The sequence below is a fragment of the Comamonas avium genome (assembly GCF_014836675.1).
Taxonomy (GTDB): Bacteria; Pseudomonadota; Gammaproteobacteria; order Burkholderiales; family Burkholderiaceae_C; genus Comamonas; species Comamonas avium.
The window spans coordinates 110,457-154,839 of the sequence record NZ_JACSQK010000009.1; the positions used below are offsets into that span (position 1 = coordinate 110,457).

Below are 44,383 nucleotides of genomic sequence, written 5' to 3' on the forward strand. Positions count from 1 at the left end.
TCGCTGACGTTTTACCCACCAACGCGCCGAGCTTTCGACCTGGACAACGCGCTGGCCCGCATGAAGTCCGGTTTGGATGGCCTGGCAGACGTGCTGGGTGTTGATGACCGCCACTGGAGTCTGAGTATTGCTCGCGCTGATGAAATTGGCGGCATGGTGAAGGTAGAGGTGCGCCGTGTCTGAGTCGCGCATTCCTCAAGGTGGCCTGCGCAAGCCACGCTCCAAATACCCAATCAGCAGTGCCACATCCATGCGCCAGCACATCGACCGCATAAAAGACGGGCGCTACCGCGTGTGGAACTCGAAAGAAAACCGCTGCTGCAGGCCTGTGCAAGTTGGCGTGGCGCTAATTTGCGTGGTGGATGACTTTGGCGTGCTGCAGGTGGTGGAGCAGGAGGGCTATCCATGGCATTGACCACCAAGCCCCCCAAGGCGCGCAAGTGCAAGGCGTGCCCCTGTGTTTTCGTTCCATCACGTCCCATGCAATCGGTGTGTTCGCACAAGTGCGCAAGCGCGCAATCTAAACCAACCAATAAACCGCTGAAATCAAACAAGCGCGATGACATACAAGCGCCCGATGCTCACATTATTGATGGGGATGAGCGCTTTGTTGTCCAGGATGATGACCGCCATGCTGCCCGCGCTTCGCGCCAACTCGTCAGTGCACAAGAGACACGCGAGCTTGTGGCGTTGGTGGGTGTGGCTGCCTTGGTCAGCACGGACGCGCCCAGCTGCACAGCCATCGTGAAGGAATGCGCCATCCGCCATGAAGGCTACCGCCGCCTTGTTGCCAGCATGCGCTGCTGCTGGTGTGGACGCGAAGGCCGCAGCAACCACGCCCATGAAAACGAAGGCAAGGGCATGGGCTTGAAGCTCGATGACCGCCGTGCCATGCCCTTGTGCGTAGATGACATGGGCCAGCACGGCTGTCATTACGCTTTTGATCAGTACAGCCTGATTGATGGTGGTCGTGATGCCCACGTTGAGCTGGGCCGTGCCATGGCTGCAGCAACACGCCAATTCATTCGTGACGCGGGGCAGTGGCCAAAGGATTTACCGCTGTGGAAGGACGTGCCAGATTAAACGGACACAAGAGAACGAGCACACGGTGATGAAGCAATACCAAGACTATTAAACGCAACGAATGACACAAACAAAACCAGCCTTGACCTCGCAAACCGAGGGTGCTCCCGGTGAGCAAGTGCCATCCACCCAGCGGGTGTTTGAAGCTGTGCGCGAATTGCGTGCAATGGAGCAGATCGCTACACGGGAAACTGTGGCAGAGCTGACGGGGCTAAAAATGGGCATTGTGGATGACCGTCTGAGATCCCTTGTCGATGACGGGAAGCTCAAGCGACTGCTGCGCGGTATTTACGAGCTGGTGGAGCAGTTCCCACCGCCGCGAGCAATCAGCAAGACGGTGCTTGGCAACGGGGCTGTGGTGTACGACATTGGGGACGATGTGATCACGTTGAGCCCGCAAGAGGCTCGCGTACTGGCTGAACTGAGCTTGGGCGCTGCAGGCACGGCAGTGTTGATTCACAGCACGAATCAACACCTATTTCTTGCTACGGAGCTGGCTGCGAAGGTAGAGAAGTTGGAGCGGGAGCTAAAAGCACAGAAGCACCATGGCAAGGGGGACGCAAGGCAAATGGACATTTTGCTCACATGAGGGCTGACATGCTGCCTGTGGTGCTGGTGCACAGGCACTGCGGGTTGACAGCTAACGGCCCATTGCAAGCATTGAACAACATGGACTGAGCGACGGCTATGCAGCAGACGCTACCGACCAAAGGGGCGGTTCGATCCGCAGCAGGAGCCCCACACCTGCGGGATGCATGTGGATGTGGCTCGAAGACCGCAGCGCTGAACAAGGAACGTGCTGCGCATCCGGCATCCACACCACTGCCGCACCTGCTGCATGTTGCAGCGGACGGTAGCGGCCAATCAGATTGGCATGGCGATGACATGGAGGCATGCCCATGGCTGGCGGAAAAACGCTAGTAGCCTCGCAGGCTTGCAGCACCGTTGATGCAGGCCCGCCACATGCCGTCCGCCAATGCGGATGAACTAGATTGCTTTTTTTGACTGTCAGAATCGAATGCGATACTACGCAAGTTTTTAGTTAGGAATACCGATAGGATTTTGCATGCAGCTCACGCTCCGGACACGTCTCATTGCACTCAGTATCGCAATCGTCACCGTGGCCATGCTGGCTTTGGCGGCGGCCAATTTTCTGACCATGCAGCGCCATGTCCAGTCGACAGTGGACGCCCAGAGTCGCCAACTGGTTGCCGCCCAGGCGCGCGTACTGGGCGACTGGGTAGAGTCAAAACGCTTGCTGACCCACACGCTGACGCTGGCTATCGACCAGGCAGACTCGCGCGGCGTGGTCCAGGCGCTGCGCGACGGGGGCGGATTTTCCGACGCCTACGTGGGCTTTCCGGACAAGCGAACGATCTTCCTGAACCCCATGCCGGACACCTACGACGTGACTTCGCGCCCCTGGTATAAGCAGGCCGTGCAGGAGGGCAAACCGATCGTGACCGCACCCTATCTGTTCACTTCGCCGCCCGAAGTGGGGGTGACCTTCGCCGAACCCGTCGGCCCCAAGGGCAATCCCACCGCCGTGGTGGGCACCGACGTGCTGCTGACCACCGTGGTGCGCACCGTGGCCTCTATCCGCCCGACGCCGGACAGCTTTGCGTTTCTGGCCAACCAGGCCGGAGCCATCGTGACCCACCCCGACACCGCTCTGACGCTCAAGCCCGTGTCCACGCTTTCGCCCAGTCTCCAGCCGGAAGCCATGCAAGCACTGGAGCAGGCCACGAGCGGCATGCCCACGCAGATCAACGGCACCTACTATCTGCTTTACAGCCATGCCGTGCCAGGCACCGACTGGCAGCTCGTGACCGCCGTGCACCGGGGCCAGGCGCTGGCATCCCTTGGCACCCTCCTGCAGGTGTCGGCCGTCACGGTGATCGTCTCGCTGGCCGTTGCCATCCTGCTGCTCGGCGCGGTCATCGCGCGCTCGCTCCGCCGTTTGGCCGTGGTGCGCGATGCGCTGGAAGACATCGCCTCGGGCGAGGGCGACCTGACGCGCCGCCTCTCCACGCATGGCAACGACGAACTCACACAGATCGCACGCGCCTTCAACCACTTCGTGGACAAGATCGCGGCCGTGCTGGTCCGTATCCGGGAGTCGTCCGAGTCCGTGCGCGTGGCCACCACAGAAATCGCCAGCGGCAACCAGGACCTGTCGGCCCGCACCGAGCAGCAGGCGAGCTCGCTGGAAGAGACCGCGGCGGCGATGGAACAGCTCACCGCCACCGTGCAACAGAACGCCGAGAACGCGCGCCAGGCCAGTCAGCTGGCCAGCGGTGCCTCCGACGTCGCCACACACGGCGGCAGCGTCGTGGGCCAGGTGGTGCAGACCATGGGCGGCATCGAGTCCTCGTCGCGCAAGATCGCCGACATCATTGGCGTGATCGACGGCATCGCCTTCCAGACCAACATCCTGGCCCTGAACGCAGCCGTGGAAGCCGCCCGCGCAGGTGAGCAAGGGCGTGGTTTTGCCGTGGTTGCTGCCGAAGTACGTACTCTGGCACAGCGCAGCGCCTCGGCCGCCAAGGAAATCAAGGCCCTGATCGATGCATCGGTGGAACAGGTCAGCGTCGGCAGCCAACTGGTGCACGACGCCGGCGTCACCATGAACAAAGTGGTGGAAAGCGTGCGCCAGGTGACGACCATCGTGGCCGAGATCAGCAACGCCAGCCAGGAACAGAGCACGGGCATTTCCGAGATCGGCGGCGCCGTGAGCCAAATGGACCAGGCCACGCAGCAGAACGCCGCGCTGGTGGAGGAAGCGAGCGCCGCAGCGCAGTCGCTGCAGCAGCAAGCCGCGCAATTGGCGGATGCGGTGGCTGGGTTTAAGCTGGATGCACCCGCTGCTATTCAGAATCGGTGACGCTAGCCTGCACCTGCAAGGTCCGCTGTGGGTTGATTTTCAGCCGACTCGAACAAGCGCTGATGGGCACCTCAGGTCGGTCGCGCAGCCCCATCAAGTCTGCCGACTGACCGCTGAAGCCAGTAGCGGTCATGCGAAGGTGCACTGCAGCTGTCAGTTTCTAGCCGTTACCAGTCATAGCATGCTCGACTACAAAGCAAGAATGAATGGTCGTGCTCAGTTAACTAGCCACCCACTGCGGTGGTTTTATTAACGGCCCCAGCATAGGGTTAGGCTAAAGCCAATCCACCTGCAAAACTGGGTGCATGGCAAAACAACCAGCAGGCAAGAAGCCTGTCACCCGTTCGAGTCCTGCGCCTAAGCCTGCAGCCACCAAGAAGGTTGCAGGCAAAGCTGCGCCTGTTGCAAAGCCTGCCATCAAAGCGCTGGCAAAGCCTGTTGCGAAGATATCTGTTAAGCGTATAGCTACGCCTGCTAAGAGCAAACCCAAGGCCACAGCAAAAGAGAAAGCGCCAGCCCCAAAGAAGGTGCCTGCAAAGAAGGTAGCCACCAAAGCACCAGTCAGAAGACCTAAGCCAAGGTCAGCTGATGTGCCTCAGATTGAGCTCACCGCCAAGCAGCAGCGTTTTATCGATGAGTACTTGGTGGACTTGAATGGCACTCAAGCTGCGATTCGAGCTGGATACAGCCCAGACACTGCAAAGCAGATGGCGTCTGAGAACCTGTCAAAACCTTACCTACAGCTTGCCATCGCAGAAGCCAGGAAGCAGCAGCAAGCGCGCACACACATCAATGCAGATGCCTTGCTACTACAGGCTTGGATGATTGCGACCGCTGACTCCAGAGAGCTGACAGAGGTGCACGTTGGGTGCTGCCGCCATTGCTGGGGTGATGGATTTAAGTGGCAGCGCACAGTGGCTGAGTTCAACAAGGACCGTGAACGCCATATCAATGACAAAACCACAGGACTCATTCACAAAGATGACGAGTTCGATGAGCAAGGTGGTATCGGCTATAGCCCACTGCGCCCACCACATCCAGAGTGCCCGGATTGCCGTGGTGATGGTTATGCGCGCGATGTAATCAAAGACACCCGATACCTAAGCCCTGCTGCCGTACAGCTGTATGCGGGCGTCAAGCGCACCAAAGATGGTTTACAGGTGCTACAGCACAGCAAAGAAGCATTTGCGGAAAAGCTATGGAAGCATTTGGGACTGTACGAGAAGGACAATGAGCAAAAGGCAGATCCACTGACTACGCTTTTGTCTCGCATCGCTACAGCAAGTGGCAATGGCTTTGTCCCTGTGCAAAACGACCCAGAGTCTGCAACGGTAGCAAAGCCCAGCGCGTTTCATCCACGTCAGGAAGTGGATGATGAGGACGACTAAATCCGTTCGCGCCAGTGAGGCTGGTAGTCTGGATGAGGATGTTGGGGCAATCGCGGCAGTGCGAGGCTGTAAGGCGGATGCGTTGCTGGGAGAAGCGTGGGAGAAACCATCTGGCAAGAATCCACAGCGCGCTCCCATCGTTGCAGGCCATCCATCACAACTGCCCACTGATGCGGAAGAGCTGGCGCGTTGCTTGGCTGACCCTGAATGGCGGCTATTCAGTGGATGCCTGTATCAGATCATTGTGAAGGGCGAGCCAGTCAAGGATGCCGACGGCAATGAGATTGACGAGGGCGAGAGCTTTGTACAGCCATTCAAACCCAACCAGGCGCAGCGCCGGTTTATTAAGAGGCTGTGGCACCGCAATCTGATTCTGAAAGCGCGCCAGCTGGGATTCACCACGCTGATTGCCATCATGTGGCTGGACCACGCGCTGTTCAACGGCAACCAGCGGTGCGGCATGATCGCCCAGGACCGGGAGACGGCAGAGTCGATTTTTCGGGACAAGGTGGTTTTTGCATACGACCATCTACCAGAGGAGATCCGCGAACGCTTCCCACTGGCACGCGCCAGTACCAAAGAGCTGCTGTTCGCACACAACAATAGCTCGATTCGCGTGGCGACCTCTGTTCGCGGCGGCACGATCCATCGATTGCATGTGTCCGAGTTCGGCAAGATCTGCGCGAAGTTTCCGCACAAAGCAGAAGAAGTGGTTACCGGTTCATTCCAGGCGGTACCGCAGTCCGGGATCATTGTTGTGGAGTCCACCGCCGAAGGAACGGATGGTGAGTTCTACAAGATGTGCCAGCGCGCGCAAGCGTTGGTGGCTGGTAAAACACTGCTGACGCGCAGCCAGTATCGCTTTCACTTTTACGCCTGGTGGCAAGACCCAAGCTACACCATGGACCCGGCAGGCGTGCCGATCAGTGACGAGCTACACGACTACTTCAACGGCATCGAGGCCGATTCAGGCTGCAAGATCGACCAAGGCCAGCGCGCTTGGTACACGGAAAAGCAGCGCAATGACTTTGCCGGGGCCGAGGAGCGCATGTGGCGTGAGTACCCGAGCACTCCGGGCGAAGCGTTCCAGCAATCCACGATGGGCAACTACTTCGCCAAGGAGATTGCCTACTTACGCAAACGTGGCGGCATCACCCAAGTGCCTGTGCTGGACTTGCCTGTGTACACGTTCTGGGACATCGGCCGTAAAGACGGCACCGCCATCTGGTTCATGCAGCGGCTGCGTCAAGAGGATCGTTTTATTGGCTACTTTGAAGACCACAACGCGGACCTGCGCGCCTACGCGGTGGAGTTGCAGCGCCGAGGCTTTGTGTACGGGATGCACTTCTTGCCCCATGACGCTGGGCACCAACGACTGTCAGACACCAACAAGTCCACCCGCCAAATGCTCCAAGACCTGCTGCCTGGGCATGGCTTCTATGTACTGCCACCAATCACTGAGCTGATGACAGGCATTTATCAGACGCGCAAGCACCTCAAGACGGCGTGGTTTGACATTGATGCGACTGCGCAAGGCATTGAGCGGTTGACCAATTACAAGAAAAAGTGGAGCACCGCTGAGGCGCGCTATCTGGATAACAAACCCGAAAAGTCCAACGGCTGCAGTGAAGGTGCCGATGCTTTTCGCCAATACGCGCAGGCGACAGAGCTGGGCTTGCTTGATTCGTTGACCAACAACCGGGGCTACCAAGAAGCCCCGACACCGACTTGCTATTGATACCGAGGAAGCCACCATGCGAGACACACAACCCAACATCGACCCTGTGGATACGCCTGAAGGTGATGTACCCCTGTCACTGGCTGAGTACCGCGAGATCCACGAAGAGATCGACCACCAGCCGCGCGAGTGGCGGCCCATTGCAGATCGCGAGATTGAATACGCAGAGGGCAACCAGCTGCGCACCGAGCTGCTGGAGGCGCAGAAGGCCTTGGGCATTCCACCCAGTATGGAGAACCTGATTGGTGCTGCCTTGGAAGGCATTCGCGGCTTTGAGGAAGCCACGCGCGCGGACTGGCGTGTGACAGCCAATGGTCAGCCTGGTGGGCAGGATGTGGCGGATGCGATCAGCTTCAAACTCAACGAAGCCGAGCGGCATAGCAAGGCAGACGATGCATGCAGCAAGGCGTTTTACCCGCAGATCGGCGTGGGCGTGGGGTGGGTAGAAGTCAGTCGCGCCGATGACCCGTTTGGTTTTCCCTACCAGTGCCTGCCGGTCAGCCGCAATGAAATGCACTGGGACTGGGCCAGCGCGCAAGATGACCTCAGTGATGCGCGGTGGGTTCGTCGCCAGCGCTGGATGCACCCAGCCCGGCTGGCGCGCGTCTTTCCTGAGCACAAAGAGCTAATCAACCGCTTTGGCAAGGCTGGTACCGGCTGGTGGACGGAGTACGAGGCGTCAGGCTATGGCGGTGGCAGCACCGGTATGAACCGTGCGTTTGATGTGGCGCGCGAATGGACCGTGGCCGAAGACCGCTGGTTCAACCCGTTCAACAAGGAAGTGTGCGTGACCGAGCTGTGGTACCGCCGCTGGAACAATGTGGTGGTGCTCAAGTCCAAAGATGGCCGGGTGGTGGAGTACGACGAAAACAACCCGGCACATGTGCACGCCATTGCCAACAACCTGGTGCAATACCGCCGCGCGGTGGTCCCCAAGGTGCGCCGCAGCTACTGGCTGGGTCCGCATGTACTGTTTGATGGCCCCACACCGTATTCGCACAAGCACTTCCCTTATGTGCCGTTCTGGGGCTTCCGTGAAGAAAACACGCGCGTGCCGTTTGGCTATATCCGCAACATGCTGTACCAGCAAGACACGCTCAATTCAGGAAATTCGCGCCTGCGCTGGGGCATGAGTGCTTACCGAGTAGAGCGCACCAAGGGTGCCGTGGCCATGACGGACGAGCAGTTTCGCCGCACTGTGGGCCGCTTGGACGCGGACATTGTCTTGGACCATGTGCACATGGCCCAGCAAGGCGCAACCTTTAAGGTGGAGCGTGATTACCAGATGACTGCGAGCCAGCTGGAGCTGCTGGCTAATGCGCGCCAGGCGATCGAGCGGGTGAACCCTGCAGCAGCGGGTGCCTTCAGTGGCCGGCGCGGTACGGCCACATCGGGCGTGCAGGAGCAGACCCAGGTGGAGCAGGCCAACCAGTCGTTGGCACACATGATGGGCAACTTCAAGCGGGGGCGCACGCAGGTGGGTGAGCTGCTGATGTCCATGCTGGTGCAGGACTTGGGCAGGGAAGAGCAAAGCATCGTGATCGAAGGTGATGCAGTGCGCGCTGACCGCACGGTGGTGATCAACAAGCCTGAGACCGATGAGCACGGTTACCCGTATCTGTCCAACGACCTGCAGCGCACCCGTTTGATGGTGGCCTTGGAGGATGTGCCAAGCAGCCCGACCTACCGTGGCCAGCAACTCAACGCCATGAGCGAAGTGGTCAAAGCCATGCCGCCACAGTTCCAGGCGGTGTGCATGCCGCTGATGGCGTCGCTACTGGATGTGCCGTTCAAGAAGGAGTTGGTGGAAGCCATTCGCGCCGCTGGGGGTCAGGAAACGCCCGAGCAGGTGGAGCAGCGCATCAAAGAAAAGGTGGCAGAAGCTCTCAAGCTGGCAGGCCATGAGCTGAAGGCGCGCGAACTGGATATGAAGGACCGACTGACTGAAGCTCAGATCAAAGACATTGTGGCGGGGGCAGTGCTCAAGGGCGTTCAGTCCAGCTTCAGCTCCATGCAAGGCGCGGCTCAAGTTGCTCAAATGCCGATGATTGCCCCGATTGCAGACGCCATCATGCAGGGCGCGGGCTACACCAAGCCTGAGCAAGCCGATGATCCGAACTTCCCCACAGCGGATGTGCAGGCTGCGGTGCAGATGAAAGACCCTTACCTGCAAGGTGAAGGCCGCCCGGGTGCGGATGGCTTGCCCGGAGTGGAGCAAAACACCAGCCCCACGTACCCGCCTGTGCCCCAAGGCGCGCCGCAAGGCATGGATGGGATTGAGACACCAGCCACGCAAGACAACCTGCCTGCATAAGCCTATCCAAGGAGCCACCCACTGAGGTGGCTTTTTTGTGCTCGCCCAGCATAGGGCTTAGGGATTTGCCCGCTCTCTTTCATTCTCCATACCAAGCAAAGCGCGACTGCGCCGAGCGAAGCAGGGGGCGTTTACGCGCTTTCGTTTCAGGAGCATGCAGCAAAGCCCGCAAGGGCCAAGCTTATTGCTGACCCATTGCGGCCACGGCGATATGTGGCGGGACAGGCATGACAACCAACCAGGACTTTGATTACGACAGCATTGATGGCGCGTTGACGCCGCAGCAGGCTTTGGCAGCTTTGTCTGCCGAGCAGGGTGATACCTCTGGCGCGCAAGCGACCGGGGATTTAGGTGGCGCGCCCGCGACCACCGCTGCAACGGACACAACACCCGCCGCCAGTGCTGATTCCACGACAGCAGAAAAGCCAGTCACAACTGAAGCGGATCCCGCTGATGCCGTGCTACTGGCGCGCGATGGCAAGCACACCATTCCCTACGACACGCTGGTGAAAGCACGTGAAGAAGGGCAGCACTGGAAAGCGCAGGCAGAAGCCGCTGAAGCACGTGAAACCGCTGCACAACAGCAGTTGGCACAGTTGCAAACGCAGGCCCAAGCGCGCGCTGATGCAGGCAAGGAAGCCACTACGGCGGACAACCTTGTAGTCCAGACGCAGGCGGCACTGGATGCTGGCGTTGATGTTGGGCTGTTTGGCGATTTCTCTGAAAAAGCCATGGCAGCCGGCATCAAAGCAATGAACCAGCAATCCAGCGAAGCACTTCGCGCGGAGCTGCGCGCAGAAATGCGAGCAGAGCTGGAAAAGGAGCTGGCCCCCTTAAAGCAGCAGCGCGCCGAATCTGCGTCCAACGCGCACTACGAGGTGATCTACGGCAAGCATCCCGATGCGGACTCGATTGCCCAAAGCACCGAGTTCAAAGCGTGGGTGGATGCCCAGCCCAGTGCCGTGCGCGCCGCCTATTGGGGGCTTTTTGATGCCAGTACAGGCGGCACTGCTGACCAGATCGTGGAAGTGTTTGACGCCTTCAAGGACGCGACAGCACCAAAGCCCACCACAACAGCTGCAACCGTCAAGGACGCAGCAAGCGCCGCTGTGGCGTCAGTCAAGACACCGCCCCCAGCTAGCCTTTCCAGCATTCCTGGTGGCCATGCTGCGGGCACGTCTGCGCTGGACAACACGGCGGGATTGTCCGGCCTCGAAATGCTTAATGCCACCGAAGGCATGAGTCCCCAGCAAATCGAGGCATGGCTGAACCGTCAGATCTAGGAGTAAGACATGGAAACCAAAACCAATGTCGCGTCGGGCGCCAAGGGCGCAATGATTCAGCAGGCAGTCGGTGTTTTTCACACTGCCACTCAGCGCAACACCCAGATGCGCCACCTCACAGGCTCCATGCCCAAGGTGGATGCTGCAGTTGCTGGTGCCAAGGGCAATCAGTCCAAGGCGTCCATGCCCATCGTGCGCTGTGACAACCTGACCAAGAATAAAGGTGATGAAGTCACTTTCCACTTGGACAACCCGATTGGCGCTTACCCCATCATGGGTAGCGCTTATGCCAAGGGCAAGGGCGTGGGCATGTCCTTCTCGGAGGACCGCTTGCGCGTGAACCAGGCGCGCTTTGTGATCGACATGGGTAACACCATGACGCAGATTCGCAGCCCCTTCGATATGCGCCGCATGGGCCGCCCCAAGGCGCAGAAGCTCATGAACCAGTACCTGGACCAGTCCACGCTGGTGCATTTGTCGGGTGCACGCGGCTTTCATGACCACCGTATTGAATGGACTGTGCCGGTAAACACGCACAAGGACTTCGCGGACATCATGGTCAACCCTGTGAAGGCTCCCACCAAAAACCGCCACTTGGTGGCAGGTGCGGGTACTGTGGGTGAACTGAAGGCGAATGCTGGCGAGTTGGTTATCAACTCGATGGACGTTTTGAGCATGGATGTATTGGATGCCGTGCGTGAATGGAGCGACAGCATTCCGCTGCCACCACCCCCCGTGGAGTTTGACAACGACCAGGCAGCGACCGATAGCCCGATTCGCGTTTACTTGGCATCCCCGGCGCAGTACAGCCAGTTCGCTACTGACCCAGCGTTCCGTGCTTTCCAAGCCAATGCCAGCGCGCGAGCACGCTTGGCTAAGGATCACCCCTTGTTCCTGGGCGATGCTGGCTTGTGGAATGGCATCTTGATCTTGAAGAATCCCAAGCCCATCCGCTTCTACGCTGGAGACGAAATCAAGTATTGCGCCGCCTACGACAGCGAAGCCGAGTCGGTATGCAAGGTGCCAGCATCGTTTGGCGACAAGTTTGCAGTAGATCGTGGCTTGCTGCTGGGGGGGCAAGCACTGGCCATGGCCTTCGGTGCTTCTGAGCATTCGGGCATTCCCTTCTTCTGGAAGGAAGCCGGCGATGACTTTGACGACAAGATGGAACTGGCAATCGGCGCCATCTTGGGCCTGTCCAAGATCCGCTTTGCCGTGGACCATGGCGACCACACCGAGTTCACCGACCACGGTGTGACGGTGTTGGATACCGCCGTCAAGATCATCAAGCCCCGCGGCTGATGACTCCAGGGCCAGCCCCAGCGCGGCTGGCCCTTGTCCTTTCACCCAATCTCTGGAGGCCGACATGGCAATCATCAAGAAAAAATTTATCGGTGAGCAGCAGTTTGGCGACATGGTCACCCACGGCAACCTCACCACCTACCGTGCCACGCTGCAAACGGATGCGGATGGCAAGGTGATCGGTGCTGATCAATCCGTCGCGCTGGCTATTGGCGACAAAGTTGTCCTCGAAAAGCTGCCAGAGGGCATGTTTTTGGAAGACGCACAAGTCATTGTCTCTACCGGCATGACGGATACGGTCACTGGTTCGCTGGGCTTTGAATACGTGGATGGCGTGGATAGCCTGGAAGTACCGCAAGACGCAGCCTACTTCGGTGCAGGTCTGAATCTAGCTGCGGCTGCGCGCCTGCGCGCTAGCGGTGCCAAGGCACTGGTCAAGTTGCCCAAGGCTGCCTATCTGGTGTTGACCATCGCTGGCGCCGCCAACGTCAAAGCCTCGCGCATCGATGTCACGGCGCAAGGTGAGCGCATGGGCCCACGCTAACAGTTAGCTCATAAAACAGGGTGGGGCTTAGGTTCCACCCTCGCCAATTTACTCACTGGAATTCAGTCATGACAACAGAAAGCACCGTAGCAGTCACTTATGTGGGCAAGGAAAACCCCTTCAAGGATCGCCTCTATCGCTCCGGCCTGACCTTCACGCCTGAACAGACGCGCCCCTTGCCGCCTGCATTGGCAGCCCGCTTCCTGCACCATGATGATTTGTTCAAGCTGGCCACTTCCACTGAGGTGGTGGAGTCTGCCAAAGACAAGAAGGCGGGCGCCACTAGCGAACAACAAAGCCAGCCGGTGGATGACACCGCAAAACTACTGGCAGAGCAGAGTCAACAGCAAAACGAGGAGCGCACGAAAGAAGATGCGCGCTATGCGCTGCTTGAACAGCTAGAGAAGATGGACCGCCAGGGCTTGATCAACTGGGCCCAGGACAGCTACAAGCAAAAAATTCCCGGCAATCTGGGCGTAGCCAAGGCGCGCGACATGGCCAAAAGCTTTATTGACCAGTACGGGATGCCCTGACCATGCAGCTCAAACACCTGATTGAGGCATTTCGCACCGATGCCAAAGACAATGTGAAGCCCTATATTTGGGATGATGCATTGGTGACCAGGTGGTTGAATGAAGCGCAGGAGCAGGCCGCCGTTCGAGCGCGGTTGTTGCTGGAGGACACCAACGACGAGGTGTGCCGCATTGACCTGCAGCCCGGCGTAAAGTCCTATGCGCTGCATGAATCGCTGTATGAAATAGCCAGTGTGCGCCTGTACGCCAGTGATACAGACTCCTGTCCGCGATTGCTGACCATCGTTTCACGTGAGTGGCTGGACCACAATGTGCCAGGCTGGCGTCACACACAAAGCCCGGTGCAGTGGCTGATTCAAGGCGAGACGACATTGCGGGTGGTTGGATCGGTTCAAGCCGGTGCGCGCCTGCAGCTGGAGGGCTATCGCTTACCGCTGTGCTGCATGAAGCATGAGCACGATCAGCCTGAAATCCACAGAGCCAGCCATATGCAGCTGGTGCATTGGGCTTTGCACAAGGCGTTCAGCCAGCCGGATGCTGATGGGTTTGACCCCACGCGCTCTGTTGCCGCAGAAACAGCGTTCACGCACTACTTCGGCCACCAGCCGGACAGCGACTTGCGCCGGCAAACGCGCGAAGATACCCCGCACACCACCATGCTTATGCTGCCTTAGAGGGCAGTCCATCCACCCCGCATAGGGTTTGGAACTTGCACGCAGCCTCAGAACAATGGCGGCAATGCCATTTACAGGAGGCTCCATGCGAGGCTTTCAACCGGCGCAGCGCGCCACCCAACCCCAACAACCACGTGCAGGTAAGGTGCGCGGCCCCGGTACCGGTACGTCGGATGAAGTGGCAGACACCGTGCCAGAGGGGACGTACATCATGCCCACTGACAGCACGCAGGCCATTGGTGAGCAGAACCTAGCCGCGATGGGCCAAAAACCAGTGCCTGTGCAGCTGTCTAACGGTGAGTTCAAGCTACCCCCAGAGCAAGTGCATGCCGTGGGCGTGCAGGCTTTAGATCAGATGAAAAATGCCACCCATGCCCCAGTGCCAGCCGGTGGGCCACGTGGCCTGCGAGGGTTTCAGCAGAACCTGCCGGGTGAGCCGCGCCAGTTCTTTAATGGTGGTGGCGTGGTGGAAGAAGAAAAGCGCCTCCCAACCTCGCCAAGCAACACCTTTCCAGGCAGCCGGCTGCAAGGCAGTAGCGGGTCTAGCGGTATGCCACACACGCAAGCAGCGCGGATTGCCGCAGCTCCTAGCATGCCCCCTGTAGGTTTGAAGCCTGCTGGGCAGCAAGCAGGTGAGCCCGCATCTACTGGCGTGGGGGCAGCCTTGGCTGGCGCGTTCCCGGGCACCGTTGCCGCTACCAAAGGGGTAGGGCAAGACATTCAACAGGCTTACAAGTCTGGCGGCGTCGGCGCTGCCGTTGGTATGGGCGCGCGCACAGGGTTGGCGCCTGCCATTGGCTTTGCTGATGATGTGGCCAGCTCTGCAGCGCGCGCTTTGAACCCGGCTGCGCAGGCGCTCAAGACGCTGGTGACGGGTGATGCATCCCCCATTGGCCAAAGCGATTCAGCCCCAGCGCCAGCAGCACCGACGATGACTGCTACGGCACCCGCCGCCGTGCAGCCTGTAGCACCTTCTGCAGCCACAGCCGTGAACACCACCAGCCCCAGCGCTGTTCAGCCCACCCAGGCTATGGTGCCGCTACCAGAGCCACCACAACCCCAGGCCACGCAAGTGCAGCCCGGGGTATTTCGCAGCGGCAATAGCTTTTCGGACAGTGCAGCAGGTGCAGTAGCTGGTGCACAGCCTCGCGGTCTTCCAACTTGGCAAAACAATGCGGCGGCTGAAGCGCTTGCTCAGCGCTCGCAACAAGGCAGCTTGATGACACCACAGGTGCGAGGCTTGCCGATGCCCCAGCAGATGCGCGCACCAACCGTTGCACACAGTGGCAACGACTTCACAGCGCGCCAGCGACTTCGCGGTTTGGAGATGGCAGCCAACGGCATTCACCGTACAGGCAAGGAGCGCCGCCAGGCTCAAGCCGCTTACCAGCGGGGTCAGAGCGAGGATTTGGCAGCCATGACCACGGGCCAAGCGGGTGCTGAAGTGGAGGCCATGCGCGCCAATAGCCATCTGACAGGCGAGCAGATGCGCCAAGCTGGAGCGACAGAGCGCGCAGGCATGCAAGAGACTGGGGCCAACAAGCGTGATGCACGCCGTGCAGGCATGGATGACCGCAAGATGAACCTGGAAGAGCAGGTGCGCGGCTTTGATATTCGCAGCGGTGAGCGTCAGGAGAATATGTACCGCAGGTACGACGCTGCCAAGACGCCCGAGGAGCGCATGGCGATTGCCCAGCAGATTCGGGATTTGTCGGGCAAGAGTGAACAAGCCAATCGGTACACCGTGGTGCCTGGCGGACAGGAGTGGGATACCACCGCGAACGTCATGCGCAATGTGCCTGGACGTGTACTCAACAACCAGACAGGGCAGTTCATTAATGGCCCAGGCAACGACGCAGTAGCGGCAAGCCTGCCCAAAGCCGGAGAGGCGCGCAACGGTTTCCGCTACAAGGGTGGGAATCCCAACGAGCAGAAGAATTGGGAGCCTTTGTAAGTGCGCCCAGCATAGGGTTCGACGCAAAGTAGTCATGCGCTGAGCATCTGCGCATGACCGATGCAAAGAAACCTTGGGAACAACAATATGCCAGCACTTCCAGTGGTGGCTCGGAACCTTGGAAGCAGGACTATGGGGCTGGTGCAGCAGATGCACCACCTGCTCCGCGTGGCCTTAAAGGGTGGGGCCAAGAAATAGGAGACTCTGCGATTGCTCTGGGCACCGGCGTGGCTCAGGGCGTCAAGATGGTCTCTGATGCCGCAGGTGCGGGGAATGCCGTCTCGCGCCTGATTGGTAAGGGCATCCAGGCAGCGGAGGATCTGGAATCTGACCACCGCAAGGCTCAAAAGCAAGAGCGCGCGCAGACGATCAAGGCAGCGGAGGATTCGGGCAGCACTTGGCAAGAGGTGAAAGCCTATGCGGGCAGCTTTGCCGATGCCCCCTTGGATACCACGCTGAATGCCGTGGGCTCTGTTGTGCCGACGTTGGCCGCTGCTGCGTTGACCGGTGGCACCAGCACTGCCGCGCAACTGGCCGCACGTGCAGCCCCGATGGTGATTGGCGCGGTGCAGGGGGCCGGTGCTGTGAAGGGTGGCATCTACGACGGGGTGGAGCAGCGGCATTTAGAAGCAGGCGCGACACCGGAGCAAGCCGCGCAGCGTGCTGACGTTGCACAAGCGTACTCGGGCGACAACTTGGGCAGCATTGCTACAGGTGCTGGGCTGGGTGTGCTGGCTGGCTCTACCGGTGCTGAAGCTGCAGTGCGGCGTTTGGCGGGAGCAGGTGCAGCGAAACAGGCTGCAGATGCAACCACTGCAGGTATCGCCAAGGGCACAGCTCTGGGTGTTGCCAAAGAAGCGCCCATGGAAGCGGTGCAAGGTGGCCAAGAGCGCCTTGCTGCCAATCTGGCCGAGCAGGGTGAGGGGTTTGATACGCCAACTATGCGCGGGGTGGCTGGTCAAGCCGCGCTGGAAGGCTTGGCTGCTGCTCCTTTGGGTGGTGGCCTTGGGGCTGTGGAAGCCAGTGGGCGCGCTGTCAGCGCAAATGCGAATGTTGCTGCCAACCAGAACAACGAGGACGCCGAGCAGGGTGCGCAGGCTGGGGCAGGCACCAATCTGGCCTCTGATCTGATGGGCCCAAGCGCAGCAGGCATTACCGCAGAAGACGCGCCTGCGGCTGCCAGCGAAGCCAGTGCACCAGCCGTTGATAGCCAGGCCATGGGGCTGCGCAAGGACGCCGGTCAACTGGAAGCTGCCGCCGCGTTGGCCGTAGACAGTGGTGCGACAGAGCAGATGCTGGCTGCAGCCACCGCCCAGGCACCCCAGTCGAATGTAAAAAAACAAGAGCAAAACGCACTGAGCCAGCAAGGTGTTGATGCTGACACGGGTGAGGTGTCAGGCCAGGTGCGCGGGCAGCAGATTGTGGAGCGGTTGGATTTTTTGGCACAGCAAGGGCGTGCCACGGGCTGGACGCAGGAGGCAGTCACCCAGCGTGATGCCTTGCAGCAAGAGCTGGATTTACTCAACCCGGCCCTGCGGATGGAGCAATTGAACAGTGAAGCCGCAGCAGCCGACGCTGAAGCGCGCGACTGGGCCACCCGTGAATACAAGCACAACGCCAAGCCTTTGCCAGCGCATGAAGCCAAGGGTGGACCTGGCGATGTGGGAGAGGCCAATGAGCAGCGCCGTCTGAAGGCGATTAGCGATGCGCAGGGCCGCGCAGCCACAGCACGTGCAGAAATTACCCAACTTCAAGAGCAAGCCAATGCTGATGCAGCGCTGGCTGGTAAATCGTCACCCGCATTTAAAACAGGAGCAACAACAGATGGCACGCAAACCCCTCAAACCCAGCAAGCAAAACCGAAACAACGAGCAGCGCGCCCAGCATCTGGCAAAGCAGTCAACGGCGTTCCAGCTGCAGCGCAAGCCGCAGATCCAGCCGCAGACAAAGGGCTGACCCATGGTGGCCCCACGTCTGAAGACAATGGCGGTCAAGCTGGCGCGAAGGCAAAGAAGAAAGGCGCAGCGACTGCTACTGCGATTGCCCAAGCAGGCAATGCAAGCCGAGCTGCGGAGAGTGCGCGCAAGCTAGAAGCCTCTGAGCGCTGGACGCGCATGACCACGGTTGAGCGCCAAGCTGTTACGGCCAATGCCGCCGGCTTGAATGCCATGCAGCGCAAGAACCTGCATACCCGGCCTTGGGCGGATATGACTGACAAGACCCGTGCCGCGCTAATGGATGCCATTGCGCCCGTTGAGGCAGTGGCTACCCAGAAAGGATCAAAACCGGAGGGCGATGAGAAACCGTTCGCGCCAGATACTGGAACACTGGGGATTCCCCGCGCAGAGATGCCACAGGTGCCAACCCAGTCACATGGCGGATTGGTCAAACACTTGAACGCTCAGGGCATTGCCCATGAAACCACGACCGTAGATGCGGCAGCGCTCAAGCCCACGCAGGCTGAATACTCGCCAAGCAAAGTGGCCAAAGCCAAAGAGGCCACCGGGGATCGTGCCGTGATCGTCTCAAATGATGGGCACATCATTGACGGCCATCACCAAGCCATTGCAGCAGCCGAGGATGGCAAGCCCGTGAAGGCCATCGTGCTGGATGCACCCGTAGAGCAGGCGCTGGAGGCGGTGAAGAATTCTCCAAGTGCATCTACTGAGGCACAGGGCAAAGTGCTGTTTCGCCGCTCAGACGCGGACAGCTCACAAGATTTTGATGTGCCGGGGTTCTTGAAGACGATGAACGAAGGGCGGCCCGCTTTTTCTGAGAAGGCGCGCGCCCGGGTGGTGGGTAAGGTCAAGGGGACAGCCGATGCCATCCGTAAAACATGGGCCAATGGCCCAGATGTGTTGGTGGCCTATGACATGGCAGACCCCATCATTCCTGAAGCGGTGCGCCGTGCTGACCAGAAGCAGCGCAGTGGTGGCGCCAGCGGCGAGCCCGAGGGCTTCTATCACCAAGGTAAGACATATCTGCTGGCCAGCCAGCTTAAAACACCCAACGATGCTGCGCGGGTGCTGTTTCATGAAGCTTTGGGTCACCACGGCTTGCGTGGCGCGTTTGGCAAGGAGCTGGACGGTGTCTTGGATCAGATTGCCACCATGCGCAAAGCACAGGTGGATGCCAAGATCAAAGAGTATGGTTTGCGTGGTGTCACCCTGAAGGATCGACGTATTGCTGCCGAGGAAGTACTGGCCGAGATGGCCCAGAACAACCCTGAAATAGGGTTTGTGAAGCGCGCCGTAGCTGCCATTCGCACCTGGCTGCGCAAGAACGTGCCGGGCTTTCAGAGCATGAAGCTGACGGATACCGAAATCATCAACAACTACTTGCTGCCAGCGCGCGCTTGGGTGGAGCGTGGTGGGCAAGATCAGGGTGCACAACATGCTGGCGTGAACTTGTCACCTGCTGCGAGTCGCAGTGCTATGAAGTCTGTAGACGCCAATATTGCACGTGGCCGCAAAGCAATGCAAATGGTTTTAGTTGAGAAGGCAGATCAGCACAGAGCCATGTACCGCAATGGACTGGGCTGGGTGGACTTCACTTGGGGCGACAGCAAACGCGGGATCGAGCACATCATCAAACGCCGCATGGAGTCTGATGGAATGAGCTTGGCTGATGTCCAGCGAATGCTTACCGATAAGGTGGTTGAAACGATTGCTTCTGGCGAAGAGGTGAGGCGCGCAGAGAGTGGATTGGCAACGCGTTTGGTGCTGGACCACAAGGGAAACGAGGCCGTACTGGTAAAACGCAAGGGTGCGAACGGCTGGCTGCTTACAGCTTATGAAAAGGTGCCCGATGCATCGGCGGGGGGTGCGACCCGATCCTCTGCTACGCAATCCATCGCTACACGTTCTCGAAATGGGTTGGGCGCGGGCACTGAGTCCATTTTGAACAAAAACAACGATGTTGGCAACATCATGTTCAGCCGCTCCAAGCTGGCTGACCTCAAAGACAAGGGCATGACGCTGGCGCACAACGCGCTGAGCCATCCCGGCAAGGTGTCGTGGTGGGATAAAACTGTGGGCACCATGCGCCATCTAGCAGAACGCAATCCGGCATTCAAACCGGTGTTTGAAGCGGCGCAACGGTTTATTGAGGATGTGTCCACTCTGACCAATGAGGCGGCCAGCGTGGCGCCGCGCTTGCTGCCGCGTGTGGAGACATGGAGTGACTTGAAGTTTTGGGGTAAGGATGCCAAGACATCTATATCCGCGGGGGACAACAAGGCGATTGCCAAGGCTTTGTTTGAAGGGACAAAGGACTGGGCACGCGACCTGAATGGCAATGCCGTACTTGTCAGTGACTTAAAGGACAAGTACCGCAACCTGGCACCTGAACAAAAGGTGGAGGTGATGCTGGCAGGTAACCGCATGGCTCCCCGTGAGGTGGCAGCCCTGCGCGCATTGCCTATAGAGCAGTTTGAAGCGCTGGCAAATGAACGGTTTGAAAGCAGAGTGCTTAAGGCAGGTGTTGTGTGGAATGCCAAAGAACTCAAGGATGTATTCAACCTGACTGACCATCAAATCAGTCTGTACCAAGAGGCGCGCGCCGGGTTTGATAAGTCGCTGGACATTACCTCTCGCGCTGACATGCTGCGCAATTTGGGGCGCGATTGGGATGATTTACGCGATATTGTGATGGACGCGCCCACACTGACCGACGCATGGAAGTTGTTGGATGATGAGCTGGAGCAGCGCGCTAAGGACATTCCTGATTCGCGTGACCGCATGGCCGAAAAAATGTTCCAGATCCGCTCCATCGTGGATAAGGCCCAGGAGCTGATGGCCAGTGGCTACGCTCCACTTTCGCGCTTCGGAAGCTACACGGTTCACGTAGAAGGCAAGGACAAAGAGAGTCTGTACTTCGGTATGTTTGACTCGATGCTGGATGCCAATCGCATGGCTCAAGATATGCGTGACGCCTTCAAGCATGACAAAGATGCCAAGGTCACGCAGGGCACCAAGGGACAAGAGAAGTTCAAACTGTTCCAGGGCATGACCCCTGAGAGCATGGAGATGTTTGGCAGCATGCTGGGGCTCAACGAGGATGGCGATCAGGCCGGTGACAAGGCATACCAGGCTTACTTGCAACTGGCCAAGAACAATCACAGCGCCTTAAAGCGCTTGATTCACCGCAAGGGCACAGCGGGCTACAACGAAGATGTGGGGCGCGTGCTGGCCAGCTTTGTGTACAGCAACGCGCGTTTGGCCGCTGGAGGTTTGAATGCGGGGACGATGGAAGCCGCCATTCAGGCCATCCCCAAGGAACAAGGCGAGCTGGAAGACGTTGCAATGCAGCTGCGTAGCTACATTCAAGATCCGCAAGAAGAGGGCTTGTTTATTCGCTCCATGCTGTTTGCACAGTATTTGGGAGGTTCGCTGGCTTCCGCGTTTGTGAACACAACCCAGCCGTTTGCAGTGACCCTGCCATGGTTGACGCAGTACGGCGGTATGCAGCTGGCGGCCAAACACATGACACGCGCTCTCAAGGATATGGCGACCAAGGGCTTTAAGTACGAAGCCGACTTAGCGCACGCCATGAAGTTGGCCGAAGACGACGGCACACTCTCGCCCCAAGAAGTGCACCAGATCATGGCCCAGGCGCGTGGCACAGGTTCGTTGCGTGCGGGGGACGGCACTGCCATGGGCAAAGTTACAGCAGCAGCTGCGAATGGCTGGATACGTACGAAGGTGGCTTGGGGCCAGCCGTTTGCCTTGGCTGAGCAGTTCAACCGTCGAAGCACCTTTATTACTTCGTACCGGATGGCAAAAGAACGGGGAGTGGACAACCCGGCAGAGTTTGCGCGCAAAGCTGTGTTGGAAACCCAGTTCCTGTATAGCAAGGCCAACAAGATGCGCTGGGGCCGCGGGGCTGTGGGTGGCACGTTGATGACGTTCAAAACCTACACAGTGAGCTACCTGGAGTTGATGCACCGCATGTGGAATGCAGGCGAGCAAGGCAGCCCGGAGCGCGCAGAAGGCCGCCGCGCCGTGATGTGGGCCATGGCCATGTTGCTGCTGATGTCGGGTGCTGGCGGCTTGCCATTTATGGAGGACATCGAGGACTTGGTGGATGGGGCTGGGCAGAAGATGGGTTACAACTTCAGCTTGAAGCGCGAGCGCCAAGAGTTCTTGCGTGGCGTGCTTGGCAATGAGATGGCAGCCTTTATGGAGCAAGGAATCTCGGGTCTGCCCGGTATGCCCACTGACGTTTCAGGACGCCTTGGTGTGGGCAACATCATCCCTGGTACAGGTTTGGCGATGGATAAGCCAAACCGTGAGCGTGACTTGCTGGAGTTGGCAGGGCCAGGCGGGGATTTTGTGAAGCGTGGCTTCAGCGCGCTTGGCATGGCACTGACGGGCAAGGTGGTGGATGCGGCTCTAGAAGTTTCGCCAACGGCTGTACGCAATGCCCAAAAGGGGGCGGACATGCTGTCCAGTGGCATGGCCAAAGATGCCAAAGGCTACAAGACAGTGGAAACCAATGCGCTGGATGGCGCGCTCAAGCTGTTTGGCTTTCAGCCCACGGTGGTGGCCGAAGACAGTGAAGCTGTAAGCCATGTGCGCCGCGCTACATCGTTTTACTCATTGACAAGTGCAGATATCAAGGCGCAATGGGCTGATGCATTGTTCCGCAAAGATGACGCTGCCTTGGCTGATGCACGCAAACGTGTAGAGGCTTGGAACCGTAACAACCCGGATATGCCGATCGTGATCAAGATTCCCGATATGTGGAAGCGCGCCCGTGAAATGGCCAAGCCCCGCGAAGAACGTGTGCTGAGCAACACCCCAAAAGCGATCCGCCAGCAGATGCGAGAAATAGCGCAAGAGCAAAATCGCTAAGCCTGTCCGATGGTTGGCATTCTTGCAGGTGCCGCATCGGGCTGGTGTACCGTGCCACTGACGATGAGTTGGTGGTACTGGCATGTAGAACCACGTCGAGGATTGATGTAGCGAAGCCCTCGAAAGAGGGTTTTTTGGTTGGTGCTCGAGTCTGTTAACACTCAATGCGTTGAAGTGAAGACCATGAAACAGTGAGCGGCTCGGAGATCACAGCAGCCAAGTTCAAACGGGTCGAGCGTTGGCTGCTGTTGACGGTCTTATCCCGAGGGGCAGCTCATGTCCAATTTGTGGATAACGCAATCAATCCAAAGCGATTATTCGAGCAGGTAGCATTTCCAGTTACCTTGACTTTGTCAATCTCTCCGCAGAACAACAGTCAAGACGCTCGCGGGATCAGTAAAGTCTTGCGTTGTCAGCGTCGACTTCAAAGGTGAGCACACGCCACGGTAAAAGTCTGGAGGGTTTCTAAAACGTTCATAGCCACGGCCAATACAGCCATCCTTTGTGGCCACAACGTAAAGCGGCCTTTTACTGATCATTTCGTCGCTAATCTGCACCCCTAATGTGAAGGGTATGGTCTGCACCTTGGCAAAGTCATTACGGCTGTCCGAATAATTACCTAAATAGGTTGCATAACTCTCCCATCGCGTGAATTCGATAGAGAACTCTCCAAGCTTCCTCAGTGTCGCACCATCAGCCCAGTAAAGTGCAGCACCAGGCATCTCAGGATTGTTCACACCTTTTCCTGCTGTCACGGTCATACCGATGATTGCGTACTTTGTGTCACGGTCAGCATCACGATAGTGGTAGCTGTTGTCGTAGCGATCCATCACAAAACGTGGATTGAAGCTTAGGTCACTGTACTTCGCAGTTACGGCAGGTCCTTTGACGGTCAGTCTGACTGGCAGTGCCTTGAATCCCAGTGCAGCCAGCCGCTGCTCTTCGGCGGCGGCCTTTGCAAGATCATCACGATAAGCTGCAATTTGTTTCTTGCCTTCTGTCGTTTCGTTCGATTTGGGAAAGCGATTTTCTAGCTCTGCCTGCACTTTGTTTGCCTTCTCTAGATTGTTGCTAGAGAGCGCGCTCGTCACGTCAGCGAGGATGACAGTTGGGGACCGTGACAGATCTTGCACTTGCATCTTGAGATGATCTCGTTCTGCAGTCAGGTCGCGGATTTGCTGTTGCAGAAACTCTGCCGACTGGCTAGGTTTTGCATTATTGCTAGGCTGGTTTTCATTGCAGCCTGCCAGTAAGGCTGCAACAGAAGCTAGGACAAATGGGAGCTTTAACGAAGCACTGCGTTGGGTCGACATAAGCATCAGAAAGCAGAATTGGTATTGAGTATTAAAGACTGGAGCCTAACGGTCGTAGCTCTTGCCACCAGTGGAGATGCTGTACAGCGTTGAGCTGTAGGGCAAGCGAGCCAGGATCGTTACGTCCTTTCCCACAGAAGCGATTGCGAAGCCACGACACAGAAGACTGACGCCGCCATTCGTCCGTTCGCACATCCCGTCTGGACTGTCGACAAATTGCGTATTGCTCTGGCGCGGAATGATGATAGTTTTGCCCTCGGGCACCATGCCAATTGGCGGAATAACGAAAATCGTTAGCTGCGTATAGATAGCTGCACAAATTAATGCAGCGACCGTTACTCCAATAAATATCTTTATTTTCATTTTTGCGGGATTTAGTACAACTAATGACAGTGTCGCTGCCTAATACGAAGTTATCGATCAGTTTTTGCCAAGAAAAATCACCTGGAATGAGAGTTAATCAATGAATTTCTCATAACAATATGAAGCATAGAACACATTATGATTCACTTTTCAATCAGTGCTTTGTAGCTAAACGTCAATTAGCTTTCACTAGCACTGGGGTTTGAAATCCGGTTTCTAGGTCGGCTGCTGGCCATACGCAATCGCTAAAGGTCAGTTTCTATACTTCCTAGGAATAGGATGCGTGCGGCAGTCAAACGGTCCATTCGATCCACTGCCCCGAATGTTAGTTTGGAAGAACTGATTTTTAGATCTGGCAGCTTGCAGGGCGGCCACGGTCGCCCCGTCTATCTCACAGTAGTGGTAGTAGGTCTTGTTGAGCTTGATGACCATGTACCGCTCTTTTTGGTCGTAGCAGATGCGATTTACGTTGCTGTCACCATGCACGTCTGTACACGTAAACGCGTCCAGTGAGACGGGGCCCTGGTATTTGACTTGAACGGTTTCTGCGTTGGCGGTATGGCACAGCAAGGCCAGCGCTGACAAAACGATGAATCGCACGTTGATCTCCCCCCGGTTATTTGTGGCCACGCTTGTTTTGGTACGTGAAGCTCGCGTGCATTCTGCATAGGCGTGTGCAGAAATGCCAGCAGGAAAAGTGCGATTGACCAGACTGTTTTTTTCTTGCACCCCGCTGGCCAGGGTTGGGAGAAGCAGCCACGCATAACAGATTTGGCGCAAACATGTACAATATGTGGTACGTATTAAGGAGTAGGTTATGCATGTAGTGAGCTTCACCCAAGCGCGCAGCGAGTTCAAAGGCGTGATTGATCGCGTGGTGGCTGACTGTGATGTGACGCTGATCCACCGCCGTGATGGAGAGAACGCGGTTTTGCTGTCTGAGTCCACCTACAACAGCATGCTGGAGACTTTGCACCTGATGCAAAGCCCAGCCAATGCGCGCCGCCTGATGGCTGCGGTAGAGCAAGACCGCAAGGGCGCGGCCAAGACACAAGCGCTGATTGAAGAGTGAGCCGCGCGATCAAGTTCCTGCCCAATGCCTGGGAGGACTATCTTTACTGGCAAGGCCAAGACAAGAAAACGCTCAAGCGCATCAACATGCTGCTGACGGAAGCTGCACGCGATCCGTTCGTGGGTACCGGCAAGCCGGAGCCGCTGGTGGGTAATCTGGCAGGCTACTGGTCACGGCGCATTGACCAGACCAACCGGCTGGTGTACCGCGCCACTGACGATGATGTGGTGGTGCTGGCCTGTAGATACCACTACGACGATTGAAATAGCAAAGCCCTTGAATGAGGGCTTTTTTATTACTCATATCAGGCTAAAACGTTTGTGCAGTGGATGTGGGTTGCTATTCAATTTACTGATCGCGACTAGTCTTGGACTTTGTGTCTTTTTCCACAATTGCAGCCAGCTCATTAGTCGAGGTTGTCAGTTTTTTCAGGTGATCGATGACCGCCGTAAATTTTGTCGGCCCCTCTGAATTTGAAACGACTTTGAGTTGCCCACTGTCGATTCGTTTCTCAATTGCCTCCTCAAAGCTCAGCAGGCTTTCAATCATGCCGTGGAGTGACTCTTGAATGAGATCGCCCTCTTTATCAAGGATTCTCTGAAGCAGTTGGCTGGTTGTAGACCCCTTGGGTATTACACCAGGCGGGCACATTTTGGCGATTTGTATGACTAGCAATTGTGTTGCCAATAGATCTGACTTGGCCTGACTAGCTTGCAGAGCAACTAGTGCTGCATCACCTTCCATTTCAAGGATTCTCTGTTTAAGAGCTGCAGAATTGTTGTTTGGATCAAGGCTCAGCTCTAGTCGTGCCACGATTTCGGCGTTCATCGATCGTCCCGAGCTCTTGGAGGCGATTTCAATTTGGTCTTTGAGATCGGCAGGCAGCCTGATCTTCATTTGGGGGTCTTCACGGCTCATGAGTAGATGATAAACCACAGTGATCCACATAGCTATTGCAAGAATGGATCACGGTGGTGCATACTTGAGTTGTGGATCACGGTGATCCATGTAGTGAAGCCCTGACGGCTGTAACCGGCAGGGCTTCGAGTGAAGTAACCCAAGACGCAAATCAAGGACACAACGTGGAAAATTCTACAGCACTGACCGTAGCAGGCACTAGCGTTCGTCAAGTCAATGGCCTGTACTCTCTGAATGACTTACATAAGGCGAGTGGTGGTGAGGCGAAGCACGAACCTAACCAATTTAGCCGCTTGGAACAAACACAGGCTCTGATTGCTGAAATCAAATCCGCAGATATGCGGAATTGCATTGAAACGCGTCGTGGCAACAACGGCGGCACCTACGCCTGCAAAGAGCTGGTGATCGCCTACGCAGCTTGGATCAGCGCAGCATTCCACCTCAAGGTGATTCGCGTGTTTCTAGATGCGGTGCAGCCTGTCGCACCAGCCATCGACTACGCCCGCATTAACCCTGCGCAAAAACAAGACCTGCGTGAGATTGTTCAAGCGATTGTGGATGCTGGTATCCAAAAGCATGCGGAGACATGGGCGCGCTTTCAGAAGAAGTTTCGCGTTAACAAGTACGAAGAACTGCCAGCCAGCCTTTACGAGGAAGCGCGTGCGTACTTGATTGGCAAGCTGCCCAATGGATACGCAGGTGAAATAGTGAACGAGCCTGTTCAAACGCTCCCAGATATGGAACACATCAACCAAGCCTTGGCACTGGCTGGCGCGGCTATGCCACTTGTTTACAAAGGCATTGTGGATGCAGTCGTGCGTGGACAAGATTGGCGACTTGATCGGTACATGCTGAGTTTTGCTGCGACTGCCCATGCAGATGATGTTGTCAGCGTCAAACCGATTGACCGCAATGCTTATGTGATGCCGATTGAGCGCTTTCACAGCGCAGTAGATGACATGCTTTTTGTGGATGCATCAACACTGGCTAAGTTGGTGAGCGTGTGCACGGCGCGCCTGAGCCGAATGGCGGCGCGCGGCCAAAGTGCGCTGGCAACTTGATGACTGACCCGCTTCGGCGGGTTTTCTTTGGATGACGCCTTGCGCTACGATGTTGCCTGATATTGAAAGTGTCTTTATGTTCGACTGGCTACGCAAGCTGTTTCTTAATGCCAAGGCGCGAGGCGCTCTGCTAGAAAGATTAGAGCAGCAAGCGTACACAGCAAAGGCGCAGTTAAACGAATCTCTTAGTTTGGCTTGCAGCTCCGCTATCCCTGCGTCCAAAGTCTCGCACCTAGAGTTTGCGAAATCGAAATTTGCGGAACTGAAAGCTATTGCCGCAGAGCATCCAAGGATGCGCCTAACAAACGAGAAGGAAGTCGATGCTGCCATCAAGCAGTTGGAGCAAGATTTTTCGCGGGCGGGTTATTACGCTATTCGCACTCAGTCTGCATCAGTGCACTTAAGTCTCAGCCGAAAGGCCAAAGAGTTTTTGCGATAAAGGAAGCGTGATGCTTAAATGAAAAAGCCCTCTTTGGAGGGCTTTCCTTTTGCGCACAGCATAGGGTGAGGCCAAAGCGCCATAGACGGGAACACTCCCTGTCTATGGCCACCAGCTCTAAAAAGTTCTCAACCTTTCTTGGCAAGAACGAACACCTCTCTCGATCTGATTTGCAGATTAAGGAGGGGCTGTATGTGGCCGATGCCAAGAATGTGGACATTGCGCTGCCCGGTCGTTTTATTGGCCGCCGAGGCTATGCCAAGGTGGTGCCGGGTACGAACATGCATTCGCTGTGGGTGTCTGGCACCGGGCGCGCGCTGGTGGTGTCTGCGGGGCAGTTGTGCGCGCTGGATGTGCGCAGCAAGCAGTTGCAGCCTTTGGATTTTGCGGTGCCACATTCGGCCACGCTCGCTTACGCAGACATGCCCGATGGAGACATTGCGGTAACTGACGGGCGCACGATGGCGCGCATCAAGCCGGATAACAGCGTGGCAGCCATGATTGCGCCAGCCCCATCGCCCGCGCCTGTGGCTACGGCGGATGCGGGCAACTTCTCTTATCTGTACTGCTTTGCCTATGTGGATGCGCTGGGCGTAGTGGGACTGTGCACGCAGCCACAGTCCCTTGTGGGCGGTACGGTGCAGTTTGATGTGCCAGTGCCACCGGCAGGCCTGCGCACACAGATTTATGTGAGCCACCCCAATGGAGAGGTGATGTACCTGGATGCGCAGTCATCTGGAGGCGTGCACCACGTGGACGAATCACGGCTGGGGGGTGAGTGCCTGTCGCTGCACAAGCAAGCCCTGATGCCCGGCAACGCGCTGGGCCTGCATGGTGGCCGCTTGTACGCGGTGCGCGGCCATGCCATTTATTACTCACAGCCTTACCACTTCGGTGTGATGGCCCCCAGCAACTTCATTGCGTTTGCTTCGCCAGTGACGGTGTTTGCGCCTATGCCGGGTGGCTGCTTTGTGGTGGCAGACAAGACGTACTGGTTGCAGGGCGCAGACCCCGCCACGGCTGACTTGCTGGTGGTCAATGAGCACGTGGGCATTGCGCGATCACTGGCGCGCCTGCCAGATGGGCGGGCGGTGTGGGGATCGTCGCAAGGGATTGTGGTGGGCAACGGTGCAGGGGAGGTTGCCTCATTGACCGACGCAGTTGTGCCGGCCCAGCGCGTGTTGCCAGGCACTACGGGGGCCACGCTCCGTGTGGAGCGCAACGGTGTCGATCAAATTATCAGCAAGCGCCAGCACCCCGGCTACGGGCGCGCGGGCGTCACTATGGAAGCGGAGTAGATATGCACGCGAAACCCGGATTTATCTGGACCCTTGAGCACCTGTCCAAGGATGGTGTTGTGACCGAGGTGCAGCACAACCTGATGCCTCTGGAGGGGCTGAACCACTGGATTGATACCTTGTTGGGCAAGACGCCCCAGCAGGCGCAGTGGCACATCGGCTTGTTCAGTGGCGACTACACGCCCGTGCCCGGCGATGCTGCGCAGACCTTTCCTGTGCAGGCCACAGAGTTCACCGGCTACGAAGGTGCTACGCGCCTGGCCTTTGCTGCCTCAGTGGCATCTGGCGGAGAGGCCAACAACCACGCAAAGGTGGCCGAATTTACCTTTACCACACCGGCAACGATTTACGGGGGCTTTCTGGCTTCGGCTGCTGGAAAGGGGGCCACATCTGGCGTTTTGCTTTCTGCAGTGCGCTTTGCCGTACCGAAACCCAAAGAGGTGGGCGACATCTTGCGAGTGAAGGTGGCGCTGGGTCTTGAGTCTGACGATTAATTAGGAGAAAACACCATGTGGAAAGCATCCCCCGGTCTGTGTGACCACGTAGCCCGAAACGGCTCTTATCTGAGCGCGCTCAATGGCCTGGTGCTGCGTATTTATGGTGGCGCCGAGCCTGCCAGCTCAGCGGGCAGTACGCAATCGAACACGATGCTGTGCGAGATCAAGCCTGACGGCGCTGGCCTGAATTTTGAAGCGGGTGGCAGCCCCGGTGTGATCAGCAAGGATGCTGCGCAAGTGTGGAGCTCGCTGGAAGCAGCAGCAGGCACGGCGACGTTCTTTCGCCTGGAAGCTGTTGATGATGCGGGTGACGAAGACAGCATGGCCATTCGCATTCAAGGCTCAGTGGGTGCTGTCAGTGGCGACATGATCCTCTCGAACACGACGTTTGAGGTGGGATCGCCCCGCACGATCAAGCACTTCAACGTGGTGATTCCTTCGATTTAAGGATTGCACCATGAGCTCCCATCTACTCAAAGCAAGTCTTTCGCCTGGGCAAATTCGGCACAAATTGCAATTTGATAACGCCACAGTCACTGGACCAGATGGCGGCAACATTGAAGGCTTTTGGCTCCGTACCGGGCCCTACAGCGAAGAAGTCGAACACCTTGCCTCGATAGACGGGGAGCTTTTGTCAAAGTATCCAGACCTGAAAGGGGTGGCTGATAGCGCAATGTTTGTGTCAGCTATGAATATGCCGGGGCACACAGGAATGAGCTACCCCATCGGGCGCATCACTTGGTTAATGCCACCGTCCTGATATGCAAGAACTCGAAGAAGATTTCTATGACGCTGGAGTGCTACTCGAACTGCACTACGTTTCTCCCGACCCAGATGTGTTGGTGCACATCTTCGTCAGTAACTGGGAAGAAACAGTCACCGTTTTTAAAGGCCGCTTGAAAGTTGGAAGCAATCGTGAGCTTGTAGTCCAAATTAATTGTGAACCAAACTCTATAGCGGTTACTGCAGGTGGAGCTCGCGTGTTTGAGGGCGACCCTAACCTCCTGCTTCCATTTGGAAGCTGGCGCTATTGGAGGGACTTAGCTGCCGAGGCTCCATATCCGTTTTCTAAGCCTTCGCAGGGTGCATGGGAGCCTTCAGAGAGTGGTTCCGGTTTCAATGCATGGAGTGACGAGACTGCACATATCCGGGAGATCCGGCTTTTCCATGCAAAAGCTGCAGCGAACAACTTTTTCACAGGATATGTGTTTGCCTATGAGCGCTTGATGACTCTGAAACCGCCCGCACCAGAACCCGAGCCAGAACCGGGCGAAGGGGGTGATGGCAGCTCAGTCAGCGACGCCATTTATGCAGGCAACTTGCCATTCAACCTATCGGTGGCCCAGCCTGTTGCGCCGATTATGTGGATCAAAGTGCAGATTGCAGCGCGTGGGAATTACGAATTCACCACCGCTACGCCTGTGGTTGTCGATGATCCGTCGAACCCGGATACCTTTCTGGCGCTGTACGCCAGCAATGGGGTGGTGATTGATACCAATGACGATGCTGACGCTGACTTTAGTGATTTCAGATCGCGCATTGTGATGGAGGGGCTGGAGGCCGGTACCTATTTCGTGGCGATTACTGGTTACGGAGCCAGTGCCCGCGATGGCTTTGATATGGAGGTGGATGGCGATATGCCGGTGGATGTGAATTTCGCCGCGCTGGCTTATGTGCCGCCACCGCCGCCGCCACTGACGAAAATCACGCTTCCCTACCATCAAGAGTTCAAAGAAGAAAGTGCCCCAGTGCATTGGTACGAGGTGGAACTGGAGGCGGGGCTGTATGCGTTTGATACTTCTGCTTCGCTGTCGCCCACCGAAAACGATACTGCGCTAGGCCTGTTCAGAGAAAACGGGGATCTGTACGCCGAAGGCAATGCGCCGGGTAGTGGCGATTACCGCGACACCATTGTGATGGAGCTGGATGCAGGCGTTTACCGCCTTGCGTTGAGTAGTTACGGTGTGAGATTTTCTAATGGCTTCAAGGCCAAATCAATCACCCCTCTCGCAGCTGGTGCTGTACTCAAGGTGTTTGCAGTGGTGCCTGGCACTGGCAGCGCCCATGACGACGCGCGCTGGATTAAAGAGCTGCCATTCCGTGAAGAATTCAACGAGCCCGCGCCGTATCCAGTGGTCTGGTATGAGGTGGAAGTGGGCTTTTCGGAAGACTACATTGGTTTCGATACAGCAGCCACACCAGACGAGCAGGCAGATACTTTCTTGGCGCTATTCGATTTAGAAGGGCAGTTGATTGCGCAGAACGACGATACCAGCGGACTGCGCGCCAAGATTGTTCGATCCAACTTTTGGGGTAAGCATTATTTGGCCCTTGGTGGAGCAGGTTGTACGGCATCGGATGGGTTTCAAGTCACAACGGGCAACGGTGGCATACCGCAAGGCGCAGTGCTGGAAGTCAGCAGCTTTTATGCTGAGAAGCCGGTTGCTGTGCCAATTACGCAGTTTCCGTATGTGGCCAGCTTCCCCGATGGTGGTGAGCCAGTGCATTGGTATCAGGTGGAGTACACAGGCTGGTACTCCACTGAATATCAATTCCATCCCGGCGATGGTGTGGCAGATGATGTGGGCTGGCGCGTAGCGATGTATTCGAATTCAGGCACTCTACTCAAAGAGAGTGGGTTGATTCGAGAGGGGTCGCTCAACGAATACATGTACCACGTAGTTAGCCGGGGCACGTACTTCATTGCGATATGCGGACAGGGAGCAACTTTTGGCCCAGCGTTTGAGGTCAATGCACCCAATCGCATTGAGCCGGGTGTAGAGGTGCGAGTCCGAATATGAGCCTCTACCCTAAAGAGTTTGGAGCAAGGTCGCCAGTTGCGCTGGCCAAGCTAAAGACCGCGGTGGCCACTACTCCTGGTGTGCACACCGTATCGGTTTCGGTGCCTGGTGCACGCGGCTTTAAGTCGGGGGCATTCCAGCGTGTGGAGGCGCAGCCGTCGGAGTTTCAGTCCCCTGAAGTCGATGCGCTGTATGGCGTTGCAGGCCAGCGTGGGCCAGGCCAAAGTGCACTTGCGTATACAAGCACCAAGCTGACCAAGGGCAAAGGATTCGCCACCCCGCAAACCAAGCTGCCACCAGGCGCGCAGTACTGGGTGAGCCACGCGCTGCGTGGGCTGTACTTGGGTCTTGGTAGCGTGGTGCGTACCAGCCGCATCTATCCGGTGACGTATGACATTCCAGATGGCCTGGGTGGCATGACAGGCAGCATGACCGTGACGATTGATGTCACCACCTCTGGCAACACCTTGTGGGTTGGGTCTGGCCCGCGCTACAAAGAAGAGCAGCTGAGCCCGTACCCCACACCGGTGGCGGATGGGGGGCATATTGCGCACATTGAGCTGTTTGCTACGAACAACCCCAATGGGCCAGAGATGCAGCAGTACGAGGGTGCGGCAAAGCGCTCTTACTTTCCGATGGGCCTGACGTGGACGAGGCTGGCGTGCATGGGTGCAGATGGCTTGCACCGTGTGGTCATTCTCAGAAACATTGCAGGTCAGCCCGATGCCTGGGGGCTGAGCAAGCAGGCTTATGAGGCTGTCAGCGTGGTGGTGCCCAAGGCGGAATTGCGCAAGGCTCAGACGCTGGAGGGGGCTGTGCACCCCTTCACGCCGCCAAAAATAGCTGGCGCGGGCAGCTCCAACGTGGGGGTGTCTGCCTTGGTGGCACTGGGCGGCGGGCGCGTGGGCTGCGTGGTGGGCGTTCACCCCTTTGCGCGGCGCTCCATGGTGGGCTACAACCCAGCTGAAATTGCGCTGCACCTGGGTAAAGAGCACGACCGTATCCTAACGTGGGAGTCACGCATCGAGTTCAAGAACAGCAAAGGCGCGCTGTATTTTGCTGTGTCTGAAGATTACGGCGCGACGTGGGCTTTCCAGTCGCTCAAGGTGTTTGATAAGCCTGTGCCTGCGTGGGAGGGCTTTGCATCCAATGCAGGGCTGCCGGCAGATTACGTGACTGAGCAGCCACTGCTGGGGCGAGGCCTGTACCGAGCCGAAGGGATTGGCGTCTTTGATGAAGCCCAAGGGCGCTATGCGCGCTACGACCTGATGTTTCCGGCACCAGACCGCGCAGGGGCTTGGGATAGCAAGGTGGTGGCGCGCACCAGTACGGCCACCAATATGTCGCACGCGTTCGCCATGTCTGCAGACATTTGGATGCTGGTGCTGCCCATGCTGGATGACCGTTACTACAACAACCGGGTGCAGGACTATGTGCGCTGGCGTTGTGTGGTGCTGCGCACGGACAACCGGGGCGGCACGTGGCGCGAGGTGGGCACGCCGTTTTCTGACCTTGCCAGCGAGTTCCCCAGAGATAAAGACCGTGGCTATGCCATCAAAGCGACGGTGCTGCGCGATGGTGCGGCCTTGGTTAAGTTTTACCGCGCCTTGCGCCGTGTAGGTGACCCACCCGCCGTGCGCGATCAGGTGCGCACGGTGCGCTTTGCACTGACCACGGATTACGGGCTGACGTGGTCTGAGGTGCTGCCCACGGGCTTACCCAGTCTGGATGCGACCAAGCTGGGCAGTGTGATGGTGGTTAAAGCGATGCGCACCACCAGCGTGCTGGCCGTGACTGCATGGGACGAGGCCAGCAAAGCCTACTGGGTTTACACCTCCAAGAACGATGGCCTGACCTGGACGCAAGGGGCCAAGGTGGTGGATGGTGCCTTCATGGCCATGGACGAGGTGGTCACCGTTGATGGCACAAGCGGTAGCAGCTCCCCGAGTAATTTGACCTTCTTAACGCCACTGTTGGATGCGCAAGGGCAGCCAGCCAAAGTGAACGCAGGCGCGCCGTGGGCGCATGACGCCTCCAAGAAATTGCCAGCGGGGCCCGTATGAATAACCAGCTTCTTAAAAATCCAAGCCGTTACCTGTACACAGAGTACGGCCAGCTATATGTGCCGGCTGTCCCTGCGCGCCCCGGCTATTGGCGGGTTGCGAGCGCGCCTCAGTGGGCTTGGGTGCCCGTCAAAACGGTGTATGGCCGTCCGCTAATGGGCCACTGGTCGATCACGATGTTTTGGTTCGATCCTTATCAGCGCAAAAATATGGAGTGGAACGGGCAGGCCTTTGATGGGCAAGACATTCGTGTCCCTTACACCATCAGAGACGCTGGCAGTCGTGAAGAAATTCAGATCCGGGCACCAGACCAAAAAACGCAGATTTGGGTGCCGCCAACACCAGCCATCCCCGAGCAGCCATTTATCCCTGACAGGCATGTCTATGAGGACAACGCAGGTTGGGATGCGGGTGCCCGTGCTGTGCGTACCGTGGCCCAGCATGGCGTCATTCACTGGAGCATGTCGGCCACCGCCCGTGGTGTCGTGGTGGGGCTGGCGCGCACCCCGGCAGCGGGGGCGTACTGGCAGTACCTGGTGGGCGTGCGTGCCGAAGAAGGTGTTGCCAAGGTGGTGGTATCGGGTGCCGATGTGGCGCATCTGGGGCGCTTTGGCAAGGACACCAAGTTCCGCATTGCATTCACGCAAGCAGCGTTTGAGGTGTATGTCGATGACGTGCTTCGCCATTCGGTACTAGTACCCGGCGATGGTGCTGCGTTACTGTTTGATGTGAGCTTGTACAGCGCAGGCGACTATATTTTTAACCCGGCCATCACGGCGCACCATATCGGGAGTGTTCAAGGGCAGTTTCAGTTGCTGCAAGGGATGGCTACTGACGTGCTGCTTGACGGGGTGGTTTTGCTCAACGCCCCATATCTGCAGGGCAGTGCGCTGGGTGAGGGACAAGCCAACGACGCGGCCAGCGGCATCTTGGGTCATCTACTTGGTTTGGCGACTGACCTGGACGAGCTGGCATTTACCACAGGCCAGCTGCCCGCCTTGCAAGGTCAGGCCAGCGGCTACCGCGATTTACTGCCCCAAGAGGAACCATCCAACATTTATGCGGGGTTTGCACGCATCACGGCACAGGATGCAGTGACGGACACCGGTGTGCAGCAGCTGGCAGCGCCGTATTTGCAGGGGCTGGCCAGCGACGAGGCGGATGTGTCGGTGGCCTTTGGCTACTTGCCCAGCCTGAACCTGCTCATTGAGGAAGAAGACCCCAATGAGGATGAACTGTGGCAGCGCGTGAAATGGCGCGGGGGCTTTCAACCGCACGGCGTGCAGGACATTGCACTGGTTCAGCGTGTGGTGCAGCGCTGGGCCATGGGCCAGACGAGCCTGAGCGCTGGCGATTGGGCTGAGCGCGCCAAGGTGCTGGCGGGGTGGGGGCTTTCTCAGGTTGGCAGCGCTGTGCTGCACGCCGTGGGCCGCCTGCCCAGCGGTGAGGGCAACCGCCTGCCTGCTGATGACGAGGGGGTGTCAGTGCTGACATGCCACGAAAGCGGCGGGTATGTGACGCAGTACACGGCCTACAACTTCCAGAGTTTTGCCACGATTAATGGCGCCTGCTACGGCGTGGCTGCTGATGGGGTGTATCTGCTGGAAGGTGACAGTGACGATGGCCGCGAGTGCGTGGCCAGTGTGGACTTGGGCACCAAGGATTTTGGCAGTAGCGATATGACAAGCTTGAGTGCGGCCTATGCCGGCATTGCCAGTGCGGCGCAAGCGGTACTGACTGTGCAAACCCGGCAAGGTGCCTTTCAGTACCGCCAGCGTGCCTGCCACCCACGCCTGCAGCAGCAGCGCTTTGATGTGGGGCGCGGCATGCGCGACACCCATTACGACCTGACCATTCAAGCCCCTGCCCATGGTTTGGAGCTGGCAGACCTGACCTTTGACATCAACAACAGCTCCAGAAAGATTTGATATGACTGAACCTGTTTTTAGCCCTGCCGAGCTGGTGACCAAGTCCTGGAACATGGGTATGGCGCGCAGCACAGAGATTTCTGCCCAGACGGCAGGCTACTTTGAACAGGCGCTGGGCCAGGCCGGGGTGGCCAGCCACATGGCGCCGGCGCAGCTGCACTTTGATGTGGCGGTGCCTGAGCCGTTGGTGGAAATTCCGCGTCTGGCCCAAGGCGCAAGCATTGAGCAGTTCAACGGCTGGTGGGACGGCATGATCGATAAGCTGGCGGATCAGTACGCACGCTATATCGATCGCTACTTTCCCAATGATTGCGCCTACCTGCAGCATGCGCAGCAGTGGTTGTGCGAGCAGATCACCAAGGGTGGCAGTGGCATCAACCCCGTGGTAGAGCGCCAGATATGGGCGCGTGACCGCGACCGCATCACCCAGGAGTACACCGCACAAGAGAGCGACATTCTGGGCAGTTTTGCGGCGCGGGGGTTCCCCATGCCGCCCGGTGCAGCCCTGGGCGCGGTGCAAAAAACGCGGGCCGAAGCTGCGGCCAAAATCGCCGGGGCATCCCGCGACTTGGCGATCAAGCAGATGGACATGGAAATTGAGAATGTGCGCTTTGCCATGGACAAGGCCATAGGCCTGTACGCCACCACCATGGACGCGGCGCGCGACTACATGGCCGCGCTAGCTGGCACATCGGGCAACGTAACCCAGTTGCTTCCCAGTGTGACCGATAGCCAATCGCGCTTGATTTCTGCCGCATCGGGCTTTTACCAAAGCCGGATTGCCGCCCAGGAGCTGCGCTTAAAGGCTGCAATGCCCAATGGGGAGTGGCAGCAGCAAGCTGCGATGCGCAATCTGGATGCACAGACTGCAGCAGCCAATGCCAAGGTGCAAGCTGCGCTTGAAGCGGCCAAGGCGCTGTCCAACCAGGCAGCGGCGATGCTCAACGCACTGCATGTCAGCTCTTCTACCTCGGCATCTGGCAGCCATGGCGTGAGCTACAGCTACAGCGGCGAGGTGAGCGACGACGTGCCCCCGCACACCGTTTGACGCGGGCCGATGCTGGCCGGTGCTGGAAATAAGCCATAAGCCCGCTGAGATATTTCAGCGGCCTTTTTTGCGCCTACAGCCCAGCGTGCTGGCTACCTGAGTTGCAAGCTGCCTTGCGTGCCAGCCACTGCATTGCGCGCTGCCATGCGGCCCAGGCGGGTAGTGCAGGTGGATGCCAACTGCGTCAGCGTTTGTGCATCCACCATCATGCTGTCATCGATTGCGCTGTGGAAGCGTTCAATCGGCATCACGTAGGCGTTGCGGTCAACCGGCTTGACCCGGGCCACCGCGCCGTCTTCGGCGGTGGCATCAAAGCGCAGCATGTAGCGGTTGAGTTGCCAGTCTTGGCCCTGCATCACCGCATCAAAAACCGATTGGTACACCTCTGCTGTTGCCACCAGCGCGGCGCGGTGGGCGAGGGCGATTTGGTTGGGGTCATAGGCAGGCTGGCTGTAGCTGCCAGTCTTGCGAATGCTGGGCAGAACTTCGCCTGTGACCCAATCAGAGAACTTTTCCGCTTCTGGCTTGCGGCTTCGCAGAACAAGACGGTACAGGCCTGATTCGTTGATGATGGTGAGATTTGGATTGCCACCAGAGGTACTACGCACAATTTGCGTAGAAGCCTTTTGGTGTTCACCAAGATTGCGCGCCGCATCTGGGGCGTTGCGATAGCCCAGTGCTTCGGCTACATCAGCCGCAACAAACCAAGGTTCGCCATCACGCATGACGACGCGCACGTTGTGCGTGCCAAAGCTGAAGGTGGATTCGGATGTACTGGCATTGATAGCCAAGGTGGATTGCGACATGGACTGCTCCTCATTGAGACTTATGAAGCCCCATGGAGCGTTCTTACGCGCAACCATGAGGCGGCCGGGAGGTTAAGAACCTGGAATGAGCCAGGCGGACTTCTTCCCCTTGCGGGTGTTGTATCCGTCGCCCTCCCGGCCATAAGTCAAACGTCAGTGCAAAGTACAGACGCGCAAATTCCGGGCGCAAAAAAACCGCTAGCTATCGGGTGCGGCTCTTCCGCTCATTCAAAGGAGTTCTTACGCTCCATCCCTTTCGAGACGCCTTCAGTATAGCGCGAGTACTTTGGTTGGCAAGTGTCAGCATTTGTATCTGAGAGGCAGCTAATATCCAGCTTCAACAAGAAACAGTATGAGCAAGAGGGAGCGAGCGTGATAGCAAAGAAGCCGTATGGCCGGAGGTTAAGAGACTTTTACCCTCTTAGACCTGGAGAAAAAAAACTTTTAGACGCATGTAAAAAAGGTGAGCCTGCGATCCTTGATTACTACGGTGTTCCTAGACTAGCGAAAGACAACAGAGTTGTTCGTGCTGATTTTTTGCGATTTTTGCTATTGGGTGGCGATGAGCATGTAATTATTCACGAAAAAGGTTTGTGCTTAATTGGCGCATACATTTTTGGAAAGCTTGATTTAAGTGGATGTCAGATTAATTTTAATGTTTTACTTGAAAAATGCCGTTTTCATAAAGAAATATCTGCCCTAGATACAAAATTTAATGGTCCTTTAAGTTTACAAGGGAGCCACCTTGAAAATGGATTGATAGCAGATCGTTTGCAATGTGTTTCAAGTGTTTTTTTAAAACATGTCAAATCAAGTGGGCAAATTTTATTGCGTGGTGCGCATATTGGTGGCAGTCTATATTTTGACGGTGCAAATTTGGATTCTAACCAAAGCAAGGTTCTAGGTGCCGATCAAATAAATGTTGCAGGCAATGTAATTCTTGGAGGGGGATTTAAGTCTAAAGGTAGTGTTAGATTAATTGGCGCAAATATTGGAGGTAATTTTAGCTGCTCTGGCGGGTATTTTGAAAGTAACGGCGAAGAAGCATTGCTCATTGATCGTGTAAATGTTGTGGGAAGCGTAAATCTTGGAAAAGGTTTCACGGCAAAAGGTGAGGTTCGATTAGTTAGTGCAAAAATTGGTAGTAACTTGAGTTGTATTGATGGGTATTTTGAATGTATTGAAGGTGATGCTTTAAGTGCAGATCGATTGAATATCAATGGTGATGTGATTCTTCGGGATGGATTTATAGCGAAGGGGGCAGTGCGACTGAATGGAGCAACGGTTAACGGCGGTCTAGATTGCACGAATGGGGTATTCGAAGCTAAAAAAGATTTTGCTTTGAATGCAAGTGGTTTAAATGTTAATCAGTCGGTCAAACTTAAGAAAAGTTCTTTTTCTAAAGGTGGTGTGAGTTTTGAGGGGGCTCAGATTGGAGGGGACTTGGATTTTTCTGGCGGGAAATTTGAGGCCCCAAAAGATCAAGTTTTACAAATTAGTGGAGCTAAAATTGGTGGGGATGTTCTGTTGAGGGCTAATTTCTTAGCAAAAGGTGAAGTGCTTCTTGTAGGTGCGAAAATTGGCGGTGACATAGATTGTTCCAATGGTCATTTTGAATTTCCTGATGGGGATGCCTTAAGTATTGACCGTGCAGAAATTAATGGTGGAGTTTTTTTTACGGATGAATTTTCGGCTAAAGGAGGGGTGAGATTATTAGGAACGAGAATAAACGGTGATTTAGATTGTTTCGGTGGGAAATTTGAATCATTGTCAGATTATTCGCTATACTTGGACTCCGCAGTTGTGTGTGGTGCATGGCAACTAAAAAAATTGCCTGTGAAAGCTGTTATCAAGGCATCGCATTTTGAAGTGTCAGTGCTTGAAGATGACCCAGATATGTGGGCTGACGGAAGTGCGCTGGATGGCTTGCGTTATGCCGCTCTTGGTATTACAGCGTCGAAAAAAGGGAGCGAGCGAGCAAAGTGGTTAAAAAGACTTTCTGATAATCAGGTCAATTCTGCAGAATTTCGTCCCCAACCGTGGCGTCAAATACAGAGAGTTTTACGAGAAATTGGGCATATAGAAGATGCTCAGTTGGTGGGGATTGCTTATGAAAGAAAACGGAGAGATGTAGGCCAGGTGGGGGAGTCTGCACCAGAAACTAATTGGTTTTTTGCAAAGTGGAGACTATTAGTTAATAGCTCTCTGCATTGGTGGTTTGGCTTATTGGCTGGATATGGTTATCGCCCCACTCGTTTAATAACTTGGATGTTCGCAGTATGGTTGGTCTGTGGAGGAGCTTATTGGCATTTGTCACTAGCTCCATACAGGGCCATCGCACCCTCTGCACCGTTAATTTTTCAGGATGCAAGTTACATCAATTGCCAGCCTGACCAACCAGGGCCACCGCAACCGCCAGCCAATTGGTATCTATGTGATGAACTGCGCAGTGAATACGCCACCTTCAGTCCGCTTGCCTATTCGCTGGACTTGATGTTGCCAGTGGTGGATTTGGGGCAGGAAAAAGCGTGGGGTGCATTCATTCCGGCGGCCAATGCTGTTTGGTGGAAGGAGCTGTTCACGCACTGGGCACCGGGGCACGTGGTGCGCCTGATCACTTGGTTCCAGATTTTGTTTGGTTGGGTGAGTAGCCTGCTGCTGGTTGCCATCATCTCGGGCTTCTCTCGTCGCAATGATGAGAGTTAATGATTTCAGGTGCACATAGGCACCCCGGCTAGGTAAGCCATGCCCAATTCCAGACACTTGTCTGCAAGAAGGCAAGCCCCTAAACCGCCGCCTTCGGGCGGTTTTTTTGTGCCCAGCATAGGGCATAGGGGATTGCGATGCAGCCGCAACACTGGCGGCAACCAACAGGGCACCAGATAGGGACGCACCCCCATGAAAGTTGAAACAGCAATTGAAGCCGCGAACGCTGCAGCCGTTGGCAGCAAAACCACCTTGGCAGGATCTGCGACCGCAGGGTTTGGTTGGGCCACATCCAGCGCGTTCTTTGGCTGGGTGGGCATTGTGATTGCGCTGCTGGGCTTGGCGGTGAACTTTTACTTTCGACGCAAAGAGCATGGACTGCGTTTGCGTGACGACGCCCGCAGCGAAGAAGAGCACCAGGCGCGCATGCGGGCGATCAAAGGGGGTTGTGATGTTTAGCAAAACCAGACTCATTGCCGCGATTGGTGTCAGTGCTGCCGCTCTTGTGGTGCCCTTGGTGGCTAAGTACGAGGGCACGGTGCTGGGCACCTACCGTGACCCGATTGGCATCATCACCGCATGCACCGGCCACACCGGGCCAGAGCTTCGCATGGGGCAAACCTTCACGCGCCAGCAGTGCCAGGACATGCTCTACAAAGACCTGGTGCAGCACGCTGACGCGCTGGGCTGCATCACCCAGCCACTCACCGATGGCCAGCGTGCCGCCTTTTTAAGCTTTGCTTTCAACGTGGGGGAGGGGGCATTCTGCAAATCTACCCTTGTGCGCAAAGCCAATGCGGGCGATGTGCACGGCGCGTGCGCAGAGCTCAGCCGCTGGATCTATGCCGGCGGCAAGCAGCTACCCGGGCTGGTGCAGCGCCGTGCTGCAGAACGCCAGATGTGTGAAGGGGGCTTGGCATGAAGCCACAAACCATTGCAACCGCAGTGGGGGCGGCTTTGATCTTTGGTGCGGGCTGGGCGGCTAACGGCTGGCGGCTGGGCCAAGACATTGCACAGATCCAGCTGACCCACACCCAGGAGCTGGCCGCACGTGATGCGGGCACCTTTGCTGTGGCCCAGGCCATCGATACCAATTACCAAGGGGCACTCAATGCATCTATTCAAGAACAAGCACGCCTTGCTGGCGCTGCTGCTGTTGCCACTCGCAATGCTGGCCGGCTGCGCGAGCAACTCAGTGAAGCCGATAAGCGCATTGCCACAGCTTCCGCTGCCGCCGTCCGCGACTACGCCGCAACCGCAAACAAGCTACTCAGACAGTGCAGCGACAGATACGCAGAGCTGGCTGCAAGAGCTGATGGCCACGCCCTTGATGCAAGGGTCTGCAGGGCAGCGTGGCCAGTGAATTGACCTTCATAAAACATACGGCAAAACAAAAAACTACCAGCTTGAATCGCTGTGGGCAAGCGCAGTGGAGGGTGGGTTTTCTGTTTGCGCGTACACCACAGGCTGTTGCATTTTGATGCTGTATACGATTTTTTAATGAAGCGCTAGCAGTCAATAGCGTGAGTGTCTGTATGGCACATCACCCCAAAATAACTGATTTCAGTGATAGACGTGGTTGTAAAAAGTTGTTAATTTTCTGTCCGTTTGAAATAACCAAAGTCCGCTAGAGAAGGTCTTTGGTGTGCATGCATACAGAAGTAAACACTGACTGAAAGCCTCGTTCGTATGAACCACATTTACCGCTCCATCTGGAACGCCACACTGGGCTGCTGGGTGGCAGTCCCTGAAAACGCCCGCTCTAGCGGCAAGGGCAGCCGCAGTACGCGCTGCGCCAGCACCGCCGTTGGCGACAGAAGCCGCGCTGTGTTTGCGGTCATCCCTGTGGTGATGGCTTGCGCTTTGGCATGGCCGGAACTGGGCCATAGCGTACCGCTTACTTCGGTGACCGGTGAAGAGACCGTTGGCCACTGGGAGTCACCTTCATATTCAGCCAACAGCGATGCATGGATTGGTGGCGTAGGCGGTACGGGGGGGACGGGTACTACGGGTTCTTCAGGTTTCGGGGGAATTGGCTCGATGCTTCCGGGCTCTACTGGCACAGCGGGAACAGCAGGCGTTTTGAATGTGCTGGGAACGGTGAATTTAGACGCGGGCAGCTGGGTCGTCGGTGGCACAGGTGGTACGGGCGGTACGGGTGGTACGGGTGGTACGGGTGGTAGTTATCCCGTGTACATGCCCGCAGGCGCTGGTGGTTTGGGTGGGCTTGGTGGTGTCGGCGGTAGTGGCACGCTGAATATTGCAATTGGTGGCACGGTCACTGTGGCGGATACAGCCGTATTGATGCTGGGCGGTAGTACTGGCAGCGCGGGTAGCACGGGTAACGCGGGTAGCCTTGGCGCTTCTTATCAAGCCCCTCCGATGTTGGGCGGCATAGATCCAATCACTCACACACCTATTTACGTTCCAGGGATTATTTACCCCGGTGGTCAGGGTGGTCAGGGTGGTCAGGGCGGTCAGGGCGGTGCCGGCGGCAGCGGTACGCTGAATCTGTCAGGCAATTTGCAATTTCTGGGTAACAACAGCTTCATCATTAATGCCGGCAGCGCGCTGAATATTGGTAATGCCACATCAGGTGCTGCAATTGCTGGAAGCATTACGGGGTTGGTGGACATTACCAACAATGGTGTGGTTAACTTTAACCAGTCGAATCCCAGCTACACCTTTGGCACGATCATCTCGGGTACCGGCAGTACCGTATTCAGGTCGACCGGTGTTACGACGCTGACTGGGGCCCATACTTACTCTGGCCCCACAACCGTCAATGCAGGTACCTTGCTGGTGAATGGCTCACTAGCGAATGGCGCTGTGCAGGTCAACAGTGGCGGAAAACTCGGCGGCAGCGGCACGCTAGGCGGCACGGTGGCGGTGGCTGATGGCGGCCATCTGTTAGGCGCAACTGGATCCACGTTGAATGTGGGTTCGCTGGTGTTGGGTAACAACTCCAATTTCGACGTTGCCCTGGGTGCGCCGGCGGCAGGTGGTGGTAATCCGCTCGTCAATGTAACAGGGGATCTCACTTTGGGAGGTAGCCTCAACGTCAGTGACGCTGGCGGCTTTGGAAGCGGGGTTTACCGCCTGATCAATTACACCGGTGGTCTTACAAACAACCAAATTCAGATTGGCAATTTGCCAAGCGGTGTTGTGCAGGGTGATCTAGAACTGCAAACTGCGGTGGCCAATCAGGTGAACTTGGTGTACAGCGCACCGAATGTAGCCATCCAGTTCTGGGATGGCAGCCAGCTTAGTGCGAATGGAGCAGTGGACGGTGGTAACGGTACGTGGGGTGCCGGCACAAATAACTGGACTGATGCAGATGGCCTTGTTAACCGTACATGGGCCAGCAACTTTGCTGTATTTGGTGGCACGGCAGGTACGGTGATTGTTGATGGTGCACAAACCATTAACGGCATGCAGTTCATCACTGATGGCTATACGTTGCAAGGCGGTACTGCGGGTTCACTGAAACTGGCCGGTGCTGTAGGTAACACGATTGTG

At 57.0% G+C, this 44,383-nt stretch carries 37 protein-coding genes (1 of these 37 running past the window's edge); 32 read left to right on the top strand and 5 right to left on the bottom strand.

Annotation, left to right across the window (positions count from 1 at the left end; translation table 11 throughout):
• From H9646_RS16815 to H9646_RS16885, 15 genes are all read left to right on the top strand, one after another.
• Positions 1–183, top strand: partial view of a RusA family crossover junction endodeoxyribonuclease gene (locus tag H9646_RS16815; RefSeq protein WP_225214281.1) — the 3' portion only. It extends 168 nt beyond the left edge of the window; 183 of the gene's 351 nt are visible here — the last part of the coding sequence; the start codon falls outside the window, past its left edge; the stop codon is at positions 181–183.
• Positions 176–415, top strand: a complete 240-nt coding sequence (locus H9646_RS16820; RefSeq protein WP_191724543.1) for a hypothetical protein — start codon at positions 176–178, stop codon at positions 413–415. The genes H9646_RS16815 and H9646_RS16820 overlap by 8 nt, the downstream gene beginning before the upstream one ends.
• A complete protein-coding gene (locus H9646_RS16825; RefSeq protein ID WP_225214282.1) occupies positions 406–1,083 on the top strand; it encodes a recombination protein NinG in 678 nt (225 codons plus the stop codon). The genes H9646_RS16820 and H9646_RS16825 overlap by 10 nt, the downstream gene beginning before the upstream one ends.
• Positions 1,084–1,144: 61 nt before the next feature.
• Positions 1,145–1,672, top strand: a complete 528-nt coding sequence (locus tag H9646_RS16830) for a hypothetical protein (RefSeq protein ID WP_191724544.1) — start codon at positions 1,145–1,147, stop codon at positions 1,670–1,672.
• Positions 1,673–2,149: 477 nt separating this feature from the next.
• Positions 2,150–3,967 (top strand): methyl-accepting chemotaxis protein, encoded by a 1,818-nt coding sequence (locus tag H9646_RS16835; RefSeq protein ID WP_191724545.1) that lies wholly within the window; start codon positions 2,150–2,152, stop codon positions 3,965–3,967.
• Between the two features lie 590 nt (positions 3,968–4,557).
• A complete protein-coding gene (locus tag H9646_RS16840; RefSeq protein WP_318244938.1) occupies positions 4,558–5,355 on the top strand; it encodes a terminase small subunit in 798 nt (265 codons plus the stop codon).
• A complete protein-coding gene (locus tag H9646_RS16845; RefSeq protein WP_225214283.1) occupies positions 5,342–7,093 on the top strand; it encodes a terminase in 1,752 nt (583 codons plus the stop codon). The genes H9646_RS16840 and H9646_RS16845 overlap by 14 nt, the downstream gene beginning before the upstream one ends.
• Before the next feature lie 16 nt (positions 7,094–7,109).
• Complete coding sequence (locus H9646_RS16850) at positions 7,110–9,407, top strand: portal protein (protein ID WP_191724547.1); 2,298 nt, start codon at positions 7,110–7,112, stop codon at positions 9,405–9,407.
• Between the two features lie 227 nt (positions 9,408–9,634).
• Positions 9,635–10,690: a hypothetical protein gene (locus H9646_RS16855; protein ID WP_191724548.1), complete on the top strand. Its 1,056-nt coding sequence runs from the start codon at positions 9,635–9,637 to the stop codon at positions 10,688–10,690.
• Positions 10,691–10,699: 9 nt separating this feature from the next.
• The gene (locus H9646_RS16860) at positions 10,700–11,992 is read left to right on the top strand and encodes a phage capsid family protein (protein ID WP_191724549.1); all 1,293 of its coding nucleotides are present in this window, start codon (positions 10,700–10,702) and stop codon (positions 11,990–11,992) included.
• Between the two features lie 64 nt (positions 11,993–12,056).
• Complete coding sequence (locus tag H9646_RS16865) at positions 12,057–12,536, top strand: hypothetical protein (RefSeq protein WP_191724550.1); 480 nt, start codon at positions 12,057–12,059, stop codon at positions 12,534–12,536.
• A gap of 68 nt (positions 12,537–12,604) precedes the next feature.
• Positions 12,605–13,069, top strand: coding sequence for a hypothetical protein (locus H9646_RS16870; protein ID WP_191724551.1), 465 nt, complete (start codon positions 12,605–12,607; stop codon positions 13,067–13,069).
• Positions 13,070–13,071: 2 nt separating this feature from the next.
• Positions 13,072–13,743: a phage adaptor protein gene (locus H9646_RS16875; protein ID WP_191724552.1), complete on the top strand. Its 672-nt coding sequence runs from the start codon at positions 13,072–13,074 to the stop codon at positions 13,741–13,743.
• An 85-nt stretch (positions 13,744–13,828) separates the two neighbouring features.
• Positions 13,829–15,697: a hypothetical protein gene (locus H9646_RS16880; RefSeq protein WP_191724553.1), complete on the top strand. Its 1,869-nt coding sequence runs from the start codon at positions 13,829–13,831 to the stop codon at positions 15,695–15,697.
• A 53-nt stretch (positions 15,698–15,750) separates the two neighbouring features.
• The gene (locus tag H9646_RS16885; RefSeq protein WP_191724554.1) at positions 15,751–22,551 is read left to right on the top strand and encodes a PLxRFG domain-containing protein; all 6,801 of its coding nucleotides are present in this window, start codon (positions 15,751–15,753) and stop codon (positions 22,549–22,551) included.
• A 353-nt stretch (positions 22,552–22,904) separates the two neighbouring features.
• On the opposite strand, the gene H9646_RS16890 is transcribed toward H9646_RS16885, so the two are convergent.
• The 3 genes from H9646_RS16890 to H9646_RS18680 all read right to left on the bottom strand — a co-directional run bounded on the left by H9646_RS16890 (position 22,905) and on the right by H9646_RS18680 (position 25,064).
• Positions 22,905–23,864, bottom strand: a complete 960-nt coding sequence (locus tag H9646_RS16890; RefSeq protein WP_191724555.1) for a hypothetical protein — start codon at positions 23,862–23,864, stop codon at positions 22,905–22,907.
• Between the two features lie 45 nt (positions 23,865–23,909).
• Positions 23,910–24,227, bottom strand: coding sequence for a hypothetical protein (locus H9646_RS16895; RefSeq protein ID WP_191724556.1), 318 nt, complete (start codon positions 24,225–24,227; stop codon positions 23,910–23,912).
• A gap of 252 nt (positions 24,228–24,479) precedes the next feature.
• A complete protein-coding gene (locus tag H9646_RS18680; protein WP_318244939.1) occupies positions 24,480–25,064 on the bottom strand; it encodes a KTSC domain-containing protein in 585 nt (194 codons plus the stop codon).
• Between H9646_RS18680 and H9646_RS16905 the strand changes: the two genes are divergently transcribed.
• Positions 25,045–25,299 carry a type II toxin-antitoxin system Phd/YefM family antitoxin gene (locus H9646_RS16905; protein WP_191724557.1) on the top strand — a complete coding sequence of 85 codons (255 nt, stop codon included), beginning with the start codon at positions 25,045–25,047 and terminating at the stop codon, positions 25,297–25,299. The genes H9646_RS18680 and H9646_RS16905 overlap by 20 nt on opposite strands.
• Entirely contained in the window at positions 25,296–25,562 is a 267-nt protein-coding gene (locus H9646_RS16910; protein ID WP_191724558.1) for a Txe/YoeB family addiction module toxin, read from the top strand. The genes H9646_RS16905 and H9646_RS16910 overlap by 4 nt, the downstream gene beginning before the upstream one ends.
• An 85-nt stretch (positions 25,563–25,647) precedes the next feature.
• On the opposite strand, the gene H9646_RS16915 is transcribed toward H9646_RS16910, so the two are convergent.
• Complete coding sequence (locus H9646_RS16915) at positions 25,648–26,217, bottom strand: Arc family DNA-binding protein (RefSeq protein WP_191724559.1); 570 nt, start codon at positions 26,215–26,217, stop codon at positions 25,648–25,650.
• 71 nt (positions 26,218–26,288) lie between these two features.
• Between H9646_RS16915 and H9646_RS16920 the strand changes: the two genes are divergently transcribed.
• The 10 genes from H9646_RS16920 to H9646_RS16965 all read left to right on the top strand — a co-directional run bounded on the left by H9646_RS16920 (position 26,289) and on the right by H9646_RS16965 (position 37,352).
• The gene (locus H9646_RS16920; protein WP_318244940.1) at positions 26,289–27,278 is read left to right on the top strand and encodes a KilA-N domain-containing protein; all 990 of its coding nucleotides are present in this window, start codon (positions 26,289–26,291) and stop codon (positions 27,276–27,278) included.
• Positions 27,279–27,327: 49 nt separating this feature from the next.
• Entirely contained in the window at positions 27,328–27,717 is a 390-nt protein-coding gene (locus tag H9646_RS16925; RefSeq protein WP_191724560.1) for a hypothetical protein, read from the top strand.
• A gap of 170 nt (positions 27,718–27,887) precedes the next feature.
• Positions 27,888–29,015 (top strand): hypothetical protein, encoded by a 1,128-nt coding sequence (locus tag H9646_RS16930; protein ID WP_191724561.1) that lies wholly within the window; start codon positions 27,888–27,890, stop codon positions 29,013–29,015.
• Positions 29,016–29,017: 2 nt separating this feature from the next.
• Positions 29,018–29,509: a hypothetical protein gene (locus H9646_RS16935; protein WP_191724562.1), complete on the top strand. Its 492-nt coding sequence runs from the start codon at positions 29,018–29,020 to the stop codon at positions 29,507–29,509.
• A 15-nt stretch (positions 29,510–29,524) separates the two neighbouring features.
• Positions 29,525–29,959, top strand: a complete 435-nt coding sequence (locus tag H9646_RS16940; protein WP_191724563.1) for a hypothetical protein — start codon at positions 29,525–29,527, stop codon at positions 29,957–29,959.
• A gap of 10 nt (positions 29,960–29,969) precedes the next feature.
• Positions 29,970–30,272: a hypothetical protein gene (locus H9646_RS16945; protein ID WP_191724564.1), complete on the top strand. Its 303-nt coding sequence runs from the start codon at positions 29,970–29,972 to the stop codon at positions 30,270–30,272.
• A gap of 1 nt (position 30,273) precedes the next feature.
• Positions 30,274–32,313: a DVUA0089 family protein gene (locus H9646_RS16950; RefSeq protein WP_191724565.1), complete on the top strand. Its 2,040-nt coding sequence runs from the start codon at positions 30,274–30,276 to the stop codon at positions 32,311–32,313.
• Positions 32,310–34,376, top strand: coding sequence for a sialidase family protein (locus H9646_RS16955; RefSeq protein WP_191724566.1), 2,067 nt, complete (start codon positions 32,310–32,312; stop codon positions 34,374–34,376). The genes H9646_RS16950 and H9646_RS16955 overlap by 4 nt, the downstream gene beginning before the upstream one ends.
• Positions 34,373–36,304, top strand: coding sequence for a hypothetical protein (locus H9646_RS16960; protein WP_191724567.1), 1,932 nt, complete (start codon positions 34,373–34,375; stop codon positions 36,302–36,304). Before H9646_RS16955 ends, H9646_RS16960 begins: the two co-directional genes overlap by 4 nt.
• A gap of 1 nt (position 36,305) precedes the next feature.
• Positions 36,306–37,352 carry a hypothetical protein gene (locus H9646_RS16965; RefSeq protein WP_191724568.1) on the top strand — a complete coding sequence of 349 codons (1,047 nt, stop codon included), beginning with the start codon at positions 36,306–36,308 and terminating at the stop codon, positions 37,350–37,352.
• Positions 37,353–37,444: 92 nt separating this feature from the next.
• On the opposite strand, the gene H9646_RS16970 is transcribed toward H9646_RS16965, so the two are convergent.
• A complete protein-coding gene (locus H9646_RS16970; RefSeq protein ID WP_191724569.1) occupies positions 37,445–38,158 on the bottom strand; it encodes a BRO-N domain-containing protein in 714 nt (237 codons plus the stop codon).
• A gap of 372 nt (positions 38,159–38,530) precedes the next feature.
• Between H9646_RS16970 and H9646_RS16975 the strand changes: the two genes are divergently transcribed.
• The 5 genes from H9646_RS16975 to H9646_RS16995 form a co-directional block, all read left to right on the top strand.
• A complete protein-coding gene (locus H9646_RS16975; protein WP_191724570.1) occupies positions 38,531–40,864 on the top strand; it encodes a hypothetical protein in 2,334 nt (777 codons plus the stop codon).
• Positions 40,865–41,056: 192 nt separating this feature from the next.
• Positions 41,057–41,323, top strand: a complete 267-nt coding sequence (locus H9646_RS16980) for a holin (protein WP_191724571.1) — start codon at positions 41,057–41,059, stop codon at positions 41,321–41,323.
• Positions 41,316–41,786: a lysozyme gene (locus tag H9646_RS16985; protein WP_191724572.1), complete on the top strand. Its 471-nt coding sequence runs from the start codon at positions 41,316–41,318 to the stop codon at positions 41,784–41,786. Before H9646_RS16980 ends, H9646_RS16985 begins: the two co-directional genes overlap by 8 nt.
• Positions 41,783–42,232: a hypothetical protein gene (locus H9646_RS16990; RefSeq protein ID WP_191724573.1), complete on the top strand. Its 450-nt coding sequence runs from the start codon at positions 41,783–41,785 to the stop codon at positions 42,230–42,232. Before H9646_RS16985 ends, H9646_RS16990 begins: the two co-directional genes overlap by 4 nt.
• 321 nt (positions 42,233–42,553) lie before the next feature.
• The coding region (locus tag H9646_RS16995; RefSeq protein WP_263598964.1) for an ESPR-type extended signal peptide-containing protein at positions 42,554–44,383 on the top strand (1,830 nt) is incomplete at its 3' end.

Bases quoted from the DNA above. Each gene is read 5' to 3' on its own strand.
- H9646_RS16825 (WP_225214282.1), top strand. From the start codon at position 406: ATGGCATTGACCACCAAGCCCCCCAAGGCGCGCAAGTGCAAGGCGTGC.
- H9646_RS16830 (WP_191724544.1), top strand. From the start codon at position 1,145: ATGACACAAACAAAACCAGCCTTGACCTCGCAAACCGAGGGTGCTCCC.
- H9646_RS16835 (WP_191724545.1), top strand. From the start codon at position 2,150: ATGCAGCTCACGCTCCGGACACGTCTCATTGCACTCAGTATCGCAATC.
- H9646_RS16845 (WP_225214283.1), top strand. From the start codon at position 5,342: ATGAGGACGACTAAATCCGTTCGCGCCAGTGAGGCTGGTAGTCTGGAT.
- H9646_RS16850 (WP_191724547.1), top strand. From the start codon at position 7,110: ATGCGAGACACACAACCCAACATCGACCCTGTGGATACGCCTGAAGGT.
- H9646_RS16855 (WP_191724548.1), top strand. From the start codon at position 9,635: ATGACAACCAACCAGGACTTTGATTACGACAGCATTGATGGCGCGTTG.
- H9646_RS16860 (WP_191724549.1), top strand. From the start codon at position 10,700: ATGGAAACCAAAACCAATGTCGCGTCGGGCGCCAAGGGCGCAATGATT.
- H9646_RS16865 (WP_191724550.1), top strand. From the start codon at position 12,057: ATGGCAATCATCAAGAAAAAATTTATCGGTGAGCAGCAGTTTGGCGAC.
- H9646_RS16870 (WP_191724551.1), top strand. From the start codon at position 12,605: ATGACAACAGAAAGCACCGTAGCAGTCACTTATGTGGGCAAGGAAAAC.
- H9646_RS16875 (WP_191724552.1), top strand. From the start codon at position 13,072: ATGCAGCTCAAACACCTGATTGAGGCATTTCGCACCGATGCCAAAGAC.
- H9646_RS16880 (WP_191724553.1), top strand. From the start codon at position 13,829: ATGCGAGGCTTTCAACCGGCGCAGCGCGCCACCCAACCCCAACAACCA.
- H9646_RS16885 (WP_191724554.1), top strand. From the start codon at position 15,751: ATGACCGATGCAAAGAAACCTTGGGAACAACAATATGCCAGCACTTCC.
- H9646_RS16890 (WP_191724555.1), bottom strand. From the start codon at position 23,864: ATGTCGACCCAACGCAGTGCTTCGTTAAAGCTCCCATTTGTCCTAGCT.
- H9646_RS16895 (WP_191724556.1), bottom strand. From the start codon at position 24,227: ATGAAAATAAAGATATTTATTGGAGTAACGGTCGCTGCATTAATTTGT.
- H9646_RS16905 (WP_191724557.1), top strand. From the start codon at position 25,045: ATGCATGTAGTGAGCTTCACCCAAGCGCGCAGCGAGTTCAAAGGCGTG.
- H9646_RS16915 (WP_191724559.1), bottom strand. From the start codon at position 26,217: ATGAGCCGTGAAGACCCCCAAATGAAGATCAGGCTGCCTGCCGATCTC.
- H9646_RS16925 (WP_191724560.1), top strand. From the start codon at position 27,328: ATGTTGCCTGATATTGAAAGTGTCTTTATGTTCGACTGGCTACGCAAG.
- H9646_RS16935 (WP_191724562.1), top strand. From the start codon at position 29,018: ATGCACGCGAAACCCGGATTTATCTGGACCCTTGAGCACCTGTCCAAG.
- H9646_RS16940 (WP_191724563.1), top strand. From the start codon at position 29,525: ATGTGGAAAGCATCCCCCGGTCTGTGTGACCACGTAGCCCGAAACGGC.
- H9646_RS16945 (WP_191724564.1), top strand. From the start codon at position 29,970: ATGAGCTCCCATCTACTCAAAGCAAGTCTTTCGCCTGGGCAAATTCGG.
- H9646_RS16950 (WP_191724565.1), top strand. From the start codon at position 30,274: ATGCAAGAACTCGAAGAAGATTTCTATGACGCTGGAGTGCTACTCGAA.
- H9646_RS16955 (WP_191724566.1), top strand. From the start codon at position 32,310: ATGAGCCTCTACCCTAAAGAGTTTGGAGCAAGGTCGCCAGTTGCGCTG.
- H9646_RS16960 (WP_191724567.1), top strand. From the start codon at position 34,373: ATGAATAACCAGCTTCTTAAAAATCCAAGCCGTTACCTGTACACAGAG.
- H9646_RS16965 (WP_191724568.1), top strand. From the start codon at position 36,306: ATGACTGAACCTGTTTTTAGCCCTGCCGAGCTGGTGACCAAGTCCTGG.
- H9646_RS16970 (WP_191724569.1), bottom strand. From the start codon at position 38,158: ATGTCGCAATCCACCTTGGCTATCAATGCCAGTACATCCGAATCCACC.
- H9646_RS16980 (WP_191724571.1), top strand. From the start codon at position 41,057: ATGAAAGTTGAAACAGCAATTGAAGCCGCGAACGCTGCAGCCGTTGGC.
- H9646_RS16985 (WP_191724572.1), top strand. From the start codon at position 41,316: ATGTTTAGCAAAACCAGACTCATTGCCGCGATTGGTGTCAGTGCTGCC.
- H9646_RS16990 (WP_191724573.1), top strand. From the start codon at position 41,783: ATGAAGCCACAAACCATTGCAACCGCAGTGGGGGCGGCTTTGATCTTT.